The sequence below is a fragment of the Leisingera sp. SA215 genome (assembly GCF_055902035.1).
On sequence record NZ_JBVVXU010000004.1, the window covers coordinates 110,754 to 165,864 of the forward strand.

Annotated in this window: 54 protein-coding genes and 1 other RNA gene (2 of these 55 only partly in view); 24 read left to right on the forward strand and 31 right to left on the reverse strand. The window is 63.6% G+C overall.

Annotated features, from left to right (window positions below):
- The 3 genes in view from AC0KW6_RS06335 to AC0KW6_RS06345 are tightly spaced (at most 20 nt apart) and all read right to left on the reverse strand, a layout consistent with a single transcriptional unit that may run on beyond the window.
- Window positions 1-316, reverse strand: partial view of a hypothetical protein gene (locus AC0KW6_RS06335; protein ID WP_323782439.1) — the beginning only. Its footprint begins 893 nt before the window's first position; the window shows 316 of its 1,209 coding nt (coding positions 1-316); its start codon is at window positions 314-316; the stop codon falls past the left edge of the window.
- A gap of 20 nt (window positions 317-336) precedes the next feature.
- A complete protein-coding gene (locus AC0KW6_RS06340; protein ID WP_323782436.1) occupies window positions 337-720 on the reverse strand; it encodes a hypothetical protein in 384 nt (127 codons plus the stop codon).
- A complete protein-coding gene (locus tag AC0KW6_RS06345) occupies window positions 717-3,491 on the reverse strand; it encodes a hypothetical protein (protein ID WP_474034448.1) in 2,775 nt (924 codons plus the stop codon). Before AC0KW6_RS06345 ends, AC0KW6_RS06340 begins: the two co-directional genes overlap by 4 nt.
- Window positions 3,492-3,674: 183 nt before the next feature.
- On the opposite strand from AC0KW6_RS06345, the gene AC0KW6_RS06350 reads away from it, so the two are divergent.
- Both AC0KW6_RS06350 and AC0KW6_RS06355 read left to right on the forward strand, forming a co-directional pair.
- A complete protein-coding gene (locus AC0KW6_RS06350) occupies window positions 3,675-4,886 on the forward strand; it encodes a multidrug effflux MFS transporter (protein ID WP_474034449.1) in 1,212 nt (403 codons plus the stop codon).
- Window positions 4,887-4,961: 75 nt separating this feature from the next.
- The gene (locus AC0KW6_RS06355) at window positions 4,962-6,350 is read left to right on the forward strand and encodes a helix-turn-helix domain-containing protein (protein ID WP_474034450.1); all 1,389 of its coding nucleotides are present in this window, start codon (window positions 4,962-4,964) and stop codon (window positions 6,348-6,350) included.
- 31 nt (window positions 6,351-6,381) lie between these two features.
- On the opposite strand, the gene AC0KW6_RS06360 is transcribed toward AC0KW6_RS06355, so the two are convergent.
- From AC0KW6_RS06360 to AC0KW6_RS06380, 5 genes are all read right to left on the reverse strand, one after another.
- Window positions 6,382-6,666: a hypothetical protein gene (locus AC0KW6_RS06360; RefSeq protein WP_474034451.1), complete on the reverse strand. Its 285-nt coding sequence runs from the start codon at window positions 6,664-6,666 to the stop codon at window positions 6,382-6,384.
- Window positions 6,667-7,073: 407 nt separating this feature from the next.
- Window positions 7,074-8,729 carry a choline dehydrogenase gene (gene betA, locus AC0KW6_RS06365; protein WP_323779760.1) on the reverse strand — a complete coding sequence of 552 codons (1,656 nt, stop codon included), beginning with the start codon at window positions 8,727-8,729 and terminating at the stop codon, window positions 7,074-7,076.
- A gap of 108 nt (window positions 8,730-8,837) precedes the next feature.
- Window positions 8,838-10,295, reverse strand: coding sequence for a betaine-aldehyde dehydrogenase (betB, locus tag AC0KW6_RS06370; RefSeq protein WP_474034452.1), 1,458 nt, complete (start codon window positions 10,293-10,295; stop codon window positions 8,838-8,840).
- Window positions 10,296-10,358: 63 nt separating this feature from the next.
- Window positions 10,359-11,867 (reverse strand): choline-sulfatase, encoded by a 1,509-nt coding sequence (gene betC / locus AC0KW6_RS06375; protein ID WP_474034453.1) that lies wholly within the window; start codon window positions 11,865-11,867, stop codon window positions 10,359-10,361.
- A gap of 126 nt (window positions 11,868-11,993) precedes the next feature.
- Complete coding sequence (locus tag AC0KW6_RS06380) at window positions 11,994-13,202, reverse strand: BCCT family transporter (protein ID WP_474034454.1); 1,209 nt, start codon at window positions 13,200-13,202, stop codon at window positions 11,994-11,996.
- 159 nt (window positions 13,203-13,361) lie between these two features.
- Here AC0KW6_RS06380 and betI point away from each other — a divergent pair, with 159 nt between their 5' ends.
- Window positions 13,362-13,937, forward strand: coding sequence for a choline-binding transcriptional repressor BetI (gene betI, locus AC0KW6_RS06385; protein WP_323779751.1), 576 nt, complete (start codon window positions 13,362-13,364; stop codon window positions 13,935-13,937).
- Window positions 13,938-13,977: 40 nt separating this feature from the next.
- Here betI and AC0KW6_RS06390 read toward each other — a convergent pair whose 3' ends face one another.
- The 4 genes from AC0KW6_RS06390 to AC0KW6_RS06405 all read right to left on the reverse strand — a co-directional run bounded on the left by AC0KW6_RS06390 (window position 13,978) and on the right by AC0KW6_RS06405 (window position 17,669).
- The gene (locus AC0KW6_RS06390) at window positions 13,978-15,000 is read right to left on the reverse strand and encodes a DUF1036 domain-containing protein (protein ID WP_474034455.1); all 1,023 of its coding nucleotides are present in this window, start codon (window positions 14,998-15,000) and stop codon (window positions 13,978-13,980) included.
- Window positions 15,001-15,066: 66 nt separating this feature from the next.
- A complete protein-coding gene (locus tag AC0KW6_RS06395) occupies window positions 15,067-15,987 on the reverse strand; it encodes a DMT family transporter (protein ID WP_323779744.1) in 921 nt (306 codons plus the stop codon).
- A gap of 50 nt (window positions 15,988-16,037) precedes the next feature.
- Window positions 16,038-16,982, reverse strand: a complete 945-nt coding sequence (locus AC0KW6_RS06400) for a pirin family protein (protein WP_474034456.1) — start codon at window positions 16,980-16,982, stop codon at window positions 16,038-16,040.
- Window positions 16,983-17,066: 84 nt separating this feature from the next.
- Window positions 17,067-17,669 carry a LysE/ArgO family amino acid transporter gene (locus AC0KW6_RS06405; RefSeq protein WP_474034457.1) on the reverse strand — a complete coding sequence of 201 codons (603 nt, stop codon included), beginning with the start codon at window positions 17,667-17,669 and terminating at the stop codon, window positions 17,067-17,069.
- A gap of 90 nt (window positions 17,670-17,759) precedes the next feature.
- Between AC0KW6_RS06405 and AC0KW6_RS06410 the strand changes: the two genes are divergently transcribed.
- The 4 genes from AC0KW6_RS06410 to AC0KW6_RS06425 all read left to right on the forward strand — a co-directional run bounded on the left by AC0KW6_RS06410 (window position 17,760) and on the right by AC0KW6_RS06425 (window position 20,701).
- Window positions 17,760-18,647, forward strand: coding sequence for a LysR family transcriptional regulator ArgP (locus AC0KW6_RS06410; RefSeq protein ID WP_474034458.1), 888 nt, complete (start codon window positions 17,760-17,762; stop codon window positions 18,645-18,647).
- Between the two features lie 12 nt (window positions 18,648-18,659).
- Window positions 18,660-19,352, forward strand: coding sequence for a nitroreductase family protein (locus AC0KW6_RS06415; RefSeq protein ID WP_474034459.1), 693 nt, complete (start codon window positions 18,660-18,662; stop codon window positions 19,350-19,352).
- Between the two features lie 88 nt (window positions 19,353-19,440).
- On the forward strand, window positions 19,441-20,277 hold the full coding sequence (locus AC0KW6_RS06420; RefSeq protein ID WP_474034460.1) for a COG3904 family protein: 837 nt from the start codon (window positions 19,441-19,443) through the stop codon (window positions 20,275-20,277).
- Between the two features lie 121 nt (window positions 20,278-20,398).
- The gene (locus AC0KW6_RS06425; RefSeq protein ID WP_474034461.1) at window positions 20,399-20,701 is read left to right on the forward strand and encodes a DUF1036 domain-containing protein; all 303 of its coding nucleotides are present in this window, start codon (window positions 20,399-20,401) and stop codon (window positions 20,699-20,701) included.
- 183 nt (window positions 20,702-20,884) lie between these two features.
- Here the strand turns inward: AC0KW6_RS06425 and AC0KW6_RS06430 are convergent, their stop codons facing one another.
- The gene (locus AC0KW6_RS06430) at window positions 20,885-21,625 is read right to left on the reverse strand and encodes a YebC/PmpR family DNA-binding transcriptional regulator (protein WP_024089485.1); all 741 of its coding nucleotides are present in this window, start codon (window positions 21,623-21,625) and stop codon (window positions 20,885-20,887) included.
- Between the two features lie 123 nt (window positions 21,626-21,748).
- Between AC0KW6_RS06430 and AC0KW6_RS06435 the strand changes: the two genes are divergently transcribed.
- Window positions 21,749-23,524 carry an SLC13 family permease gene (locus tag AC0KW6_RS06435; protein WP_474034462.1) on the forward strand — a complete coding sequence of 592 codons (1,776 nt, stop codon included), beginning with the start codon at window positions 21,749-21,751 and terminating at the stop codon, window positions 23,522-23,524.
- Between the two features lie 40 nt (window positions 23,525-23,564).
- Here the strand turns inward: AC0KW6_RS06435 and AC0KW6_RS06440 are convergent, their stop codons facing one another.
- The 5 genes from AC0KW6_RS06440 to mgtE form a co-directional block, all read right to left on the reverse strand.
- Entirely contained in the window at window positions 23,565-23,696 is a 132-nt protein-coding gene (locus tag AC0KW6_RS06440) for a hypothetical protein (RefSeq protein WP_323781764.1), read from the reverse strand.
- Window positions 23,697-23,807: 111 nt separating this feature from the next.
- A complete protein-coding gene (locus tag AC0KW6_RS06445; RefSeq protein WP_323781761.1) occupies window positions 23,808-25,586 on the reverse strand; it encodes an SLC13 family permease in 1,779 nt (592 codons plus the stop codon).
- A gap of 214 nt (window positions 25,587-25,800) precedes the next feature.
- Window positions 25,801-26,613, reverse strand: a complete 813-nt coding sequence (locus AC0KW6_RS06450) for a TIGR00282 family metallophosphoesterase (protein ID WP_474034463.1) — start codon at window positions 26,611-26,613, stop codon at window positions 25,801-25,803.
- A gap of 114 nt (window positions 26,614-26,727) precedes the next feature.
- Window positions 26,728-27,291, reverse strand: a complete 564-nt coding sequence (locus tag AC0KW6_RS06455; protein WP_474034464.1) for a 5-formyltetrahydrofolate cyclo-ligase — start codon at window positions 27,289-27,291, stop codon at window positions 26,728-26,730.
- 9 nt (window positions 27,292-27,300) lie between these two features.
- On the reverse strand, window positions 27,301-28,689 hold the full coding sequence (mgtE, locus tag AC0KW6_RS06460) for a magnesium transporter (RefSeq protein WP_323781748.1): 1,389 nt from the start codon (window positions 28,687-28,689) through the stop codon (window positions 27,301-27,303).
- 144 nt (window positions 28,690-28,833) lie between these two features.
- On the opposite strand from mgtE, the gene guaD reads away from it, so the two are divergent.
- On the forward strand, window positions 28,834-30,132 hold the full coding sequence (guaD, locus tag AC0KW6_RS06465; protein ID WP_474034465.1) for a guanine deaminase: 1,299 nt from the start codon (window positions 28,834-28,836) through the stop codon (window positions 30,130-30,132).
- A gap of 22 nt (window positions 30,133-30,154) precedes the next feature.
- On the opposite strand, the gene AC0KW6_RS06470 is transcribed toward guaD, so the two are convergent.
- The 3 genes from AC0KW6_RS06470 to AC0KW6_RS06480 form a co-directional block, all read right to left on the reverse strand.
- Window positions 30,155-31,495, reverse strand: coding sequence for an 8-oxoguanine deaminase (locus AC0KW6_RS06470; protein ID WP_474034466.1), 1,341 nt, complete (start codon window positions 31,493-31,495; stop codon window positions 30,155-30,157).
- Window positions 31,496-31,612: 117 nt separating this feature from the next.
- On the reverse strand, window positions 31,613-32,404 hold the full coding sequence (gene hisN / locus AC0KW6_RS06475) for a histidinol-phosphatase (protein WP_323781738.1): 792 nt from the start codon (window positions 32,402-32,404) through the stop codon (window positions 31,613-31,615).
- A gap of 98 nt (window positions 32,405-32,502) precedes the next feature.
- On the reverse strand, window positions 32,503-32,874 hold the full coding sequence (locus AC0KW6_RS06480; RefSeq protein ID WP_474034467.1) for a helix-turn-helix domain-containing protein: 372 nt from the start codon (window positions 32,872-32,874) through the stop codon (window positions 32,503-32,505).
- Between the two features lie 352 nt (window positions 32,875-33,226).
- On the opposite strand from AC0KW6_RS06480, the gene AC0KW6_RS06485 reads away from it, so the two are divergent.
- A complete protein-coding gene (locus AC0KW6_RS06485) occupies window positions 33,227-34,195 on the forward strand; it encodes an NADPH:quinone oxidoreductase family protein (protein WP_474034468.1) in 969 nt (322 codons plus the stop codon).
- Between the two features lie 61 nt (window positions 34,196-34,256).
- Here AC0KW6_RS06485 and AC0KW6_RS06490 read toward each other — a convergent pair whose 3' ends face one another.
- Window positions 34,257-35,138: a LysR family transcriptional regulator gene (locus AC0KW6_RS06490; protein ID WP_323776614.1), complete on the reverse strand. Its 882-nt coding sequence runs from the start codon at window positions 35,136-35,138 to the stop codon at window positions 34,257-34,259.
- 125 nt (window positions 35,139-35,263) lie between these two features.
- On the opposite strand from AC0KW6_RS06490, the gene AC0KW6_RS06495 reads away from it, so the two are divergent.
- Both AC0KW6_RS06495 and AC0KW6_RS06500 read left to right on the forward strand, forming a co-directional pair.
- The gene (locus AC0KW6_RS06495) at window positions 35,264-35,500 is read left to right on the forward strand and encodes a DUF1127 domain-containing protein (RefSeq protein ID WP_323776612.1); all 237 of its coding nucleotides are present in this window, start codon (window positions 35,264-35,266) and stop codon (window positions 35,498-35,500) included.
- 197 nt (window positions 35,501-35,697) lie between these two features.
- A complete protein-coding gene (locus tag AC0KW6_RS06500; protein WP_323776610.1) occupies window positions 35,698-36,474 on the forward strand; it encodes a Bax inhibitor-1/YccA family protein in 777 nt (258 codons plus the stop codon).
- A gap of 141 nt (window positions 36,475-36,615) precedes the next feature.
- Here AC0KW6_RS06500 and AC0KW6_RS06505 read toward each other — a convergent pair whose 3' ends face one another.
- The 7 genes from AC0KW6_RS06505 to gatC form a co-directional block, all read right to left on the reverse strand.
- The gene (locus AC0KW6_RS06505) at window positions 36,616-37,053 is read right to left on the reverse strand and encodes a hypothetical protein (protein ID WP_474034469.1); all 438 of its coding nucleotides are present in this window, start codon (window positions 37,051-37,053) and stop codon (window positions 36,616-36,618) included.
- A gap of 209 nt (window positions 37,054-37,262) precedes the next feature.
- Complete coding sequence (rpmG, locus tag AC0KW6_RS06510) at window positions 37,263-37,430, reverse strand: 50S ribosomal protein L33 (protein ID WP_008554190.1); 168 nt, start codon at window positions 37,428-37,430, stop codon at window positions 37,263-37,265.
- A 119-nt stretch (window positions 37,431-37,549) separates the two neighbouring features.
- Window positions 37,550-37,978: RNase P RNA component class A (rnpB, locus tag AC0KW6_RS06515), an RNA gene on the reverse strand.
- A 119-nt stretch (window positions 37,979-38,097) separates the two neighbouring features.
- On the reverse strand, window positions 38,098-38,787 hold the full coding sequence (locus AC0KW6_RS06520) for an N-acetylmuramoyl-L-alanine amidase (RefSeq protein ID WP_474034470.1): 690 nt from the start codon (window positions 38,785-38,787) through the stop codon (window positions 38,098-38,100).
- Window positions 38,787-39,563, reverse strand: a complete 777-nt coding sequence (locus AC0KW6_RS06525) for a hypothetical protein (protein WP_474034471.1) — start codon at window positions 39,561-39,563, stop codon at window positions 38,787-38,789. The genes AC0KW6_RS06520 and AC0KW6_RS06525 overlap by 1 nt, the downstream gene beginning before the upstream one ends.
- A gap of 41 nt (window positions 39,564-39,604) precedes the next feature.
- Window positions 39,605-41,092, reverse strand: a complete 1,488-nt coding sequence (gatA, locus tag AC0KW6_RS06530; RefSeq protein ID WP_474034472.1) for an Asp-tRNA(Asn)/Glu-tRNA(Gln) amidotransferase subunit GatA — start codon at window positions 41,090-41,092, stop codon at window positions 39,605-39,607.
- A 5-nt stretch (window positions 41,093-41,097) separates the two neighbouring features.
- Window positions 41,098-41,385 (reverse strand): Asp-tRNA(Asn)/Glu-tRNA(Gln) amidotransferase subunit GatC, encoded by a 288-nt coding sequence (gene gatC, locus AC0KW6_RS06535; RefSeq protein WP_323776591.1) that lies wholly within the window; start codon window positions 41,383-41,385, stop codon window positions 41,098-41,100.
- Window positions 41,386-41,571: 186 nt separating this feature from the next.
- On the opposite strand from gatC, the gene AC0KW6_RS06540 reads away from it, so the two are divergent.
- Window positions 41,572-42,264 (forward strand): metal-dependent hydrolase, encoded by a 693-nt coding sequence (locus AC0KW6_RS06540; RefSeq protein ID WP_474034473.1) that lies wholly within the window; start codon window positions 41,572-41,574, stop codon window positions 42,262-42,264.
- A gap of 115 nt (window positions 42,265-42,379) precedes the next feature.
- Here AC0KW6_RS06540 and AC0KW6_RS06545 read toward each other — a convergent pair whose 3' ends face one another.
- On the reverse strand, window positions 42,380-43,006 hold the full coding sequence (locus tag AC0KW6_RS06545; RefSeq protein WP_474034474.1) for a DNA-3-methyladenine glycosylase I: 627 nt from the start codon (window positions 43,004-43,006) through the stop codon (window positions 42,380-42,382).
- 196 nt (window positions 43,007-43,202) lie between these two features.
- The gene (locus tag AC0KW6_RS06550; protein ID WP_474034475.1) at window positions 43,203-43,652 is read right to left on the reverse strand and encodes a nucleoside deaminase; all 450 of its coding nucleotides are present in this window, start codon (window positions 43,650-43,652) and stop codon (window positions 43,203-43,205) included.
- Between the two features lie 61 nt (window positions 43,653-43,713).
- Between AC0KW6_RS06550 and AC0KW6_RS06555 the strand changes: the two genes are divergently transcribed.
- The 11 genes from AC0KW6_RS06555 to AC0KW6_RS06605 all read left to right on the forward strand — a co-directional run.
- The gene (locus tag AC0KW6_RS06555) at window positions 43,714-44,832 is read left to right on the forward strand and encodes a pseudouridine synthase (protein WP_474034476.1); all 1,119 of its coding nucleotides are present in this window, start codon (window positions 43,714-43,716) and stop codon (window positions 44,830-44,832) included.
- A 173-nt stretch (window positions 44,833-45,005) separates the two neighbouring features.
- Window positions 45,006-45,899 carry a 5-bromo-4-chloroindolyl phosphate hydrolysis family protein gene (locus AC0KW6_RS06560; protein WP_474034477.1) on the forward strand — a complete coding sequence of 298 codons (894 nt, stop codon included), beginning with the start codon at window positions 45,006-45,008 and terminating at the stop codon, window positions 45,897-45,899.
- A gap of 18 nt (window positions 45,900-45,917) precedes the next feature.
- Window positions 45,918-47,108 carry a toxic anion resistance protein gene (locus AC0KW6_RS06565; protein ID WP_474034478.1) on the forward strand — a complete coding sequence of 397 codons (1,191 nt, stop codon included), beginning with the start codon at window positions 45,918-45,920 and terminating at the stop codon, window positions 47,106-47,108.
- 5 nt (window positions 47,109-47,113) lie between these two features.
- Window positions 47,114-48,055: a DUF2927 domain-containing protein gene (locus AC0KW6_RS06570; RefSeq protein ID WP_474034479.1), complete on the forward strand. Its 942-nt coding sequence runs from the start codon at window positions 47,114-47,116 to the stop codon at window positions 48,053-48,055.
- A 36-nt stretch (window positions 48,056-48,091) separates the two neighbouring features.
- Complete coding sequence (locus AC0KW6_RS06575; RefSeq protein WP_323776575.1) at window positions 48,092-49,267, forward strand: SPFH domain-containing protein; 1,176 nt, start codon at window positions 48,092-48,094, stop codon at window positions 49,265-49,267.
- A 70-nt stretch (window positions 49,268-49,337) separates the two neighbouring features.
- The gene (locus tag AC0KW6_RS06580) at window positions 49,338-50,459 is read left to right on the forward strand and encodes a TFIIB-type zinc ribbon-containing protein (protein WP_323776620.1); all 1,122 of its coding nucleotides are present in this window, start codon (window positions 49,338-49,340) and stop codon (window positions 50,457-50,459) included.
- Window positions 50,460-50,544: 85 nt separating this feature from the next.
- Complete coding sequence (gene dtd, locus AC0KW6_RS06585; protein WP_323776573.1) at window positions 50,545-50,991, forward strand: D-aminoacyl-tRNA deacylase; 447 nt, start codon at window positions 50,545-50,547, stop codon at window positions 50,989-50,991.
- 448 nt (window positions 50,992-51,439) lie between these two features.
- A complete protein-coding gene (locus AC0KW6_RS06590; RefSeq protein ID WP_323776571.1) occupies window positions 51,440-53,023 on the forward strand; it encodes an ABC transporter substrate-binding protein in 1,584 nt (527 codons plus the stop codon).
- Window positions 53,024-53,980 (forward strand): ABC transporter permease, encoded by a 957-nt coding sequence (locus AC0KW6_RS06595; RefSeq protein ID WP_323776569.1) that lies wholly within the window; start codon window positions 53,024-53,026, stop codon window positions 53,978-53,980. It begins immediately after the preceding gene.
- Complete coding sequence (locus tag AC0KW6_RS06600; protein ID WP_323776567.1) at window positions 53,977-54,792, forward strand: ABC transporter permease; 816 nt, start codon at window positions 53,977-53,979, stop codon at window positions 54,790-54,792. The genes AC0KW6_RS06595 and AC0KW6_RS06600 overlap by 4 nt, the downstream gene beginning before the upstream one ends.
- Window positions 54,789-55,111, forward strand: partial view of an ABC transporter ATP-binding protein gene (locus AC0KW6_RS06605; protein WP_474034480.1) — the 5' portion only. The gene runs 1,315 nt beyond the window's last position; only the first 323 of its 1,638 coding nucleotides appear in the window; the start codon lies at window positions 54,789-54,791; its stop codon lies off the right edge, out of view. Before AC0KW6_RS06600 ends, AC0KW6_RS06605 begins: the two co-directional genes overlap by 4 nt.

Here is a 55,111-nt window from a genome sequence, read left to right on the forward strand (position 1 = left end):
CCGGCTTGAATTTGACCATGCCCTCCTTCATGAATTTTTTCTTCAGCTGCTTGACGATGCCCTTCAGCGGCTTTTCCGGCTGCAGGAGAACCTCGTTCTCCTCCACCCGCAGGGTGCCGAAGCAGGACTTCTTGATCGCCGGCGCCTTTTTCATGTCGCCGCGCAGAACCTTGCCGGGCTTGCGCAGGTCGATCATCAGCCCGCAGTCTTCCGGCTTGCCCGCAAGGCCGAAGGCGAAAGGCAGCGCCTTGCCGGAGGCTTTGGCCTTTTTCAGAAGTTTCAGGACAGCATCCGCATCAAAAGCCTGATCAGGCATGGCAATCTCCTAGCTGGCTCCTAACTGGCGTTGCCGGTGAAGGCATCCCAGTCTTCAGCGCTCATTTCCACAAAATCTAGATCCGCCTGGTCCCCCGGTTCGGACAGCGGCTGGTCCGGCCAGATCATCCCGTAGGCGCGGCGGAACAGCGCCTGCAGCTCGGCGTCGCTGAACGGGTATTGCTGGCCTGCAAACTGGCCGATGCGGCCGCCTGGACTGGCGATCAGCGAATCCAGCGCCAGCCGCAGCCAATCGAGGTTGCCCTCTTTATAGGCGCGTTTGTGCATGCTGCGGATGTCGGCGTCGAACTGGGCCAGGTCGGCCATTGGGTCGGGCGCGTTCACCGCCCGGCCCATGGTCAGAAGCCGCGTGTAGCCTGCGATCAGTTCCTTGCGGATTTTCATGGGATCATGTTCCCCGGATTGCCATTGGTGTAGGTCTTGGTCTCGTTGTCCCAGCCGTCGGCGACCGGATATTGCTGCATCATCACCCAGCGGCCCGGAATCTTGGCCGGGGGCGCGTTGTGCCGGGCGGTGTATTTCGTCACGTAATCGGCGTTATCCTGGGCTTTGACTTCGTCATGAACCGTTGGATCCACCGGGAAGGCGGTGGTTTCCGCAGGCAGCAGCTCCGGCTCCCAGATGAAGTTCACATAGGCGCGGGTCAGGCCCTCGACCTCCTCGAAGCTTTCATAGGTCTTATCCGCGATCGGCTCGCCGCTGTCATCGGAGCGCAGGTGTTTCTTGCGGCCGATATAGGCCTTGTCGATCGGGCGGCCGTGCTCGACGGTGAAATCGGCGCTTTCATCCGGATCCGTCAGCGGATCGCCGGTGAAGGTCATTTCGGTTTCAGTGATGTCCACACCCTTGGCCAATGCGGCTTCGGCGGCAATCTCGCGGCCGGCCAGCCAGTCCTGCGGGCTGTGGAACTTGGAGGACGCGCCGGTGTAGGAGCGTTCGTCGTCGGAATGCGCATTGGGCGGCTTGCCGGTTTTCAGGCGGGTGATCAGGTCTTCGTCGCTGACATCCGGCCCGTGGCGGTCGAGCGAATGGCCTGCATTGCTGCCAACCCCGTCCATCATTTCATAGGCTTCCGCCGCTTCGGTGCTGAGTTTTTCAAGGTCCTTGCGGACCTGATCAAAGGCGGTTCCGGCCTTGTCGAAATCCGGTTTCTTTGCCTCAGCCTCAGCCGCTGCGGCCTTGTCCTCGAAGGGTTTCAGCTCCTTTGACGCAACCCCGGCCCGTTTCAGCGCAGCGATAATGCCCTGCACCTGAAAACGGGCGGTGGCCATCGGTTTGACCGTCTTCAGCAGTTTTTCGTGGGTGTCCAGCATCAGGAAAGCGTCGCCGTATTCCTTGTCTTTTCCGGCCCGGTCCCTGGCCGCCTGCAACGCCTCGTCCAGTTTGCTCTCTGCCGCTGGCAGCTTCAGGTATTTTTTGGTCCGGGCGTGTTCCTTTTCGACCTTGGCAAGCTTCCCCCGGTAATCCGCCATAGCCAGGACGAGATCCATGAAATCGGTGCCATCCAGCACCGTTTGCAGATCACCTGCAGCCTTTGCGGGATCGCCGCCGCGGGCCGTGATTTCCGCGGCCTTGATCGCGTCATCCAGCGTGCTTTTCAAAGCATCCGCATCGCCGGGCAGCACCGCGAGCAGATCGCCGGCAGCCTTTTTGGTGGTCAGATAGCCTGGCATTGCACGCAAAAGCGCCAGCGCCGCGGGCACTGCGCTGACGGCTTCGGGGTATTTCTGCGCTGCGATATTATCCGCAACCGGTTTGTGGAAATCATAGGCGGCGGCCGCTGGGAACTGCGCCAGGATCTGCGCCATTTCGCGCCGGTCGTCCACAACCTTTTCCAGCTGGAACAGCTGGCTCAGCTTGGCATGGTACTGCGGCGCGCCGGTTTTCTTGTCGAACTTGTCATCATCCGCCAGGTCCTTATGCGCGTTCCAGGTTGTGGTCAGGTCGCTCAGCTCGGGCTCGGCCAGAACCTGTTTCAGGGCGTTGTACTTCGCCTCCAGCGCCTTGACGATCTGTTTGGAGTGGCTCTTGCGCATCAAGGCGCGGTTGGCCTTTTCCCAGACCTGCAAATCCGCCTGCGCGCCTGCGGGATCGTTGGCGCCCTTGAATTTCTGCTTGGTATCCGCCGCCGTCAAAGCGTTGCGGAAGCCCTCATCCGCCCGCAGCGAGCCGTCAAATCCGCGCATATAGCGGGCCAGCTTGCCGCGGTCCTTGGAGCTGTAGTCGATCAGCTCCTGCAGCAGCGCCTTGGCCTCGGCGAACTTCTGCTCCTTATAGGCTTTCGTCTTGGCGTTCTTCAGATGATTGCGGAAGTCTTTGGCGTCCGGCACCGAACTGGCGAGGATAAACGCGCAGCGGTCATGGGTGTTCGCCATGTAGCCGTCCATCAGCGCGGCGAAACTGAGCGCCTCTGCCAGATCATCCTCGTCGCCCAGATTGGTTTTCCAGGCCTCCAGCGCCGACTTGGCTGCGCCGAAGTTCCCGGCCTTGGAATGGGTGGCCGCGGTTTTCATCTGGGTGCTGCGGGCGGCTGCCGCGGCGTCCTTGGTGCCGCCTGTCATCGGGTTGATCAGCGCCAGCGTGGCATGCGTCCAAGTGTCGAAATAGATGCCGTATGTGCAGGCGTCTTCTGCCTTGGCCGAAATATCCTTGGCGGTGGCCTCCACCGCCTTGAAATTCTTGTCGGTGACGGCGGCAGCCATGGTTTTCTGCGCCGATTTGATCAGGCCCTCCACATAGGTAAAGGCGCCCTGGTCCAGACTGTCGCGCACCGATGCGAACTTCTCCTCCGCCGCGGCCAGGGCGGATTGCGCCAGGTCCCGCGCGGCGGCAACATCCAGCTGCGCGGCAATCTGGCTGGCCAGGTCCGAGATATCGCTGTCGATCTTGTCAAACGCCGCTGCCTCATCCGCGCTGAGGATTTCCTTTTTCAGCGCCTTGCGCCCGCCGGCCAGGCTGCGCCGCGCGCCTGAGCTGAGGGCGGCGGGAATGGTGATCTTGTTCAGCTCTGTCAGGGCCGCCTTGCGCCGGTTGTCCACGTCCTCATCCCCCGGATCGGGGAGGTCCGGCATGGTCCAGGCCTTGAGGCTGTAAAACCGTTCGGCCCATTGCCGGATGGCCGGATTGTTGGCAAGCGGATCAGGGGTATTGGCCATGGGTCACCTCAACAGAAAAAAAGGCCAAGCCTTCGGGAAAACGCGTGAAAAAAAGGAGTGCTCAAGCAACCATAGGAGAGGCATTGAATTTCACGCAAGAGTCTTTTGACGCGGCGGCAGCCTTCTGCGCTGCGATGCGATGGACTGATGGACAAGACGGGCTGACTGCTCTAACCGGATGTTATGTCCACTTATAATCACCGCCTGTCCGGCCAGCGGACGCCGCCGCGCATTTTCACCCTGATCCTGCTTGCCGGGCTGTCGGCGCTTGGCATGAACCTGCATTTGCCCTCGCTGGCAGGCATGGCCGACTATTACGCGGTTGATTACCGGGTGATGCAGCTGTCGGTGGCGCTGTATCTGGCGGGCAATGCGGTGGTGCAGATCTTTGTCGGGCCGATTTCCGACCAGATGGGGCGGCGGCCGGTGATCCTGGTCAGCATTGCGCTGTTCCTGCTGGCGACCTTGGGCTGCATCTATGCGCCGACGGCCGAAAGCTTTCTGCTGTTCCGGGTGGCGCAGACTGTGGTGGCTGCCACCATGGTGCTGAGCCGGGCGGCGGTGCGCGACATGTATGACAGCAACGAGGCTGCCAGCATGATCGGCTATGTCACCATGGGCATGGCCATCGTGCCGATGATCGGCCCTGCGATCGGCGGCTTTCTGGATCAGTGGATGGGCTGGAAAGCCAATTTCTGGATGCTGTTTCTGGTCGGTGCGGCGACGCTGGCCATCACCTTCACCGATTTCGGCGAGACCGCCCACAAAAGCGGCAAGACGCTGACGGCGCAGTTCCGCGAGTATCCCGAGCTGCTGCGCTCGCCCCGGTTCTGGGGCTATTCGCTGTCGTCGGGCCTGGCATCGGGCGCCTTCTTTGCCTATCTGGGCGGCGCGCCTTTTGTCGGCACCGAGGTCTATGGCCTCAGCACGGCAGAGCTGGGAGTGTATTTTGCGGCGCCGGCGGTGGGGTATTTTGCCGGCAACTTCATCTCCGGGCGCTATTCCACCCGGCTCGGCATCAACCGGATGGTACTGTGGGGCTGTGTCATCAATGGCGGCGGGGTTCTGCTGTCGCTGCTGATTGCGATGGCCGGGGCGGATACCGTCTATACCTTCTTCGGGCTGATGTGTTTTATCGGCCTGGGCAATGGCATGGCGATCCCCAATGCCACTGCCGGCGCCATTTCCGTGCGCCCGCATCTGGCGGGCACCGCATCCGGCCTCAGCGGCGCGATCATGATCGGTGCCGGCGCTGCGCTCAGCGCTTTTGCCGGCATGCTTTTGGTGCCGGGCTCTACTGCGGTGCCGTTGCTGGCGATCATGTTCGGCACCGCCATCTGCGGGCTGGTGGCGATCCTGATGGTGGTCTGGCGGGAGCGGCGGATCGGCGCATAATCCCGGCGCCGGGCTTGCGGCCCCGGATTTGCAATTATACCATTCGCAAGAATTGGATTTGCAAAGGCGCGCCTGATGGCCACCCAGAAACTATATGCCGGCGCCAAGCTGCGCGAAATGCGGCAGCGGCTGGAGCTGACGCAAAAGGATTTTGCCGCCAAGCTGGGTGTCTCGCTGCCCTATCTGAACCAGATGGAGAACAACAACCGGCCGGTGTCGACCACGGTGGTGCTGGCGCTGGCGCAGGAATTCGGCATGGATGTGACCGAGCTGAGCGCCGGCGACAGCGAGCGGCTGGTCAGCGACATGCGCGAGGCGATGGCGGATCCGGTGTTTGCCGATGAGGCGCCGCCGCTGGCGGATCTGCGGCTGACTGCCTCCAACGCGCCGGCCCTGGCGCGGGCGTTTCTGTCGCTGCACCGCGCCTATCGGCAGACCCATGAGCGGCTGGCCTCGCTGGACGAGGCACTGGGCCGGGAAGATGCCCGCATTCAGGCCTCTCCCTGGGAAGAGGTGCGGGATTTCTTTCACTACTGCGACAATTACATCGACGCGGTGGACCACGCGGCAGAGCATTTTGCCGCCACCAATGATATCCGCGCCGCGGCCGTGGCCGCGCTGGAGCGCGGCGGCGTCACCGTGCGCCAGTCCGAGATGGAGGGCTTGCGCCGCTATGACGATGAGACAGGGGTGCTGCATCTGTCCAACCGCTCGGCGCCGCCGACGCAGCTGTTCCAGATGCTGCTGCAGGTGGCATTGCTGCGGCAGAACCAGCTGCTGGAAGCAACGCTGGATTTTGCAAAGTTTCAGAGCGAGGAGGCCCGCGCCATCGCCAAGATCGGCCTTGCCAATTATTTCGCCGGCGCCGCCCTGATGCCCTACACGCGGTTCCTGGAGGCCGCGCAGACCTGCCGTCATGACCTGGAGCTGCTGGCGATCCGTTTCGGCGCCTCGATCGAGCAGATCGCGCACCGGCTGTCGACCCTGCAGCGGCCCGGCGCCAAGGGGGTGCCGTTCTTTTTCGTGCGCGTCGACCAGGCAGGCACCATCACCAAGCGCCATTCGGCCACCCGGCTGCAATTCGCCCGCTTTGGCGGCGCCTGCCCGCTGTGGAATGTGCACCGGGCGTTTGAAACCCCGGGCCGGTTCCTGCGCCAGCTGGCCGAGACGCCGGACGGGGTGCGCTATATCTCGCTGGCGCGGGATGTGTCCAAGCCCGGCGGATCCTTTGGTGCGCCGGTGCGGCGCTATGCGATTTCGCTGGGCTGCGAAGTACGGCACGCCGAGGCGCTGGTCTATGCGGACGGGATGGATGTGAGTCAGGACAGCGCCTATGAGCCGATCGGCATCTCCTGCCGGATCTGCGAGCGCAAGGACTGCCACCAGCGCTCGGTGCCGCCGCTGGAGCGGCGGCTGACCATCAACTCCGACCAGCGCGGCGTTCTGCCCTATGAGGTGAGCTGAGGCTGGCCCGCCGTATTACCCGGCGGCGAAGTCAGCTGCGCAGGCGGGCGAGCAAGCGGGCCAGCAGGCGGGCCAGCAGGCGGGCCACCAATGCGCGTTCCGCCTTGGCCGCCGCTTCCGGCGGCTGTCCGGGCTGGTCTGCCGGGGCCGTCGGCCACTGGCGCGCGCGGCGTGAAGCAGGCTCCTCCGCCTCTTTCGGGACTGCTGCTTTTGGCCTGACCACGTTTCGGACCGCTGCAAGGATTTCTGCATCGGAGCGCTCGGAAGGCACCCCCTTGATCTCCTGCCAGCGCCCCGGCTGATAGATCTGCCCCATACGGTTACTCCTTCGCACGATACTCCGCAGCCGCCGCTGTGAGGCCGGACCTGGGCTGCAGGCTATACCTAGTGCTTCCGGTCATGATTTTGACGAATTTGCCTTAAATTCACCAAAATTCCCCTATAGCCGGGAAGGTCCTTTCAACAGTTGCCGGGTTGTGCGGCAATTGCCGCCGTTTCAAGGTCAATCCGGCCGCTGCGACCCGCAATGCACTGCAGGCAAGGCGGCCTGCCCGCTCCTTTTTCCTAGGGTCGGTTGCAGGGTTTGCGCAACGCTGCGCGGCCGCTTTGACGCGGATCAACTGATGCGGCGGCAGCGCTGAGTGTCAGGCAGTCGTTCGGGCAGAAAATAAGCCGCCCGCGCAAAGGGGAGGTGGCGGGCGGCTTGCTGGCAGCACAGCAGGATCAGCGCTGCGCTTCGCGCCAGTTCGGGTTGAACCACGGCTCGGCGTTGGAGGACGGCAGGCGGCGGCCCAGGATGTGGTCGGAGGCTTTCTCGCCGGTCATGATCGACGGGCCGTTGAGATTGCCGTTGGTGATCCGCGGGAAGATCGAGCTGTCGGCAACCCGCAGGCCATCGACGCCGATGACACGGCATTCCGGGTCGACCACCGACATCGGATCCTCTGCCGCGCCCATCTTGCAGGTGCCGCAGGGGTGATAGGCGCTTTCCACATGCTCGCGCAGGAAACCGTCGATCTCGTCGTCGGTCTGCAGGTCCATGCCGGGCTGGATCTCGTGCTTGAGGAACGGCTTCATCGCGTCCTGGGCAAAGATCTCGCGGGTGAGGCGCACGCATTTGCGGAAGTCGATCCAGTCCTGTTCGGTCGACATGTAGTTGAACAGGATGCTGGGCGCATCTTTCGGATCGGCAGAGTTCAGCGTGACCGCGCCGCGCGAGCCGGAGCGCATCGGACCGACATGGGTCTGGAAGCCGTGGCCTTCGGCTGCGGCCTGGCCGTCGTAGCGGACGGCAATGGGCAGGAAGTGGTACATGATGTCCGGATAGTCCACGCCCTTGCCGGAGCGGACAAAGGCGGCGCTTTCGAACTGGTTCGACGCCCCCAGGCCGGTCTTGGTGAAAAGCCACTGCGCCCCCACCAGCGCCTTGCCGAAGAGGTTCCAGTATTTGAAGAGGGTGATCGGCTGTTTGCAGGCAAACTGGAAGTAAAACTCCAGGTGGTCTTGCAGGTTCTGGCCCACACCGGGCCGGTCGGCAACCACGTCGATGCCATGTTCGGCCAGATGTTTGGCCGGGCCGATGCCGGACAGCATCAGCATCTTGGGCGAGTTCAGCGAGGAGGCCGCCAGGATCACCTCGGCATTTGCGCGGATCACCTCGATCTTGCCGCCGCGTTCGATCTCGACCCCCACGGCGCGGCCGTCCTCGATCACCACCTTGCGGGCGAAAGCGCGGATCATATCGCAGTTGCCGCGCTTCAGCGCCGGTTTGAGATAGGCATTAGCAGCAGACCAGCGGCGGCCCTTGTAGACCGTCATCTCCATCGGGCCGAAGCCCTCCTGCTGCTCGCCGTTGTAGTCAGAGGTAACCGGATAGCCGGCCTGCTGGCCAGCCTCGACAAAAGCATCATGCAGCGGGTTGTCGCGGGGGCCGCGGGTGACATGCAGCGGGCCGTCCTTGCCGCGCCAGTCCGGGTCGCCGCCATGGCCGCGGCCGTTCCAGGTCTCCATGCGTTTGAAATAGGGCAGCACGTCGGCATAGGACCAGCCCGCCGCACCGCTGTCGGCCCAGTGGTTGTAGTCGCCCGCGTGGCCGCGCACGTAAACCATGCCGTTGATCGAGGAGGAGCCGCCGACCACCTTGCCGCGCGGGCAGACCAGCTCGCGGCCGCCCAGATGCGGTTCGGGCTGGGATTTATAGCCCCAGTCGTAAAGGCTCATGTTCATCGGGTAGCTGAGCGCGCCCGGCATCTGGATGAGCGGCCCGGCATCGGTGCCGCCGTGTTCGATCACCAGGACCTTTTTGCCGGCCTCAGACAGCCGGTAGGCCATTGCACAGCCGGCAGACCCGGCCCCGACAATCACATAATCCGCGTTCATTTCTACTCTCCATCCGGCAGCCGGAAGATCTGGACTGCTGCCGTTTTCTTCAGATTGGGCGGGCGCGGGACGCGCCCTGCCCGGCCGTTGTTTTCAGACGGGTGCCGGTCAGAACGCCGCTTCGACGTCGCCCATGCGGACGTAGACGGATTTCACCTGGCTGAAGTGCTTGATCGCCTCTTTCGAGTTCTCGCGGCCGACGCCGGAGGCTTTCACACCGCCAAACGGTGCCTCGACCGGCGCATCGTTGTAGGAGTTGATGAAGCAGCTGCCGGCCTCAAGATTGCCGATCACCCGGTGCGCACGGGTGAAATCCTTGGTGAAGACACCGGCGGACAGGCCGAATTCGGTGTCATTGGCGCGGGCCACGACTTCTTCCTCGGTGTCGAAATCCAGCACCGACATCACCGGACCGAAGATTTCCTCGCGCGCGATGGTCATATCGTCGGTCACGTCAGCAAACACGGTGGGTTCAATGAAATAGCCGTCCATATCGGCGCGGTTGCCGCCGCAGATCAGGCGGGCGCCTTCGGCTTTGCCCTTTTCAATGTAGCCCAGCACGATGTTCATCTGGTTCTCGGTGACCATCGGGCCAAAGCTGGTGGCCTCATCCATCGGGTCGCCCAGAATGGCCTTGCCGGTGCGCTCGGCGAGGCGGGCGAGGAATTTCTCCTTGATGCCTTTCTGCACGAACACACGGGTGCCGTTGGAGCAGACCTGGCCGGAGGAGTAGAAGTTGCCGTTGATGGCGCCGCCCACTGCGTTGTCGATGTCGGCGTCATCAAAGATGATCAGCGGCGACTTGCCGCCCAGTTCCATGGTGACGTGCTTCATGCCTTCGGCGGCGGCGGCATAGACCTTTTTGCCGGTCGGCACCGAGCCGGTCAGCGAAACCTTGTCGACGCGCGGGTCGGTGACCAGCGCGCCGCCAACCTCGCCCATGCCCTGAACGACATTGAACACGCCTGCTGGGGCGCCGGCCTCGATCAGGATTTCGGCCACTTTCAGAGCGCAGAGCGGGGTCGTCTCGGAGGGTTTGAACACCATCGAGTTGCCGCAGGCCAGCGCCGGCGCGCCCTTCCAGCAGGCAATCTGGGTGGGATAGTTCCAGGCGCCGATGCCGACACACAGGCCCAGTGCCTCGCGCTTGGTATAGACCCAGTCCTCGCCCAGCGGGATATGCTCGCCGGTGAGGGAGGCCGCGAGGCCGCCGAAATATTCCAGCGCGTCGGCGCCGGAGGTGGCGTCGGCCACCAGGGTTTCCTGCAAGGGTTTGCCGGTGTCGTAGGTTTCCAGCACGCTGAGGTCGTGGTTGCGCTCGCGCATGATGTCGGCGGCGCGGCGCAGGATGCGGCCGCGCTCGGTGCCGGTCATCTTGGCCCATTCCTTCTGGGCTGCTTTGGCGGTGGACAGGGCCTGTTCGACGATTGCCGGGGTGGCGGCGTGGACAGTGGCGATCTGCTCACCCGTTGCGGCGTAGATCACCGGGATCGGGGTGCCTGCGGTATCCTCGACGTATTCGCCGTTGATGAAGTGGCTGGCTTTGGGCTGTGCGGGGTGTGTCATGGTTTTCATGCCTCCGGCGGGGATATTGGGGGCCAGCAGAACTGGCCGGATACTGAATGCGGGTTACTCGCCCCTTGGGAAGCGTTTGCTTTCCTCAAGGGTGTTGAGATCCATGTGGTTGCGCATGTAGCGCTCGGATGCTTTTTGCAGCGGCTGGTAATCCCAGGGGTAATAGCCGCCCTGGCGCAGAGCCTCGTAGACGACCCAGCGGCGGGCCTGGCTGGCGCGCACCTCAGCGTCGAACTGGTCGAGGTTCCAGCGCGCGTCTGATTTGGCGCGCAAAGTGTTCAGCGTGCCGGCATGGGCCGGGTCATCCGCCAGATTGCTGAGCTCGTGCGGGTCGGCCTCGAGATCGAACAGCTGGTCGGGGTCCAGCGCGCAGCGGTTGTATTTCCACTTGCCGTAGCGGAGCGACACCAGCGGCGCATAAGACGCCTCGGCTGCGTATTCCACGGCGACCGGTTCGGTCCGTTCCGTGCCGGTGGCCAGCGGCACCAGGTTCTGGCCGTCGGTCCAGGGTTCGATCTCTGCCATATCGACACCGGCCAGCGCGCCCAGTGTCGGGGTCACGTCCAGGGTGGAGACCGGGGTTTCGATCAGCCCTGCGGGCAGGTCCGGCGCCGAGATCATCAGCGGCACCCGCGAGGAGCCGTCATAGAAGCTCATCTTGAACCACAATCCGCGCTCGCCCAGCATGTCGCCGTGGTCGGAGACAAACAGGATGATCGCCTCTTGCCGGGTGGTTTCCAGCACGTTCAGGATTTCGCCGATCTTGTCGTCGAGGTAGGAGATATTGGCGAAATAGGCGCGGCGGGCGCGTTTGATGTGGTCTTCGGTGATGTCGAAGCTGCGCCAGTCGTTGGCGTCAAAGATCCGCTGGGCGTGCGGGTCGTGGTCCTCGTAGGCCATCGCCGGGACTTTCGGCAGCAGATGCTCGCAATCCTCGTACAGATCCCAGTATTTCTTGCGCGCCACATAGGGGTCATGCGGGTGGGTGAAGGAGACGGTCAGCGCCCAGGGACGGCCGTCCAGCCCGCGCGACAGTTCGTACAGTTTGGCGGTGGCGTTGTAGGCGACCTCGTCGTCGTATTCCATCTGGTTGGAGGTCTCGGCCACCCCTGCCCCGGTGACCGACCCCATGTTGTGATACCACCAGTCGATCCGCTCGCCCGGTTTGCGGTAATCCGGGGTCCAGCCGAAATCGGCCGGGTAAATGTCGGTGGTCAGGCGGTCCTCGAACCCGTGCAGCTGGTCGGGGCCGACGAAGTGCATCTTGCCGCTGAGGCAGGTGTAGTAGCCCGCGCGGCGCAGGTGGTGGGCATAGGTGGGGATATCGCTGCGGAATTCGGCGGCGTTGTCATAGACGCCGGTGCGCGACGGCAGCTGGCCGGACATGAAGGAGGCACGGCCCGGGGCGCAGAGGGGCGACGCGGTATAAGCGTTGGCAAAGCGGGTCGAGCGTTCTGCCAGTTTCTTGAGGTTCGGAGCATGCAGCCAGCCGGCGGGGCCGTCCGGGAAGAGTGTCCCATTCAGTTGGTCAACCATCAGGATCAGGATATTCGGGGCACTCATCGCGGACCTCCCAAGCATAAGGCGATGTTTCTTCGAAAGGCGCCCGGCAGGCCCGAAGGCGCCGCCAGGCGGTTGGTGGCTGGTCCCGCCGTTCAGGGAAACCAGGGGCCAGCCGGGAGACCGCCCCTAGTGGGCCGTCTTGATCTTGTTGAAGTCGAGCGTGTTTTCCTCGGGCGAGGCGGTGATGCTCATCACTTCGCTGCGCTTGAAGACCACGATGTAGGCCAGGCAGGCGATGTAGATGCCGATCACCGCGGTGCCGATCCACTGGATCTGCAGCCACTGGCTCTGGAATGCCAGGGTGAGGGCAAACAGCACAACCGCATTGCCCAGCACATAGGGAATGGTGCCGAAACGCTTGGCCGTCAGGTTCAGGTTGTCGGTGTAGAGGCGGATCAGCGAGTCAAAGGAGTTGACCACAAAGATGATGCCCACCGCGACCATGGAAACGTTGATCAGCAGCGTCGTTTCGATGCTGTTCAGATGGTAGTAGTAGAGCACCGAAAACCACACACCCAGCGGGATTGACGGGAAGATCAGCAGGGCTGTCAGCACCTGCCAGGTGCGCAACCCGCCGACAAAGCGCGAAGTGAACTGGCCGATCATGATCGACCAGGCGAACCACCAGAACAGGTAGAATTCGTGGTAGTCGGTCAGCGGCAGAACGAATTTGTGAATGTTTGCAAAATAGCCGCCGATGTTGGAGGCGGTATCACCAAAGGCGCCCAGACCCATGCCGGAATAGGCCCACATGCCGAGGATCAGCACCAGGAACAGCACGGTGGAGCCGACGGACAGAATGCGCACGTATTTGATGTCGGTCGAGGAGAAGGCGGCAAACAGGATCACCAGGAAGGTGATGGCATAGAAAGCCGGGATCACCGTTTCGCCGTCGCCCATGAAGGTGGCGTAATACGGCAGGTAGATCAGGAACAGCGCGCCGGTGAAGGCGCAGGTGCCGATGATCACGATGTTGTTAATCCATTTCACCAGCGGGATCTCGAAGAACTTCACCCGCGGTTCAATGACGCAGAAATAGAAGGTCGTCAGGAAGTAGAAGCCCCAGATCAGGAAGCCCCAGAAGCCGAATTCCAGCGCCAGCGGGTTGGTGAAGCCATAGGCCGGCTCGGCCGCGATGTCGGCATAAAGCGGGAAGTCCCAGGCCAGCGGGAACATGATCAGGCCCACGTCCAGCCCCGAGGTGAAGAGAATGGCGATAAAGGTGAACAAGTGAACCGGGGTCACGCCGACGTTGCGGACGTTCCACCACTTGATCACGCAGAACACCACCAGCGCAAAGGCCAGCAGAATCCCGAATGAAATGATTGAAGTCATATGTCCCTCCCATTTCCGGGCGGTTTCCGCCCTTAGACATGGGAGGAGTACATATCACAGCCGGCTGATGCGCCAAACAGTTTTTTAAACGGTCATTCAAGTTTCCATTTCACGCTAACAACAGTTGAAACCGCCCCCCAATTGCCGCACAACTTATTCATGAGCAGGAAACGCATCCGGGACATCCGCAACGAAGAGCTGATCGAAGCCACCATCGTTGCCGTGCACAAGCGCGGTTACGGGGTTGTAACCATGGCGGAAATCGCGCGTGAGGCTGGCGCCTCGGCGGCGTCGATCAACTATTATTTCGGCTCCAAGGAAGGGCTGATGGAAGCCACCATGCTGCACCTTCTGGGCAAGCTCCGCCGCGCGATGAGCGAGGGTTACGCAACCGCCCGAACCCCGCGCGAGCGGCTTTATGCGGTGATGGATGCGAATTTTGCCGACGATCTGTTCACCGTGCCGCAGTGCAGCATCTGGATGCAGTTCTGGGCAAATGCCCCCTATTCGCCACGCCTCAGCCGCCTGCACCGAATCAACCGGGCCCGGGTGCGCAGCCATTTCCTGGCGGAACTGCGGGCGCTGCTGCCTGCCGGGCAGCTGGAGACCGCGCGGCAGGCGCTGCAGTGCTACATGGACGGGGTCTGGCTGCAGGCGGCGCAGTCCGACGATCCGCTGAACCCGGATGAAGCCCGCGCTGCGGCGCACCGGGTGGTGGATCTGGTGATCCCCTGAAGGCGCTGTCTGCCAGCACCCCGGCCCCGGCGCCCTGCCTCTAGTACAGCCGCCAGTAGTCCAGCCGGGTGCCGTGCGGCAGGTAGATCAGTGTCATACTCTCGGCAGTCAGGGATTTGATCTGGTAACACAGGCTGGTTCCCCTCACGCTGTCCCAGACCATCAGGTAGTCGCCCTCCCCTTCGGTTCCGCCGCAGCTGCCCTGCACCGCGATGAATTCCGGGGGCAGCTCGATGCCGCCGTAGCTGAGCAGGCGCACGGCGCCGGAGATTGTGAACCTGTCCTTTGGATTCCGCTCCGACATCCATTCCCCCTGCATCTGCTGCAGCATCCGGTCGAACCGGTTCGGTGCGCGCGGCGTGACGCTGTGCAATTCCAGCTCGCCAGAGTTGCCGAACCGGGTGATCATCTCACCGTCAACCTCCAGCGGGGCGCCGCGCAGCAGTCCCAGAAGATAGGTAAAGACCGGATCCGAGATCTCCACCCTGCCCTCGGCGCCGAGCTCGAAGCCGTTGCCGACAAACCTGCAGGTGACAGTGTCCGCTGCATCCTGCCGGGTGCAGCCCTGAAAGACCACGTCCACCGAATAGTGCTCCCCGTCTTCCGTGGCGTGGCTTACATCCTGCGGCCGTGCAGCTGCAGCACCGCCGCTTGCGGGTTGCGAACGGCGGCTGAGATATACCACGTGGTCCTCCGCGCCGGTGACCGCCTTGGCAAACCCCTGCCTGGCACGATCCCGCTGCACACAATCCGCGCGCCCCTCAATCCGGAAGCGGCCCGGTGCGGTGCAGAACCGCACACTGTCGTCGCGGAAGCTGTACCCGGGGCTTTCGGCGCGGAAGTAGAAATAGCTGCGGTGATACACCTGCGGCACCGGTTCCGCGCAATCGCCCGAAGGCAGCGGCTGCCAGCCCTGCGAAACCCAGCGGCCACCGGTGTGCAAGGTGACGGCCAACTGATGCTGGACCTCTGTATCGTTGCAGATACGGGTCCCGGCCCGGGCCGCCATATTGCCAAAGAGCACGTCCAGCAGCAGCACCGGCAGCCAAAGGTATTTCATCATTCTCCGCCCCCGCAAATGTCTGCAAGCGCGGGGCTTTACCCCGGCGCCGCAACAATCATAAGGAGATTAAACGCCTGCTGCATTACCGGAAAGTGAAAGACCTTTCTTATTTATCCTGGCTTCACGCCAGGAAATGAAGCTGACCGCGGCCAGGATCAGCCCGCCGCCGGACATCACCCAGACGTCAGCGGGCTCGGCAAATGCCAGGGCGCCAAGCAGCGTCGCCCAGACCAGCTGCAGGAATGTGACCGGCTGGGTCACCGCCACAGGCGCCGCGGCAAAGGCCAGGGTCATGGTATAGTGGCCCGCGGTGGCAAAACAGGCGACCCCGAACAGGATGCCGATCTCGGCCGGCGTCGGCGTCACCCAGACCGCCAGCGCAAAAGGCGCCAGCCCCAGGGTCACAAAGACCGACAGCATGCTGACCACAACCGCCGGGCTGTTGCTGCCGACGGTAAATTTGGCGATCAGATAGGAGGCGCCGAAGAACACGGCAGTGAACAGCATCGCGATATGGCCGGGCGAAATCTCGCGGAAGCCCGGCCGCAGGATGATCGCGGCGCCGACCAGCGCCACGGCTATCGCGGAAATCCGGCGGATCGCAAGTTTCTCGCCCAGGAACAGCGCCGCGCCCAGGGTGACATAGACCGGCGACAGGTAATTCATCGCGGTGACCTCGGCCAGCGGGATCTGGGTCATGGCAAAGAACCACAGGATCACCCCGGCGGTATGCACCGCGCCGCGGCCCGCAAACAGCGCCCAAAGCCGCGGGGTAAGATGCGCCCGGCGCAGGGCTCCGGCCATCGGGATCAGGAAGACCAGCCCCATCAGATAGCGCAGAAAGGCGCTTTCAGCGGGCGGGATGCGGCTGCCAAGATATTTGACCAGCGCCGTAACTGCCACAAAGCAGAGACCGGTGACGACCATCCAGAACACGCCCTTGAGCGGGTTCTGTGCATGTTGGATGGCGGCGGCGGTCTGGCTCATAGGCTGACAGAACACCGGTTCGGGCGGCGGCGCAAGACTTCACATGTGAATTATTTACGGGGTTCGGGCAGCGGGGTGAATTCCTGATCATCGCCGGGGGGCAGATGAAAACGCCCCTGCTGCCAGTCGCCGGCCGCCCAGGAGGCCTTGGCCGCCTCGATCCGGTCGCGGGAGGAGGCGACGAAGTTCCACCAGATGTAACGCGGCCCGTTCAGCGTTTCACCGCCCAGCGCCATCAGCCGCGCCCCTTGCGGGCCGGCGGTCACGGTGATCTCATCCCCCGGGCGGAACACCATCATGCGGCCGGCCTCAAATGTTTCACCGGCAATTTCCACTGACCCTTGCGTGACATAGAGCCCCCGGTCCTCGTGATCCGATGGCAGCGGCAGCTTGGCCCCGGCCTGGAGAACCGCATCAGCATAAAAGGTTTCGGAATAAAGCGTTGCAGGCGCCTTTTCACCCCAGGCCGAGCCAAGGATCAGGCGCACAGCTTTGCCCTTGCCCTCGAGCAGCGGCAACGCCTCCTTGCCATGGTGTTCGAAACTGGCGGGTGCATCCTCGTGGCTCTCGGGCAGTGCGATCCAGGTCTGGATGCCGAACAGGCTGCTTGAACCTGCGCGGGTTGCAGGTGAGGTGCGCTCGGAATGGGTGACGCCCTGGCCTGCCAGCATCCAGTTCACCTCGCCCGGATAGATCATCTGATGGGTGCCCAGGGAATCGCGGTGTTCAAACTCGCCCTGATAGAGGTAAGTGACGGTGCCGAGGCCGATATGCGGATGCGGCCGCACGTCGATGCCCTGCCCGGTCAGGAATTCGGCCGGGCCGGCCTGATCGAAAAAGATGAACGGCCCGACCATCTGGCGGCGCGGCGCGGGCAAGGCGCGGCGGACCTCAAACCCGCCGATGTCGCGGGCGCGCGGGATGATCACCGTTTCAATAGCGTCAAGGCTGCCCGCATCGGGGCATTGCGGTTCCAAAGCCGGGTTCCAGCTCATCCTTCCCTCCTGTTGGCGGCTGCAGGAGAAAGGTAGCGCGTTTCAGCGCAGGCGTTAGGGGGCCTCGCGCACAGGGGCTGTTCGTCACATCAACAGGAGCTTTAGCGCAATCGCCCACATGGTGAGGCCGACAAGGGCGTCCAGCACCTGCCAGGCGCGCGGGCGGGCAAAGACCGGGGCCAGCAGGCTGGCGCCATAGCCGAGCGTGAAGAAGAAGGTGAAGCTGGCGATGGCGGCACCGGCGGCAAAGACCAGCGGCTGCGGATACTGGGCCGAAATCGACCCCAGCAGCACCACGGTGTCCAGATAGACATGCGGGTTCAGCCAGGTGAGCGCCGCAACCGTCGCCAGCACCGGCAGCAGGGCCGCGCCTGCGCCTTCGCCCGCGGCGTCCAGGGTTTCGCCGCCGCGCCAGGCCGCGCGCAGCGCGCGGGCGCCGTACCAGATCAGAAAGACGGCACCGCCCCAGCGCATCGCCTGCTCAAACCACGGAACCGCCAGCGCCACCGAGCCGAAGCCCAAGACCCCTGCGGTGATCAGCAGCGCGTCGGAGCCGGCGCAGGTGAGGCAGATCCAGAACACATGCTGGCGCCGCAGCCCCTGGCGCAGGACAAAGGCGTTCTGGGCGCCGATCGCCATGATCAGGCTCAGGCCAAGGGCAAATCCGGCAAGCAGGCTGGGGGGCATCGTGGTCTCCATCGTTGTGCTGGGGATTTGACTAAGGCCCGCCGTGGCATTAATCCAGTTAAAGAAGCTTATGTCAGATTAGAGTTGCTAATGCAGATGGATCCCAGCCAGCTGGCAGCGCTGAGCGCGGTGCTGCGCCTCGGCGCCTTTGAGGCGGCGGCGCATGCGCTGTCGGTGACACCTTCGGCCGTCTCGCAGCGGATCAAGGCCTTGGAGGACCGCATTGGCACTGCGCTGGTGCTGCGCGGCACGCCGTGCACCGGAACCGCGGCGGGACTCAGGATAGCCAAACATGCCGAGGACATCGGCCTCTTGGAGGCGCAGCTGGCGCGTGAATTGTCACTGGAGGCGGACCACGGCCCGGTGCGGCTGCGGATTGCAGTCAATGCCGACAGCCTGGCCAGCTGGTTCATCGAGGCAATGGCTGATGTGGACGGGGTGCTGTTCGATCTGCTGGTGGACGATCAGGACCACAGCGCGGAGTGGCTGAAACGGGGCGAGGTTTCGGCGGCGGTGACCGCCAGTTCCAAGCCCGTGACCGGGTTTGACGCCTATCCGCTGGGCACGCTGAATTACGTGGCAACCGCCAGCCCGGATTATTTGGCGCGGTGGTTCCCGGACGGGGTGACCCCCGAGGCGGCATCCCGCGCGCCCTGCCTGATCTTCAACGCAAAAGACAATCTGCAGCGGCTGTGGCTGGAACGGAATGCAGCGCCGGGGCTGTCACCGCCGGCGCACTACCTGCCCTCGACACAAGCCTTCATTGATGCTGCCGCAGCGGGCCTGGGCTGGGGCATGAACCCGCAGGCCATGGTCGCCGGCGACATCCGCAGCGGACGGCTGGTGCCGTTGATTCCGGACACCGCCCTGCCGGTGCCCCTGACCTGGCAGGTTGCGCGGATCATGGCCCCTGCCCTTGCGGAAGTGACCCGCGCAGTGCAGAAATCAGCTAAGATGCATTTGTCGCACGCCGCATGAGGAAGGCCGCCCATGGTTTCAAAAGACGCTCTCAGCTATGATCCGCTGCCCTTACCGGACCGGGCTGGGTATTCCGACACGGAAATGCAGCAAAAGGCGGCCGGTTTCCTGACCCATATGCAGCGGCGGCACTCGGTGCGGGATTTTACTGATCAGCCGGTGCCGCGGCAGGTGATCGAGACCTGTATCCGCGCCGCCGGAACGGCCCCCTCGGGGGCCAATCACCAGCCCTGGTTCTTCACCGCGATCTCCCGCCCCGAGCTGAAGGCGCGGATCCGCGCCGAGGCTGAGGAAGAGGAGAAAAAGTTCTATGCGGGCGGTGCGGGCGATGAATGGATCAAGGCGCTGGAGCCGATCGGCACCAATGCGGAAAAACCGCATCTGACCACCGCGCCCTGGCTGATCGTGGTGTTTGCCCAGCGCTGGGGGGAATTCGAGGACGGTAGCCGCTACAAACACTATTACGTGCCGGAAAGCGTCAACATCGCCACGGGTGTTTTGCTGACGGCGCTGCATACCGCGGGCCTGTGCACCCTTACCCACACGCCGAACCCGATGAAGTTCCTGAACGGCGCCCTGGGCCGCCCAGCCGCGGAAAAACCGACGATGATCATTGCCGTGGGCCATCCGGCAGAGAGCGCCACAGTGCCATCTGTTGCCAAGCTGAAAAAACCGCTGGAGGAGATCTCAGCATTTCTGGAGTGACAGCCGCCGCGGGGATCCGGAAAATTCAAACTTTCCGGCCAATTTTCTTGCAAGAAAATTGCACCGTTTACGGCAGCCGGTGCGGCTGATGCGGCAGCCTGCCTCCCTGCGCCGCAGCCTGGGCCTGCAGGTGCTGCTGCCGCGGGCGGGGGTTGTGCTGGTCTGGCTGGCGCTGAACCAATGGGCCCGCCTGCCGCTGCCGCTGGTCTTTTCCCTGATGGCGGCGGACGGGCTGTTTCTGATCTGGCAGGCCCGTGTCTTTCTGCAAAGCGCCGATGCGCATGTGCGCAGCACCGGGGCGATGGCGCCGGTCTGGGGCGGCTATCTGGTGTTCATGCTGGCCGGCTTTGCCGCGATCGCCCTGTGGTGGGAGGCGCAGCTGATTGCCCGGACGGCGGATGAACCCGCTTATGCCGAACAGCGGCAGCAGGAACGCGAGGCGCTGTACCGGCTGACGGTGTCCGAAGATGGCCGGGTGCTGGTGTTTGACGGCGAGATCACATTCGGGCTGACCGGGCGGATAAACCGGATGGCCCGACGGCACCCCGGCCTGCAGCAGATTTCCCTGACCGGTCCCGGCGGGCTGATTGCCGAAGCCCGGGGTGCGGCCAGGCTGATCCGGGACCGCGGGCTGGCCACCCGGGCAGAGGGTTTGTGCGCGTCGGCCTGCACGCTGATGTTCACGGCCGGCCACCGGCGCAGCCTGGGGGCCCTCGGGCAATTGGGGTTTCACGGCTATGGCTTGCAGTCCGCCGGCGGCCTGCCGCAGATCGACCTGGAGAAAGAGCAGGAAAAGGACCATGCGTTTTTGCTGGCGCAAGGGGTGAGCGCAGCCTTTGCAGACAGGATATTCGCCATCCCGCACAATCAGATCTGGATACCGGACTCTGCAGCCCTGCGCGCAGGCGGTGTTTTGACCGACTAACGGCCCTGCCGCCGGGCAACCGGGTTTTCCTTGCTGCATCCGCCAATCCCCCCTGGCGTTTCGGCAATCAACCGGGGGACATTCGGACATCAATCGCCTTTTTGCGGCTGCGGGTCTGGGAGTGGGCTTGGCCGCATCACCTGCTATTGCCGGGCTGGAAATCTGCAGCAAAGCAGGGCAAAGCCGAAGCCTGGCCATCGGCTATTCCAGCGTCGGGGACTGGGTTCCCGGAGGCTGTTGGAACATTCCGGCCGGAGCGTGCAAAACGCCGGTCCGCGGCGATTTGAAGACACGCAAGTACTATTCCCGCGCCAATGCATCAGGTCCGGCTCTTGCCAGCGGCGTTTACACGTTCTGCACCTCGCCTGAACCCTTCGCCATTCACCATTCACGGCGACAGCCAATGCGGCCCGCGCGGAGATGAAACACAGGGCTTTCGCAAGCTGGACGCGGCTGCGCTGCCCCCCTCGGCCTTGCGGCCTCACCCCCGGAGTTTTTGCGACCGGAAAGAATCCGCGGCCCGGTTCGGCTGGTTCGGTTCGGCCGGTCCGGACGTAAAAAGGCCCGCCGGTCCGGCGGGCCTGAAGCGTGAAACGGCAGCCGCGGCTTAGAGCTGCGCCATGACCTCGTCGGAGGCTTCAAAGTTGGTGGTGACGCGCTGCACGTCATCGTCATCTTCCAGCGCATCGACCAGCTTCATCAGCTTTTGCATGCCTTCGAGATCCAGCTCGGTGGTGGTGCCCGGTTTCCAGACCAGCTTGGTGCTCTCGGACTCGCCCAGCTCCGCTTCCAGTGCGCTGGAGACATCGTTGAGGTCGGTGTCGGCACAATAGATGATATGGCCGTCCTCCGAGCTTTCGACATCTTCGGCGCCGGCTTCGATTGCTGCCATCATCACGGTATCGGCGTCGCCGGCAGAGGCCGGATAGGTGACTTCGCCCTTGCGTTCGAACATGAAACCGACCGAGCCGGTCTCGCCCAGGTTGCCGCCATTCTTGGAGAAGGTCGAACGCACGTTGGATGCGGTGCGGTTCTTGTTGTCGGTCATTGCCTCGACGATCACAGCCACGCCGCTGGGGCCATAGCCCTCGTAGCGGATTTCGTCATAGTTTTCGGCGTCGCCGCCCACGGCCTTTTTGATCGCGCGGTCGATCACATCCTTGGGGACGGACTGGCTTTTGGCTTCCTTCACCGCCAGGCGCAGACGCGGGTTCTTGTCGGGGTCAGGGTCGCCCATCTTGGCGGCCACTGTGATCTCCTTGGCCAGCTTGGAAAACAGTTTCGACCGCGCCGCGTCCTGACGGCCCTTGCGGTGCTGAATGTTTGCCCATTTTGAATGGCCTGCCATGGTGCATCCTTGCTGCTGAATATCTGAATTGGCGCCCATATAGCCTTTGTCAGTGCCGGGATTCAAGCACCCTGCCCGCGGCTTGGCCCTTGCTCCGCGGGGTTTCGCGGTTAAGCTGGCGCGATGACATATGACCAAGCCGTTTTGTTTTCGCTATTTGCTGCCGTTTTTGCCCTGCTGTTGTGGGGGCGCTACCGGTATGATCTGGTGGCCTTTGCCGCGCTGATGGCGGGGGTGGTGCTGGGGGTGGTGCCTGCAAGCGGCGCCTTTGCCGGGTTCGGCCATCCGGCAACGCTGGTGGTGGCGCTGGTACTGATCGTTTCAGCCGGTCTGGTGCGGTCAGGCGCGGTGTTTCTGATCACCCGCACCTTGGTGGATTCCGCGCGGGGGCTGGGCGGCCATATTGCGTTGATGGGCGGGGTCGGCGCGGTGTTGTCGGCCTTCATGAACAATGTGGCGGCGCTGGCGCTGCTGATGCCAGTGGATATCCAGACCGCGCGCAAAGCCGGCCGGGCGCCGGGGCTGAGCCTGATGCCCCTGTCCTTTGCCACCATTCTGGGCGGCATGGCGACCCTGATCGGCACACCGCCCAACATCATCATCGCGGCGATCCGGGAGGAGCGGCTGGGAGAGCCGTTCCGGATGTTCGATTTTGCCCCTGTGGGCGGCGTGGCGGCGCTGGCGGGACTTGCCTTTGTGGCCTTGGCCGGCTGGCGGCTGATCCCGGCGCGGGAGAATGCAGCGGGCGCGTCCGAGGCGCAGCTTGCCCCCTATATCGCGGAGCTGACGGTCGGTGAAGACTCGGAGGTTGCCGGCAAGCGGCTGGGCGAGCTGGAGGAAGAGGCCGAGAAGGCGGACGTGGCCATTCTGGGGCTGATCCGCGATGGCAAGCGGCGCTACGGGCGCTCGGTGGCGGCGGTGCTGCGGGAAGGCGACACACTGGTGATCGAGGCGGAGCCGGAGGCGCTGGACGAGTTCCGCAGCGCGCTGAAGCTGGACTTTGCCGATGCCGCCCGGCAGGACAAGCTGACCGCCGCCGGCGAGGGGCTGGAACTGGTGGAACTGGTGGTGCCGGAATCCGCCCGCATCCGCGGCCGCAGCGCACAGTCGATCGGCCTGTCCTGGCGGCAAAGCGCGGTTCTGCTGGGGGTTGCCCGGCAGGGCCGCCGGATCACCCGGCACATCCGGCAGACCGATATCGAGGCCGGTGACATCCTGCTGCTGCTGTGCCCGCGCGGCCGGGTTGCGGATGTGGCGGAATGGCTGGGCTGCCTGCCGCTGGCGCAGCGCGGGCTGGCGGTGACGGCAAATGATAAGACCTGGGCCGCCATCGGCCTGTTTGCCGCCGCAGTTCTGGCGGCCTCTGTCGGCCTGATCTACCTGCCGGTGGCCCTGGGGCTGGTGGCCATCGGTTATGTTCTGTTCAAGATCCTGCCGGTGGCGGAGATCTATGATCACGTGGAATGGCCGGTTGTGGTGCTGCTGGGGTCGATGATCCCGCTGGGGGCGGCACTGGACAGCTCTGGCGGCACCGCACTGATTGCCAATGCGCTGACAAGCCTGACCGAAGGCCTGCCCGCCTGGGCGGTGCTGACAGTGCTGATGGTGGTCACCATGACGCTGTCGGATGTGCTGAACAATACCGCCACGGCGATTGTCGCAGCACCCGTGGGCATTCAGATGGCAGAGTCCCTCGGGGTTTCTCCTGATCCGTTTCTGATGGCGGTGGCGGTCGCTGCCTCGGCGGCGTTCCTGACGCCGATCGGGCATAAGAACAACACGCTTGTACTGGGTCCCGGCGGGTATCATTTTGGCGATTACTGGCGGATGGGGCTGCCGCTGGAGGTCTTGGTCATTGCCGTTTCCATTCCGGCAATCCTGGTATTCTGGCCTTTGTAGCGGGGGCAAACTTTTGCGGAAACGTTTTGCCCAAATCCTTTCACAAGGATTTTGCCGCCTGCGCGGATACCTCGGCAGGCTGCGTTTGCCAGTCCGCCCAGGCCTGCGTCATCAGCACAATGGCTGTTGATCCGCCCAGAACCGCGATCAGGAACAGTTTTCTGAAGTCCATGTGCCACCCTGTGAAACAGTCCCTGTTTCATATAGGCACGGCCGTAACAATTTCATGTAAACAGAGGGTGATGCGGCGGAACACTGCCATCAACAAAGGCATCCCGTGCTATCAGAGCGGCCAGAAAAACGGAATGATCAGCGACGCCAGCATGCCGACAGTCAGGTTCAGCGGGATGCCGACACGCAGAAAATCGGTGAACTTATAACCGCCCGGACCGTAAACCAGCGTATTGGTCTGGTAGCCGATCGGGGTGGCAAACGAAGCCGAGGCGGCCACCATCACGGCCACCACCAAGGGACGCGGATCCACCCCCATCGCCTGGGCCAGGCCAATGGCAATCGGGGTCACCACAACCGCCACCGCATTGTTCGATACCAGCTCGGTCAGGACAGAAGTCAGCAGATAAACCGCCCAGACCAGCAGGACCGGAGGCAGCATCGACAAGGCGGGTGCGATGGCGTTGACGATCAGGCTGACGGCACCGGAGCTTTCCAGCGCGGCCCCGATGGCAAGCATCGAAAAAATCAACGCCAGCAGCCGCCCGTCCACAAAAGAGAACGCCTCATCCGCGTCGATGCAGCGGGTCACGAACACCAGTGACACCATCAGCAGCGACAGCATCAGGATCGGCGCAACGCCCAGGGCGGCCAGCAGAACGATGCCGAGCAGCGCAACAACGGCAATCGGCGCGTGGCTGCGGCGGTAGGCGCGCTGGGTCGGTTGCGAGACGTCTGCCAGATCCATATCGGTCGCCAGACGCTGGATATCGGCGGGGGCCCCCTCCAGCAGCAGGGTATCGCCGATCCGCACCACAAGGTCATCCAGCTGCACGCCGATATTCTGGTTCCGGCGATGCACCGCCAGGGGATAGACGCCATAGCGGCGGCGCAGGCGCATCGCGCCCAGGCTGCGGCCGACCATGCGGCAGCCCGGAGTGATCAGCACTTCGACGGTTTCAGTTTCCACTGCCGAAACCTGGTCGACCCGTTTCAGCTCCTTATTGCTTTGCAGACTCAGCAGCTCGGTCATTCTGGTCCGCAAAACCACCCGGTCGCCGACCTGCAGTTCAACGCCCTCGAGGTTGCGGCGCAGCGATTCATCGCCGCGGATCACGTCGATCAGCCGCACACCGGGGCGCTTGAACAGCTGCACGCCGGATGCTTCGCGGCCGATCAGGTTGCTTTCCGGCGGGATCACCGCTTCGGTGAAGAACTTCATCTTGGACTTGTCACTGAGCAGCATGGCCATGCTGTCGCGGTCCGGCAGCAGCCGCGGTGCGATAAAGCGCAGGTAGATCATGCCATAGACGACCAGGATCACGCCCAGCGGGGTGACCTCAAAAATCGTGAAGGGTTTCAGGCCCTGCGCCCGCGCCACGCCGTCCACCAGCAGATTGGTCGAGGTTCCGATCAGCGTCAGCGTGCCGCCCAGGATCGCCGCATAGCTGAGCGGGATCAGCATCTTGGACGCCGAAACATTGAGGGTGCGGGATATCTGGATGAATACCGGGATCATCACCACCACCACCGGCGTGTTTGACACAACGGCAGAGGCGGCAACCACAAAAGCCATCAGCAGGGCGACCGCAAGCCTCGGGTTCACCTCGGCCTGTGTCTTGGCGATTTGGGTAAAGGCATCAAGGGCGCCGGTCCGCACCAGGGCGCCCATGATGATGAACATCGCGGCAATTGTCCAAGGCGCCGGGTTGGACAGAACCGGCAGCGCCTGATCGTATGGCAGAACGCCGGTGGCCAGCATTGCTGCCACGCCGGTCAGCGCCACAACCTCGGTGGGGTAGGTTTCGCGCAGGAAGGCCACAAACATGGCCAGGACAATGGCTATAGCCAGGGCCGCGCTGCCGGTATCACCAAATTGGAAGAACTGCATATGCCGTGATTATGCCCATATTGTTTCAGGCGGGTTTAGCGCGCCGCTGCACGCTCCGCCATCGCGCAGTTTCCCTGAATCCCCGGGACTGAGCAAGAATTTCCGCATCTGCTCAGCAGCTGAGGCCTGCATTCGGGAATTTGTGCGGAAAATCGCGTCTGCACCGGCAAAACATCCCGCCCCAGCTGCGCCGCATGGCGCAAGGGGCAAGGGGTTAAGGGGCCGCCTCCTGCAGCAGGCCGCCGTTGCGCACCATGCGAATCTGCTTGGCCTCGCCAGTGCGGTCGTCGGTCTCGACAAACACACCGGACAGGCTGGCCTCGCCATTGGCGGGGGTAAAGCGCGCCTTGGGCATTCCGGTCAGGAAGCGGCGCATCGGCTCGGCCTTATCCATGCCGATGACTGAATTGTAGTCGCCGCACATGCCGGCATCGGTGAGGTAGCCGGTGCCATCGGACAGGATCTGCGCGTCCGCTGTCGGCACATGGGTGTGGGTCCCCACCACCAGCGAGGCACGCCCGTTGCAAAAATGGCCCATCGCCATTTTCTCGGAGGTGGCTTCGCAATGCACATCCACGATGATGGCCTGGGCCAGCCCGCCGCGGGGGTGCGATTTCAGCACCGCCTCAACCGCGCCGAAGGGATCGTCGAAGGCGCGTTTCATGAATACCTGGCCCAGCACCTGCACCACCAGCACCTTGCGCCCGCCCGGGGCCTGGAACAGCCGGTAGCCGCGGCCCGGTGCGCCTTTGGCAAAGTTCAGCGGCCGGATAATGCGCTGTTCCTGTTCGATGAACTGCAGCATGTCCTTCTGATCAAAAGCATGGTCGCCGAGGGTCAGGCAATCGGCCCCGGCCTCCAGCAGCAGCTTGGCGTGCTCGCCGCTCAGCCCCATGCCGTTGGAGGCGTTTTCGCCGTTCACCACAACAAAATCGAGCCGCCAGTCCTGGCGCAGCCGCCGCAGATTTTCGGTAATGGCACTGCGCCCCGCGCGGCCCATCACATCGCCTAAAAACAGAATTCGCATTCCGGCGTGGTACGCCGTTGCGGCCGGCAGAACAAGGCCTGCGAGCCGCGCGCAAAACTTTTCTGAAAAATTTTGCCAGGGTTTTTCACCAAAACCCTGGCGGTCTGGCCAATGTCAGCGGCTGAATTGCAGGATCCGGCTTTCGGTAACCACCATGTCGAGCGGCTGGTCGGTGGGTTCCAGCGGCAGGTCTTCGGCCTCTTGCGCGTCATAGGCAAAACCGATCGCCAGCGTCGCCCGCTTGCCGCGCAACAGCTCCAGCGTGCGGTCATAGAAGCCGCCGCCATAGCCCAGCCGCCCGCCCTTGGCATCAAAGGCAACCAGCGGAACAATCAGGATCTCAGGCTCGAAAAAATCGTCCGTTTCAGGAACCATGGCGCCAAAGGGGCCGTCGCGCAGCGGACCTTCGGGCTGCCAGCGGCTGAATTTCAGCGGCTGGCCCGCCCCCATGATCACCGGTACGCCAACAGGCCCATGCGCAGCCGCTTCGGCCATTGCCGGCACCGGGTCGATTTCAGTCCGGATCGGCAGAAAGCCCGACAGCGGCACACCGCGGTAACCGGCCAGCACCTCGGACAGATGGCCGGCGGCGCCTGGGATATTGCGGGCATGCGCTTCCTTGCGGCGGGCAAAGGCGGCCTTGCGGGCAGCGGCCTTGATTTCAGTCAGATCCGTCATCGCGGTCTCCTACAGCAAAACGGTTGCGGCAAGCCCGAGGAAGGCAAAAAAGCCGACCACATCGGTCACCGTGGTCACAAAGGCCCCAGAGGCCAGCGCCGGGTCAATTCCGGCTTTCTCCAATAGAACCGGGATCACCGTGCCCGCCAGCCCTGCCACGACCAGATTGATCACCATAGCGACTGCAATCACCACCCCCAGCATCGGCGAGCCGAACCAAGCGAGGCCCACCAGCCCCATCACAATGGCAAAGATCACCCCGTTGACCAGCCCCACCAGCACTTCCCGGCGGATCACCCGCCAGACGTTGGAGCCGGTCAGGTCGCGGGTGGCAATCGCACGCACCGCAACCGTCAGCGACTGGGTGCCGGCATTGCCGCCCATGGAGGCAACAATCGGCATCAGCACCGCAAGGGCCACAAACTGCGCGATAATTTCCTCGAACTGGGCAATCACCAATGAAGCCAGCACCGCCGTCACCAGGTTCACCGCCAGCCAGGGGAAGCGGCGTTTGGTGGTTTCTATCACCCGGTCAGCCAGCGAGCTTTCCTCGCCCACGCCAGCCAGACGCAGGATGTCTTCCTCGTGCTCCTCGTCCTGCACGATCATCGCGTCGTCGATGGTGATCACACCGACCAGGCGCCCTTCGCCATCGGTCACTGGCGCCGAGATCAGGTGGTACTGGTTGAAGGCATAGGCCACATCCTCCTCGTCCTGATCGGCGGGAATCACCTGGAAGGTGTCTTCGACCAGTTCGGTCAGCAGCACTTCGCGCTTGGTGGCCATGATCCGGCCAAGGGTGACATTGCCAATCGGGTGCAGGCGCGGATCGACCAGGACCACATGATAGAACTGGTCCGGCAGATCCTCGGAGTTGCGCATGTAATCAATGGCCTGCCCGACATTCCAGTGTTCGGGCGCCATCACCACTTCGCGCTGCATCAAACGGCCGGCCGAGTTTTCCGGATAGCTCAGCGACTGTTCGACCGCGACCCGGTCGGCATCTTCAAGCGCCTCCAGGATGGCTTCCTGCTGCGGCACCTCAAGGTCTTCGAGAAGGTCGACGACATCGTCGCTTTCCATCTCCCGGACCGCTTCGGCCAGAACCAGCGGGTTCAGCGTCTCGATGACTTCTTCACGGATCGACTCGTCCAGTTCGGACAGAATCTCGCCGTCAAACTCACGGTCGTAAAGGCGGATCAGCCGCGCCCGGTCGCTGGAACCGATCTGTTCCAGAAGGTCGGCGATATCTGCCGCATGCAGGTTTTCCAGCAGCTCCGTCAGCGCTTGCTGATCGCCCTGCTCCACCGCATCCAGAATCTGGACAACCAATTTCCGGTCCAGGTCGTAGGAGTCGTCCTGAGACAGGTCGCCGGTGATGTTGTCGCCGCTGCTCATGTGGTGCCCCCGGGCATTTTGTGAGTGTTTGCCTGCAAAATAGAAGAAGCGGCTACCGGAAAACAATGACATCGGCATAATTTACCGGAGCTGTTGCGGCGGGTATCCTGCCCGGAGCCATTTTGCAAGGAAAGGGTTGGAAGAATGGGCACCGATTACATCCTGAAAGGGCACGTGCTGTCTTTTACCGGCTCTCCCTTTGCGGCGGAGCGGCCCGAAGATGCGGTCCGGCTGCTGGACGCGGTGGCGGTGCAGGACGGCCGGGTCGCAGGTGCGGGGCCGCTGGCACAGATGCAGGCACTGCTGCCGCAGGCGGAAGCCGTCGATCACAGCGGCAAGCTGATCATGGCCGGGTTTGTGGACGCCCATGTGCATTACCCGCAGACCGCGATTATCGCCAGTTGGGGCAAGCGCCTGATCGACTGGCTGAACAGCTATACCTTCCCCGAGGAGATGCGGTTTGCGGACCGGGCCTATGCCGATGAAATCGCCGGCCGATACCTGGACCTGACAGCGGCGCATGGCACCACCACGGTGTGCAGCTATTGCACCATTCACCCGGAAAGCGTGGATGCGTTCTTCGCGGCGGCGCACGCGCGCGGGCAGCGGGTGGTTGCGGGCAAAACCTGCATGGACCGCAACGCACCCGGCGGCCTGCAGGACACGGCGCAGTCGGCATATGACGATTCGGAGGTGCTGATCGGGCGCTGGCACGGCGTCGGCCGGCTGGAATATGCAATTACCCCGCGGTTCTCCCCCACCTCCACCCCGGAGCAGCTGGAGGCGATGGGGGCCTTGTGGGGCAAGCACCCTGAATGCCTGATGCAAACGCATCTGAGCGAGCAGACGGATGAGATCGATTGGGTCAGATCCCTGTTCCCGCAGGCGCGGGATTACCTGGACACCTACGAGGAATTCGGCCTGCTGGGCGCGCGCGGGATTTATGGCCATGCGATCCATCTGGAGGAGCGTGAACGGCACCGGCTGCGGGACTATGGCGCGGCGCTGATCCATTGCCCGACGTCGAACACATTCATCGGCTCCGGGCTGTTCGATATGGCCGGGCTGATGGCCGAGGGGCAACGGATCGGACTGGCCACCGACACCGGCGGCGGGTCGAGTTTTTCGATGCTGCGCACGATGGCGGCGGCCTATGAAATCGGCCAGCTGCGCGGCACGCCCCTGCATGCGGCGCAGCTGTTGTGGCTGGCGACGCTTGGCTCGGCGACGGCGCTGCGAATGGAGCGGAGGATCGGCAATATCGCCCCCGGCATGGAGGCCGATCTGGTGGTTCTTGACCTATCCTCCACCCCCGCCATCGCCCAGCGGTCAGCCCGCGCCGAGGATCTGTGGGAGGCGGTGTTCCCCACCATCATGATGGGGGATGATCGGGCCGTGTCAGAGGTCTGGATCAGCGGGCGGCCGGTTGAGCAGAGGCGCTGACGCGCCTCGGCCTTGAGTATTTTCAGAAAGATGAAGCCAGCGCCCGCGCCAGTTTTCCGTGGCGTTCGATCAGCTGCGGCAGGTCGAGCGTGGTGATCTCGCCGCTGCGGATGATCTGCTTGCCTTCGACAAACAGGTGTTTCACCTGGGTTGGACCGGCCAGCAGCAACGCGGCGGCATCCCAGCTGCCGCTGGAGGCGATGCCGGCGGTGTCCCAGACGGCGATATCGGCCCGCTTGCCCGGCGCCAGCCGCCCGCAATCGGGGCGGCCCAGCACATCGGCGCCGCCGCGGGTGGCGATCTCCAGCGCCTCATAGGCGCTCATCGCGTCGGCGCCGTTGGCAACCCGCTGCAGCAGCATCGCCTGACGCGCCTCCGAGGTCAGGCTGGCCATGTCGTTGCTGGCAGATCCGTCCACCCCCAGCCCCACAGGAACCCCGGCGTCCCGCATTGCCCGCACAGGAGCAATGCCGCTGCCCAGACGGCAGTTGGAACAGGGGCAATGGGCAACACCGGTGCGGGTTCTGGCAAAGAGATCAATCTCTTGCACATCCAGCTTCACGCAATGGGCGTGCCAGACATCCTCGCCGGTCCAGCCCAGCTCTTCGGCATACTGGCCGGGGCGGCAGCCGAATTTGGCCTCGGAATAGGCAATGTCCTCGTCATTCTCGGCCAGGTGGGTGTGCAGCATCACGCCCTTGTCGCGGGCCAGCAGTGCGGCGTCGCGCATCAGCTCGCGGCTGACCGAGAAAGGCGAGCATGGCGCCAGGCCGACCCGGCACATAGAGCCCTCGGCAGGATCGTGGAAGGCATCCACCACGCGGATCATGTCATCGAGGATGGCGCGCTCTTCCTCAACCAGGCTGTCGGGCGGCAATCCGCCGTCGCTTTTGCCGATGCTCATCGCACCGCGGGTCGGGTGGAACCGCAGGCCCACATCGCGGGCGGCGTGAATAGTGTCCTCGAGACGGGAGCCGTTGGGATAGAGATACAGGTGATCCGAGCTGAGCGTGCAGCCCGAGAGCGCCAGTTCCGCCAGGCCCAGCTGGGCAGAGACGAACATTTCGTCCGGGGTGAACTGCGCCCAGATGGGATAGAGCCGTTGCAGCCAGCCGAACAGCAGCGCATCCTGCGCCCCCGGCACCGCGCGGGTCAGGTTCTGGTAGAGGTGGTGGTGGGTGTTCACCAGCCCCGGCGTCACCACGCTGCCGCGGCCGGAGACGACGTTTCCGCGGGTTTGCAGCCCCTGCCCCACGGCGGCAATCTCACCGCCGCGGATCAGGACATCGGCGCCATGCAGCACCCGCCGCGTATCATCCATCGTCAGGATGGTATCGGCATTTTGAATGAGGATCTCTGTCATTTTCACACACTCCAAAAGACAGCCCGCTTCAGAGGAATGTGCGATTGGCCGATGGAAAACGGGCGAAGAACCGGCCTGTGGGAAAACTACAGGCAGGCACGGCCGGGTTCAACCGGTTTACGCCTGCCGCAGCAGTTTCAGCGCAGACGCGTGGATATCCGCATTGGCTGCGGCCAGGGCACGGCCGCCGTTGTGGGCCGGGTTGCCCTGCCAGTCGGTGACCATGCCGCCCGCGGCCTGGATCAGCGCAATCGGCGCCTGAATGTCATAAGCATTGAGACCGGCCTCGATCACCAGATCCACTTGCCCTGCCGCCACCAGCGCATAGGCATAGCAATCGGTGCCGTAGCGGGTCAGTTTGGCCCGGGCCGAGACCCGTTCGAATGCGGCGCGGTCCTGCGGTGTGCCGACCTCCGGGAACGTGGTGAACAGGATCGCGTCTTCCAGCGCCGCAGTGGCACGGGTCTGCAATGGCCTTGCGCCAAGCGGGCCGGTCATGGCGGCAACGTCCGGTCCGCCGCAGAACCGCTCACCGGTATAGGGCTGGTCGATGACGCCCAGGAACGGGCCGTTTTCATCTGACAGCGCAATCAGCACGCCCCAGGTCGGCGTGCCGCTGATGAACCCCCGGGTGCCATCAATCGGGTCCAGCACCCAGGTGCGGCCGGAGGTGCCCGGCTTGGTGCCGAACTCCTCGCCCAGAATGCCGTCGCCGGGGCGCAAGTCTGCCAGAACTGCCCGCATTGCCTGCTCGGCGGCGCGGTCCGCAACAGTGACCGGATCAAACCCGCCTTCGAGTTTGTTCTCGGCGGTCAGCGCAGATGTGCGGAAATGCGGCAGGATGGCAGCGCGGGCTGCGTCTGCCATCCTGTGTGCAACGTCAAGATCTGAGAATGCGGCCTGTGTCATAGCGATACGGGTGCCACCCAGCCAAAATTATTGCAAGCGCAATCCCTGCCATCTGCAGGTTTTACGCCGGCAATCTGTCTGTATCGGCCGTCCGGATTTCAGGCGACGTCGCTCAGAACACGCGCCAATTCAAACAGGCGGCGGCGCTGGTTTTCCGGGATCGCATAGTAGGAGCGCACCAGATCAAGGGCTTCTTTGTCGCCCATCAGGTCTTCCGGAACGGAGGCTTTCTCCGCGGGCGTTTTGCCTTCTTCCTGCAGACCCTCGAAGAAGAAGCTTACCGGCACTTCAAGGGCATCGGAAATGTCCCAGAGCCGGGAAGCGCTGACCCGGTTGGCACCGGTCTCATACTTCTGAATTTGCTGAAATTTTATGCCGACCTGCTCGGCGAGTTGCTGCTGCGTCATGCCGATCAGCCACCGGCGGTGGCGGATGCGCTTTCCCACATGCACGTCAACGGGATGAGCCATGCGTTTCTCCTAAGTCTAAAAATCCGGCCGTAACCCGGACCGCTGCATTCCTATAACCTGTTCTGGCGGCTTCAATTCTTTACCGGAACGAGGCTCCCCATCAGAGCGATCTAAGCTCAACTTCTGAGCAAAAGTGTACAACCCTTGCGATTGATTGCAAGGCTGTCGTCGCCCCGTGCGCAGCCCGCACGTTCAACCGCATGATTTCATGTATCATTTTTATAAAGGTTTTATTGCCAAGCTGCTGACGATCACGTACCTCCCCAGAAATAGCGAGGTGCGCAGCGGTTCAGCCCCCCGCAAGTGTGATGGCGCGAATCACATGGAGTCCCGCAGAAGGTGAGGAAAAAACATGCAGGCTTTCCAAGTCCAGGCCTTTGACCGTCCGGCGTCGCTGGCCGAAATCCAAGTCCCCCCGCCGGGTCCCGGGGAGGCCGCCGTTGCGCTGCGGGCCTGCGGGCTGAACTTTGCCGACCTGCTGATGATGAAGGGCAGCTATCAGGACACGCCCGAGCCCCCCTTTACCCTGGGGCTGGAAGCGGCCGGCGTGGTGACGGACCTGGGCACGGGCACACAAGGGTTTGCTCCGGGAGACCGGGTCGCGGTGTTCGGCGGCTCCGGCGGGCTGGCCGAAGCCGGGGTTTTTGACGCAACCCGGCTGATCCGGATCCCTGACGCGATAAGTTTCGAACATGCCGCGGCAATGCAGATCGCCTATGGCACCAGCCACATCGCGCTGGATCACTGCGCCCGCCTGCAGCCGGGCGAGACGCTGCTGGTAACCGGAGCCGCCGGCGGTGTCGGGCTGACGGCTGTTGAAATCGGCAAGCTGATGGGCGCGACAGTGATTGCCCAGGCCCGCGGACGGGAGAAGCTGGAGGTGGCAGCGGCTGCCGGTGCGGATCACCTGGTCGATGCCGGTGAAGACCTGCGCAGCACTGTGAAGGCATTGGGCGGCGCTGACGTGGTCTATGACGCAATTGGCGGAGAGGTTTGGAAAGCGGCTTTCCGCTCTGCCAATCCCGGGGCGCGGCTGCTGCCGGTGGGGTTTGCCGGCGGGGAGGTGCCGCAGATCCCTGCCAACCACCTGCTGGTGAAGAACCTGACGGTGATTGGTTTCTATCTGGGCGGGTACATGAAATTCCGGCCCGAAGCGGTGCGCCGGTCCTTTGAGACACTTTTTGCCTGGCACGGGGAAGGCCGCATCACGCCGCATATCAGCCACACCTTGCCGCTGGAACGCGCAGCCGAAGGGCTGGACCTGCTGCGCAACCGCAAGTCCACCGGCAAGGTGGTGATCACTATGGGCAGCAACCGCTGACCGGAACAGGGAACAGCCGCGCGTCCGGGCTCCACGCGCCCGGCGCCGGAGCAACAGCGCTTCAACTGGCAGCGCGCAGCGGCGCGGACCACAGTCCCTGAAAGGCCTGACGGATGAATCCGGCCAGCTCCTCGACGTAGGGCGCGCGCACGCGCTCGGCTCCGTACAGGTTGATGTGCTGCATCGGAAGATCCGGCAAGCCGCAGCCCTTTTCGACCAGCTCCTGATAGCCCGGCTGCGTCCCCTCCAGCAGCACACCGATGGCCAGATCGGCGCTGACCGTTGCCTCGACGGTGCGGTCTGAATCGCTGTCGAGCGCCATCTCCCATTCAATACCCGCCGCATCCAGCGCCGCCGTGGCCACGGGGCGGAAACTGCAGTTGCGGCAGAAGCCGAGCCGCAGGGGACGCTGCCGCCAGACCGATCCGTCGGGCGCGCCGACCCAGCGCAGCGGCATGCTGTGGATCGTCTCGGCGCCGCCGCCTGACCCGTTTTCCGTGGTCAGGATCAGGTCGAATGCGCCGCGCGCGAATTCGGCTTTGAGGTCGCGGGTATTGGATGTGCAGAGGTTCACATTCACCCGCGGGTAGCTGAGATTGAACCGCTTCAGCACTTGCGGAATGACCGGATGCACCACGTCATGCGGCACCCCCAGCAGCACCTCGCCCTCAAAGGCCTGGTCTGTCAGCCTGCCGATCACCTCGTCATTCAGCGCCACCATCCTGCGGGCATAGCCAAGCATCTGTTCGCCCTCCGCTGTCAGCGCAATAGTGCGCCCGGAGCGGTCCAGAAGGCTTAGCCCCAGAAGCTCCTCCAGCCGCTTCATCTGCATGGACACCGCCGACTGGGTGAGATGCAGAAAACCGGCCGCCCGGGTCACGCCGCCATTATCCGCCACCGCCACAAACGAACGGAGCGTCGTGATATCGAGATTTCTTATCATCACAGCACCTGATGCATTGGATCAAAAACATTCGTTTTTCAAATGTGCCACAAGATGCCATATTCATCAACATAATTGATCACCCAAGAGGGACGCATCACAAACCCAACTGAAGGATCCGCGCCATGACCCTTGCAACTTCCTCCTGCACCGCCCCGTCCTGCACCCCCCCGTGCGCCGCCGCCAAACCGCCGCTCACCCTGACCGCCCGCTTGCGCCTGCACCTTTCGGCATGGCGCCAGCGCCACCAGCTGGCCAAGCTGGACGCCCGCGCATTGGATGACATCGGCCTGACCCGCTCCGAGGCCGAGGCCGAGGCCCGGCGCGGGTTCTGGAGCGCACCGGATCACTGGACCCGCTAAGCGTCTGCAGACAGATTTGACACCGGCATTCGAGGCGGGCCGCCAGCCAGCGGCCCGTTTCCTCGTTTTTCATGTATTTATTGCCCCGAAATACTTGAACCGGAAGGCACTTCCACCGATATTTAGCGGGAAAGCTGACGGCCGCGGCCCGGGTCGCGCGACGGCAGCAAGGGAGTAATTTACGGAGACCACCTGAGATGGCACAATTCGACACCATCCGCTCTGCCGCCGGCGCCCGCGCCGCGCAGATCGATGAGGGCCTGCGCGCCCATATGAACAAGGTCTACGGCACCATGTCCGTGGGCACGTTCATCACGTTTCTGGCCGCCTGGGCCATTTCCGGGCTGGCCGTAACTGCTGACCCCGCCAATGCCGTGGCCCAGCTGAGCGCCGACAAATATCTGACCAATCTCGGCTACGCGCTGTACGCATCGCCGCTGAAATGGGTCATCATGTTTGCACCGCTGGCCTTTGTCTTTGGCATCGGCGCGGCCGCAAACCGCATGTCGGCGGCCGGCGTGCAGCTGCTGTTCTACGCTTTCGCCACCGTGATGGGCCTGTCGATCAGCTCGATCTTCCTGGTGTTCACCGGCGAGAGCATCGTACAGGTGTTCCTGATCACATCCATCGCCTTTGCAGGCCTGTCGCTGGTCGGCTACACCACCAAGAAAGACCTGTCCGGCATGGGCGCCTTCCTGATCATGGGGCTGATCGGCCTGATCGTTGCCTCGATCGTCAATATTTTCCTGGCGTCGTCGGCAATGGCCTTTGCAATCTCGGTCATTGGCGTGCTGATCTTTGCGGGCCTCACCGCCTATGACACCCAGCGGATCAAGAACGACTACCTGCAGATGGCCCACGCGGGCGACCAGGAATGGCTGGCGAAATCCGCCATCATGGGCGCACTGAGCCTGTATCTGGACTTCATCAACATGTTCATGATGTTGCTCCAGCTGCTTGGCAATCGCGAATAAGCGTCAGCACACTCCAGACACAGCGGGGGCGGATCTGAAAAGATCCGCCCCTTTTCCATTTGTACATAGACGAAGACCTGAGAGTATTATCCAGATGCAGATCATTGACATCCCCGCGACCGAAGCGGGCCGGTTTCTGCCTCAGCCGTTCGGGCCCCTAGGACACTGCAGTGCAGCCGAAAGGGCGATCACACCTCGGGGGCCGGCAATGCGGATGATCCCGCCATCCAGCCGGCAACCGGAGACATCAGCCACAACGGCACGGAACTGCTTATCGGCATTCTGCAGCAGGGCCGGATCCAGACTGCCCTGTGCAGCGCTGAGGACGGCGGTACCGGCGTCTCCGTCGCGCATCACGCCCAGCGTCAGCTTGCGCCCGTCCAGGTGCAGCGGTCGCCTCTGAAGCGTCTGCACAGGCGCGGCAGAGGCCGCCGGGGGCGAGTTGGCCGCGGCGCTGACGACGGCCAGCGGCTGGACCGCAACCGCAATCGGCGGCGGCACCGCCTGACCTGCTTCAAAGAAACTGGAAACCGGCGCCCCGGCCGCTGCCAATGCAGCCGCAATCATGTAAATTTTCACAGCACATCCACCCGTTCATTCATTAACCCACGGGCTTATAGCTAGGCCGGAATTGGGGCGAAAACATGCGCGGCTGCCGGCTGCGCCGCGAAATCCGCCCCGTATTTTCCGAGAATTAGAAGCAGCCGCGCGCCGCGGCGGGCCAGCCAAAAAGAAAACGGGCCGCGCCAAGCGCGACCCGTTTCCGGAAATCATTCCAAAGGAAAGGCTTACTTGATTTTGCCTTCTTTGTACTCGACATGCTTGCGCACAACCGGGTCGTACTTCCGCACAACCATTTTCTCGGTCATGGTGCGTGCGTTTTTCTTGGTCACATAGAAGTGGCCGGTGCCCGCGCTCGAGTTCAGGCGGATCTTGATTGTGGTCGGCTTCGCCATGGTGCTTCTCCTGCGTCCGAAAAGGCAGGAGCCTCTCGGTAAATTCCTATCTGAAGCCCGGCTTGTACCCGCCCCAGCCCCCAAGTCAATAGGATTCGGCCCAAATCCCGGGGTGTTTTATGCGCAGAAGGCCTGTAAGCCGGATCCTGTCCCCCCGGGACCGAAATCCCGGGCTCGACGGCCATTCATCTGGGGCCCGCATTGCTGCGTGCCTCTAGCTGCCAACCCGGCCCCTCTCGGCTGAAGCGTGCCTAGCAGCGGTTTCCCGTTTCCGGGACCTGCCTGCGCGGGGGCCCTATTTGGCATTGCTCCCGGTGGGGCTTGCCGTGCCGCCCCTGTTGCCAGGGGCGCGGTGGGCTCTTACCCCACCGTTTCACCCTTACCCCGGCTGCTGGCCGGAGGCGGACCTCCAAGCCGCCGGGGCGGTCTGTTTTCTGTGGCGCTTTCCGTCGGGTTTCCCCGCCCGGGCGTTACCCGGCACCGTTGCTTCATGGAGTCCGGACTTTCCTCGCGGAGCCGAAACCCCACGCGGCCGTCCAGCCTTCTGCGCGCCGGATGCGTAGAAACATCAGCGCGCGGCGTCAAGCGGATAGTTCAGAAGAAGGGGCTTTGCCCCAGTTGGCGTCCGGCAAATTCACTCCGGGGCAGTGCCGCCCAACAACCCTGCTCAGTGCCCGCAGCAGCCAAGGGGCGGGAAATCCTCCGCCGCGAGCTGGCCGCGGGCCCAGGGGCGGAAACGCAAGCGGACTGCGGCCAGCAGCGCGTCATCCTCTGCCGGTGCGGTAAAGCCAGCCCGATGCGCCGCCTTGCGGAAGTGATCGAAACTGAAGCCTTGCGGTGCCCCGCCGGTTCCCGGTTCCGCGGCCAGCCCCTGGCAGGCCAGCCGGGCCCAGTCGAACCGCGGGCCCGGGTCGGTCTTGCGCCCCGGTGCCATGCAGGAATGGCCGATGACTCCGGCCGCAGGAATGGACCAGCGCTGCATGATGCCCTGCAACAGGTCTTCCAGCGCTGCCATCTGCGGCGCGCTGAAGGGATGATTGCCGATATTGTCCAGCTCGATGCCGATGGAGCGGGAGTTTATGTCAGCCCGCCCGCACCATTCCCCTGCCCCGGCGTGCCAGGCGCGTCCTGCCTCGGCCACCAGCTGCCAAAGGGTGCCGTCCGATCCGATCAGGTAATGAGCGGAAACCTCCGCCTCCGGGTCGCAGAGCCGCTCCAGTGCGGCCTGAGCGCTTTCCATGGCGGTGTAGTGCAGCACGATCAGGGCCGGCGTCAGACCATCCCTGCGCGGCCCTGAATTCGGGCTGGGGCACCAGCTGGCGCCCGGATGATCAGGCCCGCACTGATCCGGCGCCATCAGTTCTGGACAGCCAGCCGGTACGGCGCCGGATCCCAGCCGCAGGCAAAGCCGTCGCCATCCGGATCAAGCGCCTTGCGGTCCCGCTGCGGGCCGCCCGCCTCGAGGAAGGCGATCTGGGCCTGGTCGGGTGACGCGAACTCTGCGCAGTTGCGCTTGCTGCGCGCCTGCAGGTTGATGCCGGAACGGCTGTAAAGGCGGGCGCCTCTGGGGTTGCTCGTGCTCAGCGCATAGCGGACGATATTGGGGCTGGCGCTGTCTGTCCGCTGCGGCACGGCGACCGGCTGCACCTGCTCGTATTGCGCCCGCTGCCGCTCCAGCCGGGCGGCATCGCTTTCGACCGACTGACGGGCCGAGACCGCCTGGAAATCATTCTCATCCGAAATGGCGGCAATCCCGCCCGGCTGCGGCGCCGGATTGGAGGGGCTGGCCTGCAGCGGCGCGACGCCGGAATTCGACTGAGACGCAGCCAGAGCCGCCGCCGTTTCGCGGGCGATGTCGGCATCGCTGCCTGCGGCGGGTGCGGAAGACGCGAACGTGCCTGCTGCCGCAACCGAGCCCGGGCTGCGCGGCGCCGGGCTTACCTGATACGGTTCGCTGGAGACCCGGGCAGGCGGCACCAGCGGCGCCCCTGTAATTGTGGTGCCCGCGGCAGGCGGCGGAGCAAAAGGATCCCCGTCAATGCCGGCATTTGCGGCGCTGTCGGGAACCTGAGGGGAACAGGCAGCCAAAACCAGTAGGCTGCCTGCAGCGGCGTAAGATGCGAATGCGCGCATGGGGTTACCTGTCAGTTCTGCTCAACTCATTGAGCAGAGCATTACCACCATTGCTGCGGCTTGGCTACAAAGCCGGCCGCATTCTCCAGCGCATAGGCAGTGTTCAGCAGATCGCCCTCCTGCCAGGGCTTGCCGATCAGCTGCAGGCCCAGCGGCAGGCCTTGGCTGTCCAGCCCCGCAGGCACCGCAATCCCCGGCAGGCCTGCCAGGTTCACAGTGACGGTAAAGACGTCATTCAGATACATTTGCACCGGATCCGCGTCCGTCATCTCGCCAAGGCCAAAGGCCGCCGACGGGGTTGCCGGGGTCAGGATCGCATCGACGCCAGCGGCAAACACGTCCTCGAAATCTTTCTTGATCAGGGTGCGGACGCGGCGGGCGCGGTTGTAATAAGCGTCATAAAAACCTGCCGACAGCACATAGGTGCCAACCATCACACGGCGCTGCACCTCGTGGCCGAAGCCCTCGGCGCGAGTCTTTTCGTACATCTCGGTGATGCCGTCGCCGGCTTCCAGCGCCGCGCGCTGGCCATAGCGGACACCGTCATAACGGGCCAGGTTCGAAGAGGCTTCGGCCGGGGCAATCACGTAATAGGCAGGCAGCGCGTATTTGGTGTGCGGCAGCGAGATGTCCACGATTTCGGCGCCCGCGGCCTTCAGCATTTCGGCGCCGTCCGCCCACAGCTTTTCAATCCCGCCCGGCATGCCGTCCATGCGGTATTCCTTGGGGATACCGATCTTCTTGCCCTTAATGTCACCGGTCAGCATCGCCTCGAAATCCGGCACTGCCAGGTCGGCGCTGGTGGAATCCTTGGGGTCGTGGCCGCACATCGCCTCAAGCATGATCGCAGCGTCGCGCACCGATTTGGTCATCGGGCCGGCCTGATCCAGCGACGAGGCGAAGGCAACGATGCCCCAGCGCGAGCAGCGGCCGTAGGTCGGCTTGATGCCGACAGTGCCGGTGAAGGCGGCAGGCTGGCGGATCGAGCCGCCGGTGTCGGTGCCGGTAGCCGCAAGGCAAAGGTCGGCAGCAACGGCAGAGGCAGAACCGCCCGAGGAGCCGCCGGGCGTAAGCTGCGCGTCGTCATTGCTGCGGCGCCAGGGGCTGACGGCGTTGCCGTAAACCGAGGTTTCGTTGGACGAGCCCATGGCGAATTCGTCCATGTTCAGCTTGCCCAGCATGACGGAGCCGGCATCGGCCAGCTTCTGCGAGACGGTGGATTCATACTCCGGCTTGAAACCTTCGAGGATGCCGGAGGCCGCCTGCGACGGCACCCCCTTGGTGCAGAACAGATCCTTGATGCCGACCGGCAAGCCGCACATGGAGGGGGCCTCGCCCGCCTTGATCCGCAGGTCCGCCGCCTTGGCGCGCTCGATGGCGATGTCCGGCGTCTTGTGCACAAAGGCGTTCAGCGCGCCCGCCGCATCGATTGCCTTGAGGCAGGCCTCGGTCAGCTCGACCGAGGTGGTGTCGCCCTTGCGCAGCGCGTCGCGGGCCTCAGCCAGGCCCAGTTTGTTCAGATCGCTCATGTCTCTTACTCCACAACCTTGGGCACGGCGAAGAAGCCTTCGCGGGCATCGGGCGCATTGGCCAGCACCTTGTCCTGCTGGCTGCCGTCGGTGACTTCATCTGCCCGGCGTTTCAGGCGCTGCGGAGTGACAGAGGTCATCGGCTCAATGCCCTCGACATCCACCTCGTTCAGCTGCTCAATGAAGCCCAGGATGTTGTTGAACTCGTTTGCCAGCGCCGGAAGTGCTGCGTCCTCAACCTTGATCCGGGCCAGTTTGGCCACCTTGGCGGCGGTGCTTTGGTCAATCGACATGGAAACCCTCATCTGGTGTTGCCTAGGCATTTACCGCCGCACCGCCCCACCTGCAAGCCTGCAAGGGGCGTTCGCTGCATCCTGCGATGACAGGGCGGCTGGCCAGGCAAATTATCCGCAGGCGTCAATTCCATTCCGCACCAGGCCTGCTAGGCTTCCGCCCGAAGACACGGGAGGAGATTTTAGATGAAGATCATATGGCTGGGCCACGGCTCATTCCGCATCGAGACCAGCGGCCAGGTGCTGCTGGTAGACCCTTGGCTCAGCGGCAACCCGGTGCTGCCGGATGACCAGCACGAGGCGGCCATTGCCGGCGCCACCCATATCCTGCTGACCCATGTGCATTTCGACCATGTGGTGGACGTGCTGCCGCTGGCCAAACGGCTGGAGGTGCCGGTGGCGGGGCAATACGATCTGATGGGGCTGTGGGGCGAGACCGAAGGAGTTGAGACCATTGGCTTCAACAAGGGCGGCACCGTGGATCTGGACGGGGTGAACGTTGCAATGGTGCCTGCCTCGCACAGTTCGACCTTCAACACTCAGGACGGCTTGCGCACGGGCGGCTCGGAGGTCGGATACATGCTGATGGCCGAGGGCAAGACAGTCTATCTTTCTGGCGATACGGCGGTCATGGCGGACATGGAATGGATGGGGGATTATTACAAACCCGATATCGGTATCCTGTCGGCGGGCGGTCATTTCACCATGGACATGAAACAGGCGGCCTATGCCGCGAAACGGTATTTCAGCTTCAAGACGGTGATCCCCTGCCACTACAAAAGCTTCCCGGTGCTGGAGCAGGACGCATCGGACCTGATCGCGGGGCTGCCAGGCGTCGAGGTCATCGAACCGGAGGTGATGAAAGCAATCGAGCTTTAATCCGGAACCGCTGCCGCGCGGCTCCCGCCCGCCGCCCGATCTGCGCGGCAGACCGGTGCCCGTTGGGCCGGGCGCCGGGCCTTATGGCCCGGCGCGGTTGCGCTACGGCCGGACGCTATCGGTCGGAAGTCTTCTGCCGCGGCACGGTAAAGGCCTTTCTCGCCTCTGCTGCCTTTTTCCGGCAGATGCAGCCGTTGGCGTGGTCGTTGACCAGACCCATCGCCTGCATGAAGGCAAAAGCAGTCGTCGGGCCGACAAATTTCCAGCCGCGTTTCTTCAGCGCCTTGGAGAGGGCCACGGAATCAGGGCTGGTTGAGGCGGTCTGCGGCTCCGGCAGGTCTTCGGGCCTGGGCTCGAAGCTCCAGAAAAACGCCGCGATGGAGCCAGCCTCTGCCACCAGTTCCTGTGCCCGGGCCGCGTTGTTGATCACCGCTTCGATTTTGCCGCGGTGGCGGATGATGCCCGTGTTCTGCAACAGCCGCTCCACATCCGCCGCGCCGAATTCGGCCATTTCGTTGAAATCAAAGCCGGCAAAGGCCGCGCGGAAATTTTCGCGCTTGTCCAGAATTGTCCGCCAGCTGAGGCCGGACTGGAAGCTCTCCAGGCAGACCTTCTCGAACAGGCGGATGTCGTCGCCCACCGGATAGCCCCACTCCTCGTCATGATAGCGCAGAAAATCCGGCGCGGAGGCGGCCCAGCCGCAGCGGGGCTGGCCATCGGGGGCGGTGTAAAGCCGGCTCATGCGGCCTCCGTCATTGTGCCTGGTCCCGCATGGCGCAAATTGCGGCCTCGCGGCGCTGGATCACGGATCAAGGATCCAATCCTCTGGTGGTATTCTGTGCCATTTGCAACCTTGGGGTATTTAACCCAGCCGCACACTAGGACAGGCACTCCAATCCGGCAAGCGCAATTGCCCCCGCACGCCACCCGCGGCGCATTCAGCGTTTTCTGGCGAAGAATTGCTTGAGCAATTCGCTGGCCTCGACCTCGGCGATGCCATCGTAGACCTCGGGCGCGTGATGCGCCTGAGGGTGCGAGAACACACAGGCGCCATGCGCCACGCCGCCGGACTTGGGATCGGAAGCGCCGTAATAAACGCGCCGGATGCGGGCCGCGGCGATGGCGGCGGCGCACATTGCGCAAGGTTCCAGCGTCACATAAAGGTCAAAGCCGGCAAGCCGCTCGCTGCCCAAGGCCGCACAGGCTGCGCGGATGGTCAGGATCTCGGCGTGGGCAGTGGGGTCGTTCATCTCGCGCGTGCGGTTGCCCGCCAGGGCGGCAACCTGTCCGTCCGGCGCGATCAGCACGGCGCCGACCGGCACCTCGCCGCGTCCCGCCGCCTCCCGCGCCTGCTCCAGCGCCTTGTCCATATGCGATTTGAACGCCATGCCCCTTCCTGCCTGCGATTGCGCGCTTTCGCAAGGCGGCGGAATGCTCTATGGCACGCACATGAGCAACACACCCGCATCCCCCAAGGGCAAACCGGCCCCGAAAGCCGCGGCAGGCAAAGCGCCCGCCGCAAATCCGACTGACGGCAAGGCGCCCGAAGGCGACCGCATCGCCAAGGTCCTGTCGCGCGCCGGCGTCGCCTCGCGCCGGGAGGCTGAACGGATGATTTCCGAGGGCCGTGTGACGGTGAATGGCGACAAGATCGCCAGCCCGGCGCTGAACGTGACCGCCGCGGACCGGATCAGCGTCGATGGCAAGCCCTTGCCCGAGGCCGAGGCGCCGCGGATGTGGCTGTATTACAAGCCTATCGGCCTGGTCACCTCGAACAGCGACGAAAAAGGCCGCACGACGATCTTTGACGAGCTGCCCGAAGACATGCCCCGGGTGATGACAGTGGGACGGCTTGACATCAATTCCGAGGGCCTGCTGCTGCTGACCAATGACGGCGCTATCAAGCGCAAGCTCGAACTGCCCTCGACCGGCTGGCTGCGCCGCTACCGCGTGCGCATCAACGGCCGTCCGCGGGACGAGGATTTTGCGCCGCTGCGCAAGGGCCCGGTAATCGACGGCGAGAAATTCCAGCCGATGACGGTGTCGCTGGACCGCCAGCAGGGCGCCAATGCCTGGCTGACGGTGGGGCTGCGCGAGGGCAAGAACCGCGAGATCCGCCGCGCGATGGAGTATGTCGGATTTAACGTGAACCGGCTGCTGCGGGTGTCTTATGGCCCGTTTCAGCTGGGCGAGCTGAAACCCGGCGCGGTGGAGGAGCTGCGTTCGCGGGTGGTGCGCGACCAGCTGGGGCTGGAGCCGGAAGAGGAAAAACCTGCCGCCCGCCCGACCCGCGGGCGCGGCAAGCCGGGAGCCAAACCGGGTGGTAAGCCCATGGCAAAAACCGGTGGCCCTGGCGGCAAGCCAACTGGCAGGCCCGGCGGCAGGCCGGGCGGTGGTTTTGGCGGCAAGCCCGGTGATAAATCACCCCGTTCTGCAGGCGGAAAACCCGGCCCGAAAGGGCCTGGGAGCCGCGGAGGCACCAGTGATCGAGGTGCATCCCAGGGTGCAGGCCGGCCCGCACAACGCGGCGGCGGCAAGCCCTCCGGCGGCAAGAATCCCCGGCGCTGAAGCATTTGCGGCAGACTTCCCCCTAGCAAGATCGCCGGCTATCCCCTAGGTTTCCAATCAGTTAATCTTTGCTGGCCGTTCCAGGGGGACCTGCGTGCAGAAACTTGCCTATGCCGCCCTATTGATTCTGATGCTGGGCCTCAGCACCGGCTGGATTACAGGGGGCTGATCCGATGGCACAGCGTTACGGCGGCAAATACAGTCCCGACGGCAAATCCGCGCAGCCGCCCTCCAAGCCCGCGCAATCCTTCCGCAATGCGCAAGTGGATCCTGTTGGCATGCGCGCCAACCTGATGTTTGTGCCGCCTGCGATCCTGACGCTGTTGTCTCTGAATGACGGGGCAACCGGGCTGGCGCTGGGGTTGGTTGGCGCAGGCCTGTGGACCGGCGGGGCGTTCCTGCTGCGCGAGGGGCTGAAGGCCGAGGCGGCCTTTGCCGCCCGCAAGGTGGCCCGCAAACCCGCCCTGCCCCGCAAGATCCTGGCGGCCTTGCTGGCAGGCACCGGCGCAGCGCTGGCGGCGTGGAAAGCTGAACCCGGCCTCCTGACCGCTGCCATCTATGGCACCGCAACGGTTGGGTTGCACCTAACCGCATTCGGGTTCGACCCGTTGCAGGACAAAGGCGCCGAGGGCATCGATGAATTCCAGCAATCCCGTGTCGCCCGCGCGGTGGACGAGGCGGAAGCAAACCTTGACGCGATGAAGGGCGCCGCCCTGCGCGCCCAGAACCGCAAGGTCGAAGCCCGGGTGGAGCAGTTCCAGGCGGTGGCCCGCGACCTGTTCCGCACGGTCGAGGAAGATCCGCGCGACCTGACTGCCGCGCGCAAGTACCTGACCGTGTATTTGCAGGGCGCCCGTGATGCGACGGTGAAATTCGCCGATATCTATGCCCGCAGCCGGGACGCCCAGGCCCTCAGCGATTACCTGGCGCTGCTGGATGATCTGGAACAGAACTTTGCCGCGCGCACCCGCAAAATGCTGGTGGAAGACCGCGCGGATCTGACCATTGAAATTGATGTGCTGCGCGACCGTTTGCAGCGTGAAGGGGTCCATCTGGACCAAAACTGATTAGCGAGGAAGCCGTTCATGTCCGAAGCCGTGCAACAGAAAGCCGTCCAAACCGAGGCCCTGGTCAATGAGGTCACGGCAATCGAACTGCCCGAGCCCGCCGCAGACATCCAGCCGCTGGAGCAGGCCGACGCGGCCACCAGCGAGGCGATCCGGGTGCGGATGGATCAGATCGACATGGGCGACACCAATTCGATCATCCATTTCGGCTCTGCCGCGCAAAGCGAGCTGCAGACGATCAGCCAGGCGATGCTGGCCGATGTGCGCAACAAGGACGTCGGGCCTGCGGGCGACAGCCTGCGCAATATCGTGACCACCATCCGCGGCTTTTCGGTTTCCGAACTGGACATCCGCCGCAAGCCGACGTTCTGGGAACGCCTGCTGGGCAAGGCGGCCCCCTTTGCCAAGTTCACTGCGCGGTATGAAACCGTGCAGGGGCAGATCGACAAGGTCACCGATGACCTGCTGGGGCATGAGCACACCCTGCTGAAGGACATAAAGTCGCTCGATATGCTGTATGAAAAGACGCTGAGCTTTTATGACGAGCTGGCACTGTATATCGCGGCGGGCGAGGCCAAGCTGGCTGAGCTGGACGGGACGGCGATCCCGGAGAAAGAAGCCGAAGTGCAGGCCGCGCCGGAAGGTGATCAGGTGATGAAGGCGCAGGAGCTGCGCGACCTGCGCGCCGCCCGCGACGACCTTGAGCGCCGGGTGCATGATCTGAAACTCACCCGCCAGGTCACTATGCAGTCGCTGCCCTCGATCCGGCTGGTGCAGGAAAACGACAAGTCTCTGGTGACCAAAATCAACTCGACCCTGGTGAACACCGTGCCGTTGTGGGAAACCCAGCTGGCCCAGGCGCTGACCATCCAGCGTTCGGCCCAAGCGGCGGAAGCCGTGCGTGATGCCAATGACCTGACCAACGAATTGCTGACCTCCAACGCCGCCAATCTGCGCCAGTCGAACGAAATGATCCGGCAAGAGATGGAGCGCGGTGTGTTCGACATCGAAGCGGTGAAACAGGCCAATGCCGACTTGATCGGCACCATTCAGGACAGCCTGCGGATTGCTGACGAGGGCAAGGCCAAACGCGCCGCAGCCGAGGCCGACCTGCAGAAGATGGAAGCCGAGCTGCGCGATACGCTGGCTGCTGCCAAGTCGCGCCGCGACGGGGTTGGCGACAACGCCGGCACCGCTGTGCCGGGCTGAGCGGAGTGGCAGGCGTGCAGGCAACGACAGCCGTCTGGAAAAGCGCAGCAGCCCTGGCCGGGCTTGCCGCCCTGTCCGCCTGCCTGCCGTTCGCCCAGCCGGAATCGCTGGTGCCGCGGGCCCGCCCTGCTGTGCCGGCGCCAGCGGTCTACAAACCCTCCGCCGACAGCGCGCAGCTGGCCTATTATTATAATGCCTTGCAGCGCGACCTGCTGACCCGCGGGCTGCTGCGCACCGATGGCGGCGGCCCGGACACGCCCTATGATGCCGGGGATCTGGCGGAAAGTTTCGAGGCGCTGGCGTTTTACGATGAATACGGCGGATCCGGACTCTCCGGCGGCCTGGGCCGCTGGGCCGGGCCGGTGCGGATCGCCGCAGAATTCGGCCCGTCGGTGCCCGCGGCGCAGCGGTCAGCGGACAGGGAAACGGTTACCGCTTATGCCGCCCGGCTGGCCCGGGTCACCGGCCACCCGGTCGGCACTGTGGCCTCCCGGGCAAATTTCCACGTGATCTTTGCCAGCCTTGATGACAGCGCCTTTGTTGCTGAACGGGTGCGCGAACTGCTGCCCGCAATCAGCGCCAGGGACTTGTCGCTGCTGGCCGCCCCGCCGCGCAGCTTTTACTGCCTGGTGGTTGCCGGCGGCCCGCAAAGCAATCCGCTGTCCTACACCCGCGGGGTGGCGCTGATCCGCGCCGAACATCCCGATCTGGTGCGCAAGAGCTGCGTGCATGAGGAAGTGGCGCAGGGCCTTGGCCTTCGCAACGACAGCCCGCGGGCGCGGCCCTCGATCTTCAACGACGATGACGAATTTGCGCTGCTGACCAGCTTTGACGAAAAACTGCTGCAGATGCTGTATGATCCAAGACTGAAAACAGGGATGGGCGCCGCAGACGCCCGCCCGGTGATCCGCATTCTCGCCCGCGAGGCGATGGGCCAGGAACTGTAGGCCTGAAAACAAAGCCATGTGAAGAGGACCTGACAGATGGGTATTTTCGATTTTCTCAAAGGCGAATTCATTGATGTCATTCACTGGGTGGATGACACCCATGACACCATGGTCTGGCGGTTCGAGCGCGAGGGCCACGCGATCAAATACGGCGCCAAGCTGACGGTGCGCGAGGGCCAGGCGGCAGTGTTCGTGCATGAGGGGCAGCTGGCGGATGTGTTCACCCCCGGTCTCTATATGCTGGAGACCAACAACATGCCGGTGATGACCACGCTGCAGCATTGGGACCACGGCTTTCAGTCGCCGTTCAAATCAGAGATCTATTTCGTCGACACCACCCGTTTCAGCGATCTGAAATGGGGCACCAAGAACCCGATCATCTGCCGCGACCCCGAATTCGGCCCGGTGCGGCTGCGGGCCTTTGGCAGCTATACGGTCAAGGTCGCCGACCCGGCCCGGTTCCTGACCGAGATCGTCGGCACCGATGGTGAATTCACCATGGACGAGATCTCGTTCCAGATCCGCAACATCATCGTGCAGGAGTTTTCCCGCGTGGTGGCGGGCAGCGGCATTCCGGTGCTGGACATGGCCGCCAACACCGCCGATCTGGGCAAGCTGGTGGCGGCGGAGATCTCCGGCACGCTGGCGGACTACGGCCTGATGATCCCGGAGCTGTACATCGAGAATATCTCGCTGCCGCCCGCAGTGGAAGAGGCGATGGACAAGCGCACCCAGATGGGCGTTCTGGGCGATCTGGGGCGTTACACGCAATTCTCGGCAGCCGAAGCCATGACCGCTGCGGCACAGACCCCGAACAGCGGCATGGGCGCCGGCATGGGGATGGGCATGGGAATGGCGATGGCGCAGCAAATGGGGAACATGGCAGCGGGTCAGCCCGCAGGCCCCTGGGGCGCCCGCCCCGCCCCCGCTGCAGCCGCACCGTCCGCCCCTGCCGCAGCCCCGCAGGCCGCCCCCGTGGCCCCGCCCCCGCCGCCGGTCGAACATGTCTGGCACATTGCCGTGGACGGGCAGACCTCCGGCCCGTTTTCCAAGGCCCGGATGGGGCGGATGGCGCAGGAGGGCACGCTGTCGCGGGACACCCATGTCTGGACCCCGGGCCAGGATGGCTGGAAACGGGCCGGCGACGTGATCGAGCTGGCGCAGCTGTTCACTGTCCTGCCGCCGCCTCCCCCGCCGCCGCCCGCTGGCTGAGATGCCAGGCCGCGGCGTCTGCTCCTTTTCTTGACCAACTTTGCTACGACAGGTACCTCTCCCCGTGACGATGCCCCCGCCGCCGCCCGCCGACAGCGCGCCGTCTGCCCTTGAGGGCAGCCACCGTTTCCCCTGTCCCAACTGCGGGGCGGATTACCGGTTTGACCCGGACGCCGGCGCGCTGATCTGCGATCATTGCGGCCAGCGGGAAGACCTGCGCGGCGGGCCGTGGGCAGGCTCTGCCCTGCAAGAGCAGGATTTCCGTGCCGCACTGGCGGAACAGCTGCCAGAAGCCGAGATGGAGGTAACCCGCGTCTCCGCCTGCCCGAATTGCGCCGCGCAGGTGGAGTTTGATCCGGATACCCACGCCAGCGAATGCCCGTTCTGCGCCACCCCCGTGGTGACCGGTACCGGCAGCAACCGCCACATCAAACCCAAGGGCGTGCTGCCCTTTGCAGTGACCGAGCGCGCCGCGCATAAGGCCATGACCGACTGGCTGGGCGGGCTGTGGTTCGCACCGGGCGGCCTTAGGGAATACGCCCGCAAGGGGCGGCGGATGCAGGGAATCTATGTGCCCTACTGGACCTATGACGCCCAGACCCGCAGCCGCTATTCCGGTCAGCGCGGCACGGTTTATTACGTCACCGAAACCTACCGGCAGGATGGCAAAACCAGAACCCGGCAGGTGCCCAAAGTGCGCTGGACAGCGGTTTCAGGCCGGGTGCAGCGGTTCTTTGACGATGTGCTGGTGCTGGCCTCCAAAGGCCTGCCCAAACGCTATACCGAAGCGCTAGAGCCCTGGGACCTGTCACAGCTCGAACCTTACCAGCCGCAGTATCTGGCGGGGTTCCGGGCCGAAGCCTATACAGTGGATCTGGAAACCGGCTTTGCAAAAGCGGGCCAGAGGATGGACCGGGCGATTGAACGCGATGTGCGCTTTGACATTGGCGGCGACCGGCAGCGGATCGCCGGTATCGACACTCAGGTGTCGGATGTCACGTTCAAACACATCCTTTTGCCGGTCTGGATGGCGGCCTATAAGTACCGCGGCAAGACGTATCGGTTTGTCATCAACGGGCAATCCGGACGGGTGCAGGGCGAACGGCCCTATTCTGCGGTCAAGATAGCAGCTGCCGCGCTGGCTGCGGCCGTCGTGATTGCCGCTATCGCCTATTTCGCCGGGCAGCAGTAAGCCCAGCCAGACCTTTCGCACCAGCCGCACCGCGTTGCAGGCGCATACGGCCTGGCGCGGATTAAACTTAGCAAGGACATACCAGATGCGGGCATTGATACAGCGGGTCAGCGAGGCCTCAGTCACCGTTGAGGGCAAGGTCACCGGAGAAATCGGAGCAGGGCTGCTGATCCTGATCTGCGCCATGCACGGCGACACCCAAGCCCAGGCGGACCAGCTGGCGGCCAAAATCTCCAAGCTCCGGATCTTCAAGGATGAAGCCGGCAAGATGAACCGCTCGGTGCTGGAGACCGGCGGCAGTGCGCTGGTGGTCAGCCAATTCACCCTGGCCGCCGACACCCGCCGCGGCAACCGGCCCGGGTTTTCCACCGCCGCCGCGCCTGCCGAGGGCGAACGGCTGTATGAGTATTTTGCCGGGCAACTGTCCCGGCTAGGTTTGGAAATTGCAAAAGGACAGTTCGGCGCCGACATGAAGGTCCGGCTCTTGAATGACGGCCCTGTCACGGTCTGGATCGACACAGAGCAGGTCTGATGCGGCGTCAAAAGGCTGGCATCCGGTGTGCCGCAAACCGGCCTCGGTGATTGCCCCGCAAGGCCCGGCTTTTCACTCCTGAAACAGGCCAGGGTTTGGCTTGTCTGCGGTGCGGAAGACGTTTTCAGACCGCAAAGCATCGATTCTTCCCGAATTCAAACCGGCCTGATTGCCTGATCGTGGCAGATTCATAAAAATTCGCTCATTCCTGAGCACAAAAATTTCTTGTCGCATTCCAGATGTTTTTTTGATTTATACTCGGTATCACTTATAAAAACGGCACCTTACCCGAAAAAGGCGACACCCGCTCCAGCAGCCTCACAACTGCTCATTTCCCGCTGCCAAAGGTCTCGCGAATAACCCTTGCGAGGTTGCAGCAAATGCGCAAATCTTGAATCATCAATCAAAAAACAGGTGCCGCAGCACCGCAATCAATCGGGAGAAATCGATGAATAGACATATGCAGTACCTTGCCAGCCAGGCTGTGGCGGGCAAACTGTCGCGCCGCGACTTCCTCGGCAAGGCCGCCGCTCTGGGCTTCACCGCTGTTTCTGCCAACCTGCTGCTGTCCGGCGCTGCCAAGGCGGCCGGACCGCAAAAGGGCGGCACCATCCGTTTGGGCCTGCAGGGCGGCTCCACCACCGACAGCCTTGATCCGGCCCTGGTCACCAACACCGTTGGCCTGATGGTCACCCGCCTGTGGGGTGAAACGCTGGTCGAACTGGCCGACGATGGCGGCATCGAGCACAAGCTGGCTGAAAGCTATGAGGCGTCGGCCGATGCCCGCACCTGGACCTTCAAGATGCGCCAGGGCGTCACCTATTCCAACGGCCAGGATGTCACCGCCGAAGACGTGGTCAAGACCATGGAACGCCACAGCGGCGAGGACACCAAATCCGGCGCGCTGGGGATCATGCGCGGCATCAAGGACGTGCGCGCCGATGGCGACAGCGTCGTCTTCGAACTGGACAGCCCGAACGCCGACCTGCCCTATCTGCTTGCAGACTACCACCTGATCATTCAGCCCGGCGGCGGCAATGACGATCCGGCGGCGGCCATCGGCACCGGCCCCTACATCATGAAGTCCTCCGATATGGGCGTGCGTTTCGTGGCCGAGAAGAACCCGAACTACTGGGGTGATCTGGGCAATGCGGAAACGGTTGAAATCATTGTCATCAACGATGACACCGCCCGTGTCGCCGCGCTGCAGTCCGGCCAGGTGGATGTGATCGACCGGGTGCCGCCGCGCACCGCGAAGCTGGTGGAACGTGCGCCGAACATCTCCGTGCACTCGACCTCTGCGGCCGGCCACTATGTGTTCATCATGCACTGCAACACCGCACCGTTCGACAACAACGACGTCCGCATGGCGCTGAAATACGGCATCAACCGCCAGGAAATGGTCGACAAGATCCTGAACGGCTATGGCACGGTGGGCAACGACACGCCGATCAACGCCTCTTATCCGATGTACACGGAACTGGAGCAGCGTGCCTATGATCCCGACAAGGCGATGCACCACCTGAAGAAGGCAGGCTATGACGGCGAAATCCTTCTGCGCACCTCGGACAACTCTTTCCCGGGCGCACCGGATGCAGCTGCGCTGTTCCAGCAGTCGCTGTCCAGCGCAGGCATCAAGCTGGATGTGAAGCGCGAGCCGAACGACGGCTACTGGTCGGAAGTCTGGAACAACAAGCCGTTCTGCACCAGCTACTGGGGCGGCCGTCCGACCCAGGACCAGATGTTCACCACCGCCTATCTGTCGACCGCAGACTGGAACGACACCCGTTTCAACAACGAACAATTCGACCAGATGCTGGTTGCCGCCCGCGGCGAACTGGACGTCGCCAAGCGCACTCAGATGTATGCCGACATGTCGACCATCCTGCGCGACGAAGGCGGCCTGATCTGTCCGATGTTCAACGACTTTGTCGAAGCGACCACCGCTAACGTGGATGGCTGGGTCGAAGGTGTTCCCGGTCAGGTTCTGATGAACGGCTATGCCGCCAGCAAGCTGTGGGTCAAAGCCTAAATGTCGCCTGTTTTCAAACTTTTGGCTCAGCGCATCGCGCTGAGCCTCCTCCTTCTTCTGCTCATCTCAGTGGTGATCTTTGCCGGCACGATGGTGCTGCCCGGCGATGTCGCCCAATCGATTCTGGGCCAATCGGCAACTCCCGAAGCGCTTGCCAACCTGAGAGCTGAGCTTGGTGTCAACGATCCGCCCGTGCAGCGCTATTTTGCCTGGCTGTTTGGTGCCATCCAGGGCGACCTGGGCACCGCGCTCACCAGCGGCCAGGATATTTCCGAGGCCCTTGCCAGCCGCTTCTGGAATACCCTGTTCCTGGCCTTCTGGGCGGCCGTGGTTGCGGTGCCCCTGGCCATTTTCCTGGGCCTGCTCGCCGTCCGTTTCAAGGACCGCTGGCCCGACAAGCTGATCTCCGGCGTCACTCTCGCCTCGATCTCCATTCCCGAATTCCTGATCGGCTATGTGCTGATGTATCTCATCGCCGTGAAGCTGCGCTGGTTCCCGTCGGTGGCGATGATCAACGACAATATGAGCCTTTTCGAAAAGCTCAACGCCATCGCCCTGCCGATTGCCGTGCTGACCCTGGTTGTGCTGGCGCACATGATGCGGATGACCCGTGCCGCGATCCTCAACGTGATGCAGTCGGCCTATATCGAAACTGCCGAGCTGAAGGGCCTGAACGCCTTTCAGGTGATCTACCGGCATGCTTTCCCGAACGCGGTTGCCCCTATCGTCAACGTGGTGATGCTGAACCTCGCCTATCTGGTGGTCGGCGTTGTGGTGATCGAAGTGGTGTTCGTCTATCCCGGCATGGGCCAGTATCTGGTCGACCACGTGTCCAAGCGTGACGTGCCTGTGGTGCAGGCCTGCGGTCTGATCTTTGCCGCCGTCTATATCGGGCTGAACATGATTGCCGATATTGTCGCCATCCTGTCGAACCCGCGCCTGAGGCATCCGAAATGAAGAATATCCCCGTTTCCGCACTCATCGGGCTGTTCTTCACGGCCCTTTATTTCCTCGGCGCGATTTTCGCGCCGCTGCTGGCCCCCTACGGGGTGGGCGAAGTGGTCGGCGATGTCTGGGAGCCCGCCAGCGCGGAGTTTCTGCTGGGCACCGACAACATCGGCCGCGATCTGCTGACCCGGATGATCTACGGCGGCCAGACCACGATCTTCATCGCCACCGCAGCAACCGTGCTGTCCTTTACCACCGGCTCCATTCTGGGCTTTATCGCCGCCGAAGCGGGCGGCTGGCTGGACCAGGCGATGTCGCGGTTTGTCGACCTGATCATGTCGATCCCGACGCTGATCTTTGCTCTGGTCGTGCTGTCGGTCATGCCGGTGACCATTCCCACTCTCATCGTTGTGATGGGGCTGCTGGACTCGACCCGGGTCTACCGGCTGGCCCGGGCGGTCGCGGTCGATATCGAAGTGATGGACTACGTCGAAGCAGCCCGGCTGCGCGGCGAAAAGACCACTTGGATCATCTTCCGCGAAATCCTGCCCAACGCGTTGTCGCCGCTGGTGGCCGAAATGGGCCTGCGGTTCATCTTTGCAGTGCTGTTTGTCTCCACCCTGTCTTTCCTTGGCCTTGGCGTTCAGCCGCCGGCGGCTGACTGGGGCGGCATCGTGAAGGAAAACAAGGACGGTATTGTCTATGGCATTCCCGCAGCCCTGATCCCGGCCTTTGCCATCGCCACCCTGGCGATCTCGGTCAACCTGGTGGCTGACTGGGTGCTGAACCGGACAACCTCGCTGAAAGGAGGCCGCGGATGAGCGATACCCTGTTGAAAGTCCGTGACCTGAAGATCGGCGCGACCATCTACCCGCCGGGGGAAAAGCCCAAGGATATCGAGATCGTGCACGGGGTCAGCTTTGATCTCGCGCCCGGCAAGGTGCTGGGGCTGATCGGCGAATCCGGTGCCGGCAAATCCACCATCGGCCTCGCCTCCATGGCCTATGGCCGCGGCGGTGTGCGGATCACCGGCGGCGAGGTTTGGGTCAACGGGCGCGATATCCTGAAAACCGGCCTCCGCGATGTACGAAAGCTGCGCGGCGGCGAAGTGACCTATGTGTCGCAATCGGCAGCGGCCTC

What these genes read in the sequence shown, in the direction of transcription:
- AC0KW6_RS06500 (WP_323776610.1), top strand. Translation starts at nt 35,698, where the DNA reads ATGGCACAATTCGACACCATCCGCTCTGCCGCCGGCGCCCGCGCCGCG.
- AC0KW6_RS06485 (WP_474034468.1), top strand. Translation starts at nt 33,227, where the DNA reads ATGCAGGCTTTCCAAGTCCAGGCCTTTGACCGTCCGGCGTCGCTGGCC.
- AC0KW6_RS06580 (WP_323776620.1), top strand. Translation starts at nt 49,338, where the DNA reads ATGCCCCCGCCGCCGCCCGCCGACAGCGCGCCGTCTGCCCTTGAGGGC.
- AC0KW6_RS06495 (WP_323776612.1), top strand. Translation starts at nt 35,264, where the DNA reads ATGACCCTTGCAACTTCCTCCTGCACCGCCCCGTCCTGCACCCCCCCG.
- AC0KW6_RS06520 (WP_474034470.1), bottom strand. Translation starts at nt 38,787, where the DNA reads ATGGCGCCGGATCAGTGCGGGCCTGATCATCCGGGCGCCAGCTGGTGC.
- hisN (WP_323781738.1), bottom strand. Translation starts at nt 32,404, where the DNA reads ATGACACAGGCCGCATTCTCAGATCTTGACGTTGCACACAGGATGGCA.
- gatA (WP_474034472.1), bottom strand. Translation starts at nt 41,092, where the DNA reads ATGAGCGATCTGAACAAACTGGGCCTGGCTGAGGCCCGCGACGCGCTG.
- AC0KW6_RS06490 (WP_323776614.1), bottom strand. Translation starts at nt 35,138, where the DNA reads ATGATAAGAAATCTCGATATCACGACGCTCCGTTCGTTTGTGGCGGTG.
- AC0KW6_RS06555 (WP_474034476.1), top strand. Translation starts at nt 43,714, where the DNA reads ATGAGCAACACACCCGCATCCCCCAAGGGCAAACCGGCCCCGAAAGCC.
- AC0KW6_RS06345 (WP_474034448.1), bottom strand. Translation starts at nt 3,491, where the DNA reads ATGGCCAATACCCCTGATCCGCTTGCCAACAATCCGGCCATCCGGCAA.
- betA (WP_323779760.1), bottom strand. Translation starts at nt 8,729, where the DNA reads ATGAACGCGGATTATGTGATTGTCGGGGCCGGGTCTGCCGGCTGTGCA.
- AC0KW6_RS06550 (WP_474034475.1), bottom strand. Translation starts at nt 43,652, where the DNA reads ATGGCGTTCAAATCGCATATGGACAAGGCGCTGGAGCAGGCGCGGGAG.
- AC0KW6_RS06445 (WP_323781761.1), bottom strand. Translation starts at nt 25,586, where the DNA reads ATGCAGTTCTTCCAATTTGGTGATACCGGCAGCGCGGCCCTGGCTATA.
- AC0KW6_RS06395 (WP_323779744.1), bottom strand. Translation starts at nt 15,987, where the DNA reads ATGAGCCAGACCGCCGCCGCCATCCAACATGCACAGAACCCGCTCAAG.
- AC0KW6_RS06565 (WP_474034478.1), top strand. Translation starts at nt 45,918, where the DNA reads ATGTCCGAAGCCGTGCAACAGAAAGCCGTCCAAACCGAGGCCCTGGTC.
- AC0KW6_RS06410 (WP_474034458.1), top strand. Translation starts at nt 17,760, where the DNA reads ATGCAGATGGATCCCAGCCAGCTGGCAGCGCTGAGCGCGGTGCTGCGC.
- AC0KW6_RS06590 (WP_323776571.1), top strand. Translation starts at nt 51,440, where the DNA reads ATGAATAGACATATGCAGTACCTTGCCAGCCAGGCTGTGGCGGGCAAA.
- AC0KW6_RS06575 (WP_323776575.1), top strand. Translation starts at nt 48,092, where the DNA reads ATGGGTATTTTCGATTTTCTCAAAGGCGAATTCATTGATGTCATTCAC.
- AC0KW6_RS06350 (WP_474034449.1), top strand. Translation starts at nt 3,675, where the DNA reads ATGTCCACTTATAATCACCGCCTGTCCGGCCAGCGGACGCCGCCGCGC.
- AC0KW6_RS06405 (WP_474034457.1), bottom strand. Translation starts at nt 17,669, where the DNA reads ATGCCCCCCAGCCTGCTTGCCGGATTTGCCCTTGGCCTGAGCCTGATC.
- AC0KW6_RS06480 (WP_474034467.1), bottom strand. Translation starts at nt 32,874, where the DNA reads ATGGCTCATCCCGTTGACGTGCATGTGGGAAAGCGCATCCGCCACCGC.
- betC (WP_474034453.1), bottom strand. Translation starts at nt 11,867, where the DNA reads ATGAGTGCCCCGAATATCCTGATCCTGATGGTTGACCAACTGAATGGG.
- AC0KW6_RS06435 (WP_474034462.1), top strand. Translation starts at nt 21,749, where the DNA reads ATGACATATGACCAAGCCGTTTTGTTTTCGCTATTTGCTGCCGTTTTT.
- AC0KW6_RS06545 (WP_474034474.1), bottom strand. Translation starts at nt 43,006, where the DNA reads ATGAGCCGGCTTTACACCGCCCCCGATGGCCAGCCCCGCTGCGGCTGG.
- AC0KW6_RS06380 (WP_474034454.1), bottom strand. Translation starts at nt 13,202, where the DNA reads ATGACTTCAATCATTTCATTCGGGATTCTGCTGGCCTTTGCGCTGGTG.
- AC0KW6_RS06595 (WP_323776569.1), top strand. Translation starts at nt 53,024, where the DNA reads ATGTCGCCTGTTTTCAAACTTTTGGCTCAGCGCATCGCGCTGAGCCTC.
- AC0KW6_RS06400 (WP_474034456.1), bottom strand. Translation starts at nt 16,982, where the DNA reads ATGAGCTGGAACCCGGCTTTGGAACCGCAATGCCCCGATGCGGGCAGC.
- AC0KW6_RS06560 (WP_474034477.1), top strand. Translation starts at nt 45,006, where the DNA reads ATGGCACAGCGTTACGGCGGCAAATACAGTCCCGACGGCAAATCCGCG.
- gatC (WP_323776591.1), bottom strand. Translation starts at nt 41,385, where the DNA reads ATGTCGATTGACCAAAGCACCGCCGCCAAGGTGGCCAAACTGGCCCGG.
- AC0KW6_RS06355 (WP_474034450.1), top strand. Translation starts at nt 4,962, where the DNA reads ATGGCCACCCAGAAACTATATGCCGGCGCCAAGCTGCGCGAAATGCGG.
- rpmG (WP_008554190.1), bottom strand. Translation starts at nt 37,430, where the DNA reads ATGGCGAAGCCGACCACAATCAAGATCCGCCTGAACTCGAGCGCGGGC.
- AC0KW6_RS06340 (WP_323782436.1), bottom strand. Translation starts at nt 720, where the DNA reads ATGAAAATCCGCAAGGAACTGATCGCAGGCTACACGCGGCTTCTGACC.
- AC0KW6_RS06470 (WP_474034466.1), bottom strand. Translation starts at nt 31,495, where the DNA reads ATGACAGAGATCCTCATTCAAAATGCCGATACCATCCTGACGATGGAT.
- mgtE (WP_323781748.1), bottom strand. Translation starts at nt 28,689, where the DNA reads ATGAGCAGCGGCGACAACATCACCGGCGACCTGTCTCAGGACGACTCC.
- AC0KW6_RS06455 (WP_474034464.1), bottom strand. Translation starts at nt 27,291, where the DNA reads ATGACGGATCTGACTGAAATCAAGGCCGCTGCCCGCAAGGCCGCCTTT.
- betB (WP_474034452.1), bottom strand. Translation starts at nt 10,295, where the DNA reads ATGACACACCCCGCACAGCCCAAAGCCAGCCACTTCATCAACGGCGAA.
- AC0KW6_RS06430 (WP_024089485.1), bottom strand. Translation starts at nt 21,625, where the DNA reads ATGGCAGGCCATTCAAAATGGGCAAACATTCAGCACCGCAAGGGCCGT.
- AC0KW6_RS06540 (WP_474034473.1), top strand. Translation starts at nt 41,572, where the DNA reads ATGAAGATCATATGGCTGGGCCACGGCTCATTCCGCATCGAGACCAGC.
- guaD (WP_474034465.1), top strand. Translation starts at nt 28,834, where the DNA reads ATGGGCACCGATTACATCCTGAAAGGGCACGTGCTGTCTTTTACCGGC.
- AC0KW6_RS06525 (WP_474034471.1), bottom strand. Translation starts at nt 39,563, where the DNA reads ATGCGCGCATTCGCATCTTACGCCGCTGCAGGCAGCCTACTGGTTTTG.
- AC0KW6_RS06450 (WP_474034463.1), bottom strand. Translation starts at nt 26,613, where the DNA reads ATGCGAATTCTGTTTTTAGGCGATGTGATGGGCCGCGCGGGGCGCAGT.
- betI (WP_323779751.1), top strand. Translation starts at nt 13,362, where the DNA reads ATGAGCAGGAAACGCATCCGGGACATCCGCAACGAAGAGCTGATCGAA.
- AC0KW6_RS06390 (WP_474034455.1), bottom strand. Translation starts at nt 15,000, where the DNA reads ATGATGAAATACCTTTGGCTGCCGGTGCTGCTGCTGGACGTGCTCTTT.
- AC0KW6_RS06600 (WP_323776567.1), top strand. Translation starts at nt 53,977, where the DNA reads ATGAAGAATATCCCCGTTTCCGCACTCATCGGGCTGTTCTTCACGGCC.
- AC0KW6_RS06420 (WP_474034460.1), top strand. Translation starts at nt 19,441, where the DNA reads ATGCGGCAGCCTGCCTCCCTGCGCCGCAGCCTGGGCCTGCAGGTGCTG.
- dtd (WP_323776573.1), top strand. Translation starts at nt 50,545, where the DNA reads ATGCGGGCATTGATACAGCGGGTCAGCGAGGCCTCAGTCACCGTTGAG.
- AC0KW6_RS06440 (WP_323781764.1), bottom strand. Translation starts at nt 23,696, where the DNA reads ATGGACTTCAGAAAACTGTTCCTGATCGCGGTTCTGGGCGGATCAACA.
- AC0KW6_RS06415 (WP_474034459.1), top strand. Translation starts at nt 18,660, where the DNA reads ATGGTTTCAAAAGACGCTCTCAGCTATGATCCGCTGCCCTTACCGGAC.
- AC0KW6_RS06360 (WP_474034451.1), bottom strand. Translation starts at nt 6,666, where the DNA reads ATGGGGCAGATCTATCAGCCGGGGCGCTGGCAGGAGATCAAGGGGGTG.